A 56,677-nucleotide genomic window follows, 5' to 3' on the forward strand; every position below is an offset into this window, starting at 1 on the left:
GCTCCAGCTCTGCCTGCCTGATATCGGGCCTGTTAGCCAATAACTGTGATGGCACACCCGTACTAATCGGCGCTAAAGTCGAATTCATAAAGTCGGCTTGCAGCCTGGCTATAGGTTGAGGATACCTCGCCAGTAAAAAGTTAATACGATTTTCTGTTTCCTTAATACCCTGCAGTATTTCAAATTCACGGCTTTCCGTGCTCTTTACTTCCGCCTCGAATTTTTGTACCGCCAACTCTGTTGCCCTTGCGGCTTGCTTCTGCACTTTTACAACCTCCAGCGCGTTCTTCTGTAAGGCAATATTCTGCTTAACAATATCCAACTGGTAGTCGAGCGATAATAATTCATAGTACGAATTAGCCACTTCTGCTATCAGGTTAGACAACACAAAATTTTTGCCTTCGATAGTAGATAAATAGCGGTCTACTTCTGCATCCTTTGCGTTATGCAGCTTGTTCCAGATGTCTACCTCCCAGTTAGCGTTGACACCCACGATAAGATCACCGAGGTAATCGGGCACTTTTTACCAGGCGTAATTTCCGTGGATGCATCACCTGCGCCCTGGCTGGTGTAGCGTCCTGCTTTATCGATACCAACGCCTGCTCGATATCCTACACTCGGCAATAGCTCTCCTTTTCTCGCCCTGACTTCGTTCCGCGCTATTTCTATTTCCTGCAAAGTGATGTTCAGCTCCTGGTTATTTTTTAAAGCTGTATCTATTAATACTACCAGGTTGGGATCGGTAAAAAAGTCCCGCCATTTTACCATCCCGGTATTCGACGTGTCCTGCGAAACGGCATAAGTCTCGGGCACCTCTTTATTTTCCCGCTTTTGAGCTACCTGGGGAACACGGCATCCTGCATAGATCATGCAGGCGCCTAATATCCCCAACGGAGCGAATATGTTACGAATCTTCATATATTTTCTATTGAGTCAGATCTTCTGATAATGGATTTTCATCTTCTATTTTGATCAGTTTTCTTTTAGCAGCAATGCTGCCAAAGATGTAATACAACCCGGGTATGACAATTACACCAAACAGGGTTCCGAAAAGCATACCTCCGGCTGCAGCCGATCCTATGGTTCGGTTACCGATCTTACCCGGACCGTTGGCAAATACTAATGGAATCAGGCCGGCAATAAAAGCAAAGGAAGTCATTAAAATAGGACGGAACCTTACTTTGGCGCCCTGCATGGCCGATTTTAAAACAGACATACCTGCACTATGCTGCTGGGCTGCAAATTCCACGATCAGCACCGCATTTTTACCCAACAAGCCGATCAGCATCACCATAGAGATCTGCGCGTAAATATTATTCTCCAGTCCAAACAATTTCAGGAAAAGAAAAGCACCGAAGATACCAGCCGGTAAAGAGAGGATTACTGATAAAGGCAAAATAAAGCTTTCGTACTGTGCAGAGAGAATTAAATACACAAAGCCCAAACATATCAAGAAGATATAAATAGCTTCGTTCCCTCTTGATACTTCATCTTTTGAAATACCTGCCCAATCGATACCAAAGCCTCTGGGCAGAGTCTTCTTCGCTACTTCATTGATAACACTAATGGCTTCACCGCTACTATAGCCCGGAGCGGCCGAACCGCTTATTTCTGAAGCATTGTACATATTATGCCGGGTAATCTCTGAAAGGCCATATACTTTTTCCATCTTCATAAAAGCTGAAAAAGGAACCATTTCATCATGATCGTTTTTTACATATAGTTTCAGGATGTCATCGGGTAATGCGCGGTATTGTGGCAGGGCTTGTACAATAACTTTGTATTGCCTGTCGAACTTAATAAAACTGGTTTCATAGTTACTCCCGATAAGTGTTGACAGGGTGCTCATAGCGTTATCTATGGTAATGCCTTTTTGTTGCGCCAGGTCATTATCTACCCGCAGCATATATTGTGGAAAACTGGCGCTGTAAAAAGTAAATACCGATGAAAGCTCTTTACGTTTATTGAGCTCTTTTACAAAATCATGGCTCACCTGTTCCATTTTTTATAATCGCCGCTCCCCGCCTTATCCAGCAGGCGTAACTCAAAACCGCCCGCAGCGCCATAGCCAGGCACCGCCGGAGGCTGGAAGAACTCAATGGCTGCACCCGGGATACTTTTGGATTTTTCTTCCAGCTGCTCTATAACCTCCTGCGCCGATTCTTTCCGGTCTTTCCAGTCTTTGAGATTGATTAAACAGGTTCCTGAATTGGCGCCAGTCCCTTCCGTTAATATCTCGTAACCGGCAAGGGCTGATACAGATTTTACGCCATCCACTTCTTCCGCAATACGCTCTAGTCTTTCCGAGATCTCATTCGTCCGCTCAAGCGATGAACCCGGCGGTGTTTGTATAATCGCGTAGATCATTCCCTGGTCCTCGTTAGGTATAAAGCCCGAAGGTACTGTGCCACTCAGCAACCAGGTGCCCACACAAAAAGCAATCAGCAGGCCGAAAGTAATAATGCGACGACTCACCACCCGGTTCAAAAAGCGTATATACCGGTTGGATAAAAGATCAAAGCGCTTATTGAACCCATCAATAAATTTGTCAACCAACGATTTCTTTTTGATATGACCATGATGGTTCTTGAGTAAAATAGCGCAAAGCGCCGGAGTCAATGTTAAAGCTACTACACCTGACAATATTATACCCGTAGCCATTGTGATAGAAAACTGCCGGTAGAAAATACCTACCGGACCTGACATAAATGCTACCGGTATAAATACCGAAGCCATCAGGAAAGTGATCGCTACTATGGCGCCGCTGATTTCTTTCATAGCCTGTTGTGTAGCTTTCAACGGAGAAATATTACTCTTCTCCATTTTTGCGTGTACCGCTTCAATCACCACAATGGCATCATCTACCACTACCCCGATCGCCAGCACTAAGGCAAACAGTGTAATAAGATTTAACGTGATGCCAAAGAACTGCATAAACACAAAAGTTCCTACCAGGGATACGGGCACGGCTATAATAGGGATGAGGGTAGAACGCCAGTCACCGAGGAAGATAAAGACCACGATACCCACCAGTATGAAAGCTTCCACCAGGGTGTGAATTACTTTCTCAATAGAAGCATCCAGGAATTTCGATACATCGTAGCTGATCTCATAATCCATTCCCTTGGGAAAGTTATCTTTCAACTCTTTCATCTTTGCTTTTACATCTGCTATTACCTGGCTGGCATTACTACCATAAGACTGCTTCAATACAATAGCGGCAGAAGGCTTACCATTCAGATAAGAGTACAGGTCATACATAGAGCTTCCAAACTCAATGTCAGCCACATCTTTTAACCTTAACAACTCTCCGTCAGAGCTGGCCCTGACCACAATGTTCTCATATCCTTCCTTACTGCTATAACGTCCCGGGTATTTCAATACATATTCAAAGGACTGCGATCTTTTACCAGAGCTTTCACCTGTTTTACCTGGCGAGGCTTCCAGGCTCTGCTCATTTAAAGATTTCATTATTTCTTCTGCAGATATTTTGTAAGCCAACATCCTGTCCGGCTTTAACCATATACGCATGGCATATTCCCTGTTACCCAATATATCTGCATAACCTACTCCGTCTACACGCTTTAGTTCGGATAGCACATTGATATCGGCATAGTTGTACAGGAAGTTTTCTCCCATTGATGTATCCTTTGTATACAGGTTGATATACATCAGCATGTTCGATTCCTCCCGGCTGATCTTCACCCCTTCACGTATCACCAGCGGCGGCAATTTATTGGTTACAGCGGCTACACGATTCTGTACATTTAAGGAAGCCTGGTTAGGATCGGTGCCCAGGTTAAATATGACCTGTATTACGGCTTCTCCATCATTACCGGCATCAGAAGCGATGTATTTCATCCCTGGTACACCATTGAGCGCACGCTCCAGGGGGATCACCACTGATTTAATCAGGAGCTCGTTATTCGCACCGGGATACTCTGCCGTAATATTCACTTTGGGAGGAGATACCGAAGGGAATTGCGTTACCGGCAGATGTGTTAACGCCAACACGCCCAGGAATACAATAATGAGCGATATAACGATGGATAAAACCGGTCGTTTTATAAATTTTCCAAACATAAAATTCTCTTTAAATAATTATTCTGCTTTTAAATGAAGGTTGCTCATTACCTGGCGTGGTTGCTCATACCGGTATTGTATCTTTTGCTCCTCCTTCACTGTTTGTACACCTTCCAGCAGTATTTTATCATCAGCAGCAAGACCGCTACTTACTATATACAGATCGGGTAATTCAGCGCCTACATTGATCATACGGGCTCTTACTACATGGTTATTGTCAATAACAAAAACATATTTACGGTCCTGCAGCTCATAGGTAGCTTTTTGAGGAATAACCACGGCATTCTTAAGAGGTACGGTCATTCTTACTTTCCCGGTTTCACCATTTCTTAATAATCCATCTGGATTAGTAAACCGGGCTCTGAAAGCGATGTTACCGGTTTCACTATCGAACTCACTTTCTATCGTTTCTATTTTACCCGGTACGCCGAGCGCATCCCCGTTAGCTAAAATGAGACCAACTTCTTGCTGTGCATTCTTTTGAAGATTTTTCTGGTAGTTCAGGTACTCCGGTTCACCCACATTGAAATACGCAAACACCTGGCTATTGTCGGATAAGCTGGTGAGTAAAGCGCCCTCATCAATAAGACTTCCCTGCTTTAAAGGAATACGGTCGATAATACCGCTGAAAGGCGCGCGTATTTCTGTAAATGATAAATGCGCCTGGGCCAGCTTGGTTTCTGCATGAGCCTGCTCCAGCTTGGCCTGGGCCAATGCCTGCTCACTTTTAGAAACGATGTTCTGGTCTGCCAGGGTTTTTGCGTTCTGAAGCTCGATGGCGGCTGCGCTGGCTTCTGCCTTTGCCTTCATCAGCTCAGCTTCGTAAACCTGTGGCATTATCTTAAATAATAACTGCCCGGCTTTTACGTATTGTCCTTCATCTACGTATATCTTTTGCAGGAAACCCCTGCTTTGTGCACGCACTTCGATATTACGCACCGAGCGTATCTGGGACACATAATCTTTATTAAGCGATGTATCTATTTGTAAAGGACTGGTAACAATATATTGTACTTCTTCCGCTTTCTCTTCAGCGTGTGACTTACAGCTTGTTTGGTATATAAATGCGCATAACGCATAAACGATTACTATCCGTTTCATTATATTAGGGAATTATGTATAAGGGCTGATTACCGGCCGATGGCCGTTGCCTTATTTCAGGAAAGAAATTATTGAACGATTGATTTTCAAAGTATAGGATAATACAGCAGTGGTGTATGTAACGATACACGAACAATTGATCCAGGCCTTAATGGCTGGAGTTGGTAATGGTAAAAAATACTGCTGAAAATAGATTAGTATCAGATCCTGAAAACACAGAGCTCGTTACGACTAAGCACCGATACAGGTTGCGATGAAGTTATATACCAGCCATTGGCAAACTGGTCATCTGTTTGAGATAGATAGGCTGAAAGAAAATAAGCAAGAATGCTTTGTAGTTGTTTTCTTACGGGAGCAGAAACCGGCAGATCATCTTCCTCGTCATTGGTACAGATCAGCCGCTCGGTCAGTTCCTGGTCAGCAGCGTTTCCAACCTTGCTGATTTGTTTCTCCATCTGCTGAACCAGGAGATTGATTTTTGAGTTATTCCTGGTGTTATCACTCACATTTCGGCTTTTTGCAAAAGCAGTATCACCTGTATTAAACAGGAGTGTACATAAACAAATACAAAAGATAGCCCAACGCATAATGCCGATAAATTGCTTTTCAAAATTAGTTAAAGATGCCAGGACAGCTTATAACCATACAGCAAAAAAAGGTTAAATTTTAAATATTACAAAATAGGTCCTGATAATTCATGGCTAATTAATAGTTTACGACCATAGTAAAACCTACCTTGCACACTAAAGTGCCCGGTCTCCAATAACTCAAACCGAAGAAACAGCGCTTTATTTCCCCTCACCTTAAAAACATTCATTGTATGTCCTCAAACACTCAAAAAGTAACAAAAGACGAGTTAAAAAAAATGGATGCCTATTGGCGTGCCGCTAATTATCTTTCGGCAGGTCAGATCTACCTTAAAGACAATCCTCTGCTACGCGAACCCTTGAAACTGGAACATGTAAAACAGGTGCTGCTGGGACACTGGGGCACAACGCCCGGCCAGAACTTTGTTTATGCTCATTTAAATCGTATCATCAATCGGTACAACCTCGATATGATCTACATTTCAGGGCCGGGGCATGGCGGGCCAGCTTTGGTAGGAAATACGTATTTAGAAGGTACGTACAGTGAGATTTATCCCGAGATTACCCGGGACGCAGCAGGTCTTAAAAGACTCTTTAAACAATTCTCTTTTCCCGGTGGTATACCCAGCCACGTATCACCCGAATGCCCTGGCTCCATGCATGAAGGAGGTGAGCTCGGTTATTCTTTAAGCCATGCTTTCGGGGCCGCATTTGACAATCCGGATTTAATGGTGGCTTGTGTGATAGGAGATGGAGAGGCAGAAACCGGCCCGCTTGCTACAGCATGGCATTCCAATAAATTCTTAAACCCTGTAAAAGACGGCGTGGTTTTACCGATCCTGCATTTAAATGGTTATAAAATTGCGAACCCTACCATTTTTGCCAGAATTGAAAAGGAAGAGATGGATAATCTCATGAAGGGCTATGGGTGGAAACCTTTTTGGGTGGATGGCGAAGACCCTGTGTATATGCATCAGCGCATGGCTGAAGTACTGGATGAAGTGATGGCTGAAATTAAAACTATTAAAGAAGCTGCTGCAAACAATGAACAGTTTGAACGTCCCACCTGGCCTATGATCATTCTTAAATCACCAAAGGGTTGGACGGGGCCCAAAGAAGTAGACGGATTAAAAGTGGAAGGTAGCTTCAGAGCGCACCAGGTGCCGCTTTCAGATCCTGCACACAATCCCGAACACTTAGCGGCTCTTGAGAAATGGTTACAAAGTTATAAACCCGAAGAGCTTTTTGATGAGGAAGGAAAATTGTTTGCCGAATGGCAGGAACTTTCACCGGTAGGTGACAGGCGAATGGGGGCTAATCCACATACCAATGGCGGTGCATTGATGCGGGATCTGCACATGCCCGATTTCAGAACCTATGCACTCGATGTAAGTATGCGCAGTATGCCTGGCCCTGGCGACACCAAAGTGCTGGGTGCTTTTATAAGAGATGTCATTAGGCTCAACATGCATAACTTCAGGATATTCGGTCCTGACGAAACCTTATCCAACCGACTCAATAAAGTATTTGAAGTTACAGAGCGGCAATGGGTAGCCGACACTTTTGATGACGACGAATTTATTAAAAAAGAAGGCCGGGTGCTTGAAGTGCTAAGTGAGCATCAATGTGAAGGATGGCTGGAAGGGTATGTACTTACAGGCCGGCACGGGTTATTTAATTGTTACGAGGCATTTATACACATCATCGACAGTATGTTTAACCAGCATGCCAAATGGCTGAAGATGACTTCAGAGATAAGCTGGAGAAAAAACTGCCATCACTAAATATTCTTTTGGCATCGCATGTATGGCGGCAGGACCATAATGGCTTTACCCACCAGGATCCCGGCTTCATAGATCATGTTATCAATAAAAAGGCTTCTGTTGTAAGAGTGTACCTGCCACCGGATGCTAACTGCCTGCTGTCTACAATGGACCATTGTTTGAAAAGCCGTCATTATGTAAATGTGGTCATTGCAGGCAAACATGTATCACCTCAATGGTTAAACATGGATGAAGCCATTGCGCATTGCACCAAAGGAATCGGCATCTGGCCATGGGCGAGCAATGATGAAGGCGCTGAGCCGGATGTAGTGATGGCCTGCGCCGGCGATGTTCCTGCATTAGAGACACTGGCTGCCGCATCTATCCTAAGGAATAAGTTACCGGAGCTTAAAATACGCGTGGTAAACGTAGTAGACCTGATGCGCCTCCAGCCCGCCTCTGAGCACCCACATGGACTTAGCGATATTGATTTTGATGTGCTCTTTACTAAAAACAAACCAGTGATCTTCGCCTTTCATGGTTACCCCTGGCTGATACATCGGCTCACTTACCGCCGCACCAATCATCATAATATACATGTAAGAGGATATAAAGAAGAAGGCACTATTACTACACCTTTTGATATGACGGTGCTTAATCAAATGGATCGTTTCAGCCTGGTGCAGGATGTATTGAACCGACTACCACAGCTGGGAGAAAGAGCTGCTTACATAAAAGAAGATATGAAAAACAAACACATCGAACATAAAAACTACATAAGAAAATATGGTGTAGATATGGACGAGGTACGAAACTGGAAATGGGAACTTTCCTAAAAAAGAGTAACTGATATTTATATACTAAAATCCCGCCGACGAAATCAGCGGGATTTTTGCATCCCCCAACCATGCCCTTATCAGGCTCAGATTCAGGTAAAGGTATACTACCATCATCTTTAAAAGCTAACCTCTGTCAGTTACCGCAATGACATAAATCAATAGGCATCTATACCAGGGTCATACTATAAGTTTTTTGTTTGTTACAGCTTTGTTAACACAAAACAGAAAATCACACACAAATGAAAAAGATAAAACTAGTAGCCCTGTTCATATTTGGTTTAAGTATGAACATCTTCGCCCAGGACAGTTACAAGCTGGTGGAAAACAAAACCAAAAACATGGTAACCGGCACTTCTACCCTGCATGACTGGAGATGCGTTGCTGAGAAACAATCTGGCACTGCTGTAATAAAAACAGGCGACATGCTGGAAGTAAAATCGCTGACAGCCCGTATAGCAGCCAAGTCTTTGAAAAGTATAAAAGAGAATGGTAAATACTATGATGATGCGATGGACAAAAATGCATACAAGGCATTGGATGCGGATAAGCACCCCGAAATCGCTTATACATTAACCGGTGTATCGAATATGAAAACAACGGGTACTGCTTCTACTTTTTCTGCAACCGGTACTTTAACCATCGCCGGCAAAACCAATAAAGTAACCTTCCCGGTAAAGGCGGTGGTAAACGGTAATACAGTAACATTTACAGCCACTGTTAAATTTAAACTGACGGCTTTCGGTATTACACCACCTAAAGCGCTGATGGGCACTATTAAGACAGGTGATGACGTGGCCGTAGTATTGAACTCAACCTTTGCTAAATAACCTCAACCAGATTTTTCATCTAAAAAAATGTTTATGAAACGCTTATCATTAGCGATAGCCCTGATCGGATGCGTTAGCCTTGTACACGCACAAGACAATAAATCTATCATCTCCAAACTGCACTCTGATGTACAGTTTACCAGGCCCGGAGATAAAACAGGCTTGAATATGTTTGAAACCACCAAAGAAGATACCATTCCTTACGATGGCCTTAAAGTAAGATTTGGCGCGGGCTTCTCTCAACAATTTCAAAGTCTTACGCACAGCAACTCCGGCGCAGTTGCACTTTACCCGAGACTAGCGCCCGGCTTTGGGATAGCACAGGCTAACCTTACTATGGACGTGCAGTTATACGATGGTATTAAATTAAATCTTACCAGTTACCTGGCGGCAAGACACCATAACGAAACATGGGTAAAAGGCGGTTATATTCAATTTGACAAACTACCTTTTAAAGGCGCAGGCTGGGACAAACTGATGCAGTACGCAACCATTAAAGTAGGACACATGGAAATTAACTATGGTGATCAGCATTTCCGTCGCTCAGATGGAGGTAATACCATCCACAATCCATTTATGGAGAACTACATTATGGATGCCTTTGCTACGGAAATCGGAGGAGAGTTTTATCTTCAAAAAGATGGAGTCATGGGAATGGTTGGTATATCTAATGGCCTTATCAATGGCACTCAGCAGTCTCCAATATTAGCCGCAGGTACCGATACTACAAGTTACCACCGCAATCCCTCTTTCTACGCCAAAGGCGCTGTAGATAAGAAATTAGGAGAAATAAGAGTGAGAGGCGCAGCATCTGTATACTACAATAACAGCTCTGGCCGTAGTACCTTGTATGCAGGTGACCGTACCGGTAGCAACTATTTCTTTGTAATGGAAGGCGCTACCGCTACATCCAAAGACAACTTCACTTCCGGACGTTTCGACCCCGCGCTTACGAACCAGATCCTGGCCTTTCAATTAAATGGTTTTATAAAAGCCAAGGGCCTGGAGCTGTTTGGCACTTACGAAAATGCCAAAGGCCGCAGCATTAATGAGAAAGTGGCCAACTTCGACAAACGCAGTGTAAACCAGTTTGCCGCAGACATCATTTACAGGATAGGGGCCAAAGAAAAAGTATTTATCGGTGGGCGTTACAATACCGTACGGGGACAATTATTAGCCAGCAATAAAGACAAACAAAGCATTGACAGAATGGCAATCGGAGGCGGATGGTTCCTCACCAATAATATCTTAATGAAAGGTGAATATGTAGATCAAAAATATAACGATTTCCCGGCTGCAAACAGAATGGCAGATGGAAGGTTTAAGGGTTTTGTGATGCAGGCGGTAGTTGGTTTCTAAAAAAGCAGGAGGGTGGGGCCACAAGCCGTAGCTCCGCTCTCTTCACAAACACACAATCATGTTACTGGTAAAATTCATATGGGTTAGTTTCTTTTACTGGTTGATGCCGGATCTGCCCGCTCAAACATTTCAAACCACTATAGTTGAGGGCAGCACTTTTACTTTAAAAGGCTCCTCCAACATCAACAAATTTGAGCTCGTATACACAGGCAACCTGGCCAAAACCAATAAGGTACAAGTAGAAAGAGAGCCTACCCGGATGAACATGAAATCCGGTTCGGGAGTGAGCCTGAAGGTGGAAGATTTTAAAAGTACCAATGCTTATATCACCAAAGACTTTAGAAAAATGCTTAGAGCTGATACCTACCCCAACCTGGTTATTGAGCCGGTAAGCGTATGGAAGCTGAAAAACCTGGCAGGAACCGTGTGTGTACTGATCAACTTAACCATAGCCGGATGTACACACCAGGAAACAATCAGCTTAAACCTCACTCAACAGGATGCAACAGCGCTTCAATGCAAAGGCATTCATAAAATATCGCTTAAAAAATATGCACTTGCCGCACCTAAAAAAGCCCTTGGCGCAGTGCAGGTAAATGATGAGGTAGCGATCGATATGTTGCTGAAGCTGCAGTTCAAAAAAATAAAATAATAAAGTCAACACAATATCATCTAACGAAAAAATAACCATTATGATCATTCAATTACACGCAGACAGAAGCCTGAGTATACATGAAGAATACGCATTGAAATTAAACGGCGTAATTGCCAGAGAGCTGGATCGCTTTGCTGAACTGTTAACAAGAGTAGAATTACATCTTGCCGACGAAAATGCGCAGAGAAAAACAAAAGAAGATAAGAAATGTACCATTGAAGCAAAGCTTAAAAGCAAGCATCCTGTGACCGTTACCAGCCATGGCAACACTTATGACAATGCAGTAACCGGCGCAGTACAAAAACTTAAAGCATCCTTAGATACTATAGTAGGAAAAATGCAGCATCATTAATTGTTCATGCTCCTGTAGAAGGCGGTTTGTAAGAGCCGTCTTTTTTATTTCTTTATTGCTTTTTTGCCCATTGCGTATTGTATGCCGCCCAGTATATGTTGTAAAAACAAGGGTTCGCTGTACGATTCATCAGTATGTCCTAAACCGGTATAAAAACACGGCCGCCTTCAAAATTGTGGTACCAGGCCATGGGGTGAAAATCGCCGTTCTTTCCTCCTTCGTAACTTTTCTCATCAATAGTGATCAGCGTTTTTACATCGGGATTAATATTTTTATAATTGTACCACTCATCTTTACGTTCCCATACCCCCGGTAAATGCTGGGTAGAAGCATGTTCTTTATCTTTTACAATCAATTTTGCCACCTGTTGTTTAGGATGACTGGCAAACCAGGCACCTACCATTTTGTTATACCAGGGCCAGCCATACTCAGTATCAGCCGCTGCATGAATACCTACAAAGCCACCGCCACTGCGTATATATTTCTGAACCGCTGCTTTCTGCTCATCATTAAACAAGGTACCGGTAGTGCTTAAAAAATAATAGCCGAAAACTTTTTAAGATACTTATCGGTAAACAGGCTGGAGTCTTTTGTTACTTCTACCTCAAACCCATTATCGGCTCCCAGCTTTTGAATGGCTTCAACGCCTTTCGGTATAGACGCATGGTAAAAGCCGGCAGTTTTGGTCATCACCAATACTTTAGGTTTAGCAGATCTGTTAAAGGAAATGGTGACAAAAGCAACAATTAAAAGGGCAAAAAAGGCAAGTTTATTAGACATGATACATATTGTTTAAATAGCTATATATATCGACTAAAGTAATGTAAATTATTATTACTATCCACATTTTTTAAACCATAAATCGCATGAAACCGAATACTAGCAACACTTTAGCTATATTTGCAGCGCAAAAGGCACCTATATTATTAAATATAAAGATGAACGCCCCAACCAAAATATGTTGGCACATGAGAATAAAAAAGGCGTTATATCCTTTTTAAATGTAAAAATTAAAAACATACGGATGAAAAAGATCACTTTTACACTTCCCGCTGAGGCACTGGGCAATGCAACCGGAGCCATTTTACTTGGAGACTTCAATGACTGGAATTTTGATAAAGGCATCAGCCTCAGTGTACAACCCGATGGCACTTTAGCCGCTTCAGTAGAACTGGAGGCTGGCAAAAGCTACCAATACCGCTTTTTGTTAAGCGATGGCACATGGGTAAACGACTGGGCTGCACAACAATATGTACACGATGCAGCTTTCGGAGTAGAGAATTCTTTGATCATTGTTCCTACCGAAACCATCATAGAAAAAGTAGCTACCATTGCTAAAAAAGTAAAAGCTGCAGTAACGCCTAAAGAAGAAAAAGAGCCGGCTAAACCAAAAAAGAAGCTAAAATAGCTGAGCCTAAGGTAAAAAAGGAAAAAGTAGCCACTGTTGCCAAAAAGCGAAAGCTGAAGCAGCACCTAAAGAAGAAAAAGAACCGGCTAAACCAAAAAAAGAAGCTAAAACAGCTACGCCTGCAACAAAAAAGAAAAAATAAAATAATGGTTGAAAACTGAGAGAAGTTTTCAAAAGCCGCTGGCTCTAAATTTCAGTTCCACGAACCGGCTTCATGACTGAAGCACGCTAAGTTGGCTGTAGCTGCGAAATGGGATCAATTGGCAGCATTACAGGAGAAGCTGATCGGAGGAAAATAAGCATATCATTTTATTTGAAGTAGAGAGCAGGCTCGAATTAGTTTCATCTGCTCTTTACTTCAATTCTATCTATCGTTTTTTAGCAGCATAGAAGTAAACTACCTGGAGGCCTATCAATAAGAGTATGCCCACCAGCTGGTGAGAGATGGCGAGCGCTAATTTATCAGGAGTAAGGTAATTGATCAATGTTAATACACCTAACGTAACCTGAACCAGGGTTATGAATAAAGGCATATTACGCAATTGGTACACAACAGTTCCCTTAGACTGCCTGTATAGCATTACTGTGTATATTATTACCAGCACGGTTATGATGTAGGCTAGTCCACGATGTACAAACTGTATAGCTAACAGGTTGTGCAACAAGCCTCCTTCGGCCATATCCGGTACTAACTGCCCATTAATACTGGGCCAGGTAATGGATGATTTTGCCGCGTGGGTACCGGCCATAAATGCTCCATAAATTAACTGTACGGTCAACAACGCAAATAATAGCCAGGTAAAATTCCTAATCGAAGGAATATGTGCTTTCTTGAAATCGGGCACAGACAATTTCATTGCAAACCAGATCACGTAAACCAATAAAACCAGGGCTGCGATAAAATGAGCCGCTAATCTGATGTGGCTCACGTAAACCAGGTCTGTACCTACACCACTCGCCACCATGATCCAGCCAATAGCCCCCTGCAAAGCGCCCAATACAAATAAAATAATCATGGGCCACAGCATACTGCGGTCAATCTTCTTTTTGTAGATAAAATACGCAAAAGGAACAATAAATACGACTCCCATAAAGCGGGCCCAGTTACGATGCAACCACTCCCAGAAATAAATAAATTTAAAATCGCGAATTGAAAAATAATTGTGGATGTACTTATACTGTGAGATCTGCTTATATTTTTCGAACGCAATATTCCAGTCATGCTCGTTCATGGGCGGCAACGCGCCTAGTATAGGCTTCCATTCGGTAATAGATAAGCCGCTACCGGTCAGTCTTGTTATTCCACCCAGTAAAACCTGGATAATGATCATGCCCGCTCCTATAAAAAGCCAAATGGCCACGGGTCTGTGCTTTTTCAAATCCATAATTGGGCGCAAAATTATAAAACAACTGCTATTTGTACTGTATTAACTTAACAACAAATGTCTGCTCTGGTTGGGCCTGGTCCAAAAATAATTCCCTCGCCTGTCCTGCGCAGGCATTACCCCGAATTGAAAAATATTCCATTCGTCATAACCCTTTATCTTTGCGCCCTGAATTTAAGCGCCCGCCCGCGCCAATAAGTGGCAAGTGAATTGAAATAAATAAAAACAGAAAATGAAAGCATATACTTTTTTAATCCGATACCGGTTGCCGATCTCTATCATTGTATTACTGGCGGGTATATTTACGAACTTTGCAGCTGGTTTTTGGCCGGCATTCCCCCTGTACCTGATCGCAGCTATTTTGATCTTCAGCCATTTCTTCTTTGGACCATTGAGGTTGATACAGGAATATATGGAAAGTGGCGACATGGATGGCGCCGAAAAAGTATTGAACTCTATAACATTCCCCAATCTTTTGTACAAGCCCATCCGTTCGGTTTACTATACGCTGAAGGGTAATATTGCCATGAGCAAACAGGATTTCGACAGCGCCGAAACAATGATGAAAAAGGATTGGACCTGGGTATGCCGATGAAGGAAGCGGAAGGGGCAAGTATGTTACAAATGGGCATGCTGGCCATGCAAAAAGGTAATATCAAGCAAGGTGAAAGCTATATTCGACAGGCTATTAGAAAAGGATTACCTGATAAGGAAAATGAAGCAGCGGCTTACCTGCAAATGTGTAGCATTATGATGAATAAACGCGAGTTTCGCGCGGCAAAAGATTTTTACCGAAAAGCCAAAGCCTGCAACCCTACAACACCTCAAATAGTAGATCAGCTAAAGGAAATCGGCAAGTATATTACCAGGATGCCTGGATAATTAGCCGGTATTTTAAATACGATACAAAAAAGAGATTGTCTGCCGACAATCTCTTTTTCATTACAATATATTGAGGGGGCTTATCGCCCCATTTTTAGCTCAAAATCTGTTTCCCACTGGTTCGGCTTCACATTCAGTTTTCGGTCTATATCCACAATTAGCTCAGGCTGCCGTCGCTCTCAAAAAACTGGCCAGCATCCCATTTGAGATTTTTATTGGTATCGTACAATATTTTCATATCATAATCTCCGGGGTTGTACAGCTTTAACTCAATAGTACGATTGGCAGGTATAGCGAAAGAATTGATCGTTGCGTCTCCCTGGTTGATCAATAAAACGGGATTACGGTCTAAATCAATATCAACAAAAGCGATCTTCACCTGACCATAATCGTCCAACGACTTTGTTCTGAACTTTACGGTATCCTTTCTAACAATTTGCCGGTCAATGCTGTCTGAGGCAAAATCTTTTTCTAAAACCAGGTAGTACGTAGTATCGGGGGTCCAGGCCATATTCATGGTAACGATACGGGAGGTGCTATCTAAAGTCAGCTTATACCCGTTCGCCCTCCTTAGCGTAGAATCCATACTCAGCAATATTTTAGACGTATCGAAAGTTTTCAGCGGGTTTTCAAAAGTCATGGTAAAAGCTGAAAGCAGGTCTTGTTTACCGGACTCCAGGCTATTTTTATACTTGAGCCTCTTTTCCTTACGGTCGATCTCAATTTCCTCCGGTTCAGATTCTTCTTTGGGCTTTTCGGGTTGGTAGGCCCATAGCATTACGGGAGCGGGAGGTTCAGGCGCAACGGTTACCAGAGAATCAGCGAAAGCAAAGATCTGCTCCCCGTTATACATATAGGAGCCGCCTTCATCTTTCATGGCAAACAGCCGGTATTTTCCCGGCGCCAGGTAGCGGAAAAAGAAAATACCGCTGCTATCTACTCTTGTTACATACCGGGGACGCTCTTTCATTACTGCACTATCTTCCAGGTTACTATACAGCATTACCGATAAGGTAGAATCGGCTTTATTGGTTTTGGCCATTTTAACCCGGCCACTTAATTCCATTGAGTCAATATAAGATCCGGTAGACACTACATATAATAGGTCCTTTCCCTTATTTCTTCGTTCAGATCCTTAATGGCGTTGGCAAAATTATACACATAAGTGGTATTGGGCTGCAAAGTATCTTTGATCTTTACTGTAACTGTTCTTAGCTTCCGGGTAACGTCAGGAGTGATTTTCGGAAAAGGAGAAACGATCAGGTTGGAATGGATATCATTCAACTCCACATACTCATCAAATTCAATCTTAATTTCTTTTTTATCGAAATTGAGGGTTTTATTTTGAGGATTTACAGCAACTATTACTGGTGGTAAAGAATCCCTTGGGCCTCCGGATGGCGGTACCACGCTGGCACAACCCGTTTCTGTTAATAAAAAAGCAAAGGCCGAAACCACTACTAAAACAATAGCCAATAAATTTGTAGCGCGCATATAAAAGCAAACATAAAGCGTTTTTAGACAAACTAATTCCCAATTTTCAATTTTTAATTTTCCATTAGCAAGCTCAATTTATCTTTGCAGGATGCAATTTTCGTCCGCGCTGTTAGAATCCGCTGTTAATGAATTTTCACGCCTTCCCGGTATTGGTAAAAAAACGGCCCTACGGCTGGTATTACATTTGTTAAAGCAGGATGAAAGCCAGGTAACCCAGTTTAGTGAAACCATCGCCCGTATGCGGAGCGAAATCCGTTTTTGCAAAAGGTGTTGTAATGTGGCTGATGGAGAGTTGTGCACTATTTGCAGTAATAATTACCGTCAGCAACAAACCATCTGCGTAGTAGAAAATATACGTGATGTGATCGCCATAGAAAGCACACAGCAATTTAACGGTACTTACCATGTTTTAGGCGGTGTTATTTCGCCGCTTGACGGGGTTGGCCCCGATCAGTTGAATATTGATGCGCTGGTGCAACGGATCGACCTTGAGCAAACGGAAGAACTGATATTTGCCCTCAGCCCTAATATACAGGGAGACACTACTATTTATTATGTACAGAAAAAGCTAAGCGGTAAAAATGTGCGCATTACCACCATTGCCAGGGGTATTGCTTTTGGCGGGGAACTGGAATATGCTGATGAACTTACATTAGGCCGCAGCCTGCAGAACCGACTGCCGGTTGAAAAGTATATGAACCGGTAATATTTTATGCTTAAGTTTCTAAAAATGAAAGCATGTAATAAAAAATAAGACCCCTATTTTTGCGGAACCCATTTTTAACAACAGTGGTTACTTAAGCATGCGGTATCAGGTTTCGATCTTCCTTTCTGCTTTTTCTCTTGTCTTTTTCATTGCCGCATCTGCCCAAACCAGGCATCAGTTCACCATTCTTTCAGAAAACGATAGTTACCTTTCGGTAAATAACGATGGTTATTATACCAATGGTATAAAGCTGGCTTATCAATGGAGGTCCACAGCAATCGATAAAAAAATCCGGAGCGGATCAACAGCATATCAGCAGGTCAGAACATCTACACGTCCAGGTTTTCCGGCGAATTGAAAGCAGAAAGACTGGACCGGCCTATTGCAGGGTATCTATATGGCAGTTATCATCAGTCGCTTTATAATCAAAAAGAGCGTTTACTGAAATGGGGTATAACGGCCGGCGTTGTTGGTCCGGCTTCTTTAGGAGAAGACATGCAGAAACTGGCCCACAGTGTGATGCAGATCTATAAGCCTACTTACTGGGAGCGTCAATTACCCAATGCTTTTGGAGCCAACCTCGATTTTGCCTGGTCACCACAACTGGGGCAAACCGAAAAAACATCTAAATGGGATTTTAAACCCTTACTCTCTGCCAGCGCGGGAAGCATTTTTACAAACGCAGGGGTGGGAGGCGCCCTGGTATTCGGGAGGTTTAATAAAAATAGCGCTTCGGCATTTTGGAACAATCATAGCGGCCAAACAAAAGCTGACAGGGAGTTTTTTGCGTACCTGTTTCCTATGATCTATTTAAAAGGATACGACGCCACTGTACAGGGCAGTTTATTTAAGAAAGTATCAACCCTGATTCCAGGAGAACTAAATCCCATTTTTTCCAGTCGAGACTTGGCCTTGCTTATGCAGCCAATAAATTAGCTTTTGGCGCTGCTGCTGTTTACGAAAACAAGCAATCCCGCACACAACGATCGCCCCACTTATACGGCAGCCTGCAGGTAAGCCTGATGTGGTAAACCCCATGCACTCCTAAAAATATTTGGAGAATAAAAAACAAATCTTATTTTTACAGTGTACTACCTAATTAGTACACTAATCATTATTATTTATCTGCTTGTTTTAAACTGTTTAATGTCGCACCTATGCTAATTCAAAACAAAACATGCCTTTTACAAATTATAACTTATTCATTACAAACCTTTAGAATTAGTTAACAATTACTCAACTTATCTTTCGACTCCAAAAACTAAAATATTTTGAATAAAAAAGTATTGCTGCTTATTTTTCAGCTAGCCAGTGCAATAGCTTATTGCCAACCTGCAAAAATTTATCTGAGTCCTAAAGCTGCCGGTGCAGCTAATCAATCCACTTTTATCGACTCGCTAAAATTTTACCCTTTGCAGATCCCCAAAGGTATCGTCATTGGAGAGTGGAGCTATCCCATCGTTACAAACGATTACTTTTTTGTACATAATTATGCCAGCAAAAGTTTACTGGTTTTTAAAAAGGATGGACGCTTTGTGAAAGAAATATCTTATAAAAAAATAGGAGAATATGCATCTCCCAATTATGATAAAAATAAGCAGCAGATGACTTTTCTGTTCACCAACAAAAGTTATTCACTTACCCAAAAAGACCAAATACAAATTAAGACCAACTTCAACAATCCCCGAAGTAAAAAATACTATAAAAAATACATTATTGATTTAACCGACACAACATTTGCTATAAAAAAGGCAGAAATAACAGCCTTTGACATACTAAACGCCTATAATTTAAAAGACGATTATTATTGTACTTATGAAATAGCGGTAAATGAAAAATATAAGGATACTACAGATTATGAGGTAAAAATTTATAAAAACACCACATTTATCCAGGGTTTCTTTCCCTACAATAAACAAAATGAGCCGCGGTATAAATACGCACGCTGGGCTGGTGCTGTTACTAAAGAAACCAAAACAGCGAATGTATTTTACATCACGCGCCCATATGTAGACACTATCTACTCCCTTGCTAACGGCACTATTAATCCTTCATTTCAGGTGATTTTGCCTATGGAAAACAGTATCCCCAAATCGTATTTACAAAACCCTTTTAAAAACGCCACAGAAAGAGAAAATTTTGAACGCAACAACGGATGGCTCATGCGTCAAATTTATCTGCGTTTTGAAACGGATCGTTATATGGGCCTCAGTATTAGCTTTTTCAACAACTACGGTCAATACATTTATGATAAAAAAACCAACGCTACTTACAATATGGATAAGGTTAAACCCGATAGTATATTATATAACCTTCCGTCTTTATTAAGTAGAAACTTTACCGAAGACCAGCGCGGTAAACCTTATACCCTAATTGCTACCGAAGCGCTAAAAAAATGTATGAGCTAAAAGATAAATCAGCTACATATCCTAAAGAACTCGAAGCCGCTTTTAAAGACCCCAAAAACCCTTCTCCTGTTATCGTGGAGTACATCATCAAAAATAACTAATGAAAAACTGTTTTCTATTTGTATTATGCCTCGCCTTTATCTGTATAACGGGCAATGCTCAAAATAGCGTTATAAAAGGCTTTGTAAAAGATTCTGCAACGGGTATTGTGCTAGAATCTGCCACCGTAAGTATCTTGAAAAAGGATTCTTCGTTGATCAACTACCAACTTACAGATGCCTATGGCGGATTTACATTTGACAAACTTCCCCTGAATGCGGAAGTTTGGATGAACGTAACCTATGTGGGATTTAAAACTTATAACAAAAAGTTGAAGCTCGATTCCTCAAATTATAATACTACCATTCTCCTGGCACCTTCTTTTGACGATACGTCGAACGTAACCGTAATGGCCCATATACCCATTAGAATGAACGGAGATACACTGGAGATCAATCCTGCTGCCTTTAAAATGGATCCCAATGCCGTGGTAGAAGATCTGTTAACCATGGTGCCGGGCGTAACTGTTTGGGCTGATGGTTCTATTACAATGAACGGCAGAAAAATACCTAGTGTTTTGGTAGATGGCAAGCCTTTTATGGGTGAAAATGATGCCCGGTTAGCTACGCAAAATCTACCGAAAGACGCCATAGATAAAATACAGGTGTACCAGGAAGTTGACAGAAGTTTGAAACCGGAGGAGAGGCGAAAAACAGACTCCCTGCTTACCATGAACATTAAATTAAAAGAAAACAAAAAGACCGGTTATTTTGGAAAGGCAGGGCTGGGTTATGGCACTACGGATCGATTCGAAAGCGATCTGTCTTTTCAAATGTATAACAAGAAAACTTCCTTTGGTGTAGGCGGCGGTTATAACAATATTAACAAGAACATCAACAATTTAAAAGAGATGTTTCAAAATAATACCTACAGAAATTATAACCCCAACCTTAGAAATGTAGGAAATTTCGGTACAGAGGGCATTAACAAAAACCACTCCTTCGGCGGCGCATTTACTCACAACTTTATTGAAACCACTAATAGTCGCCAAAACGATCGCATTACCGTAAACTATACTAAATCCGGATCAGACAGATATCTGACCAACCAGACTTTTCAAAACAGGACTACTGAAGGCAGATCGCAGTTTATAGAAGATAACAGCGTTACCAACAGCTCTAGTGATAACCACAGTGCCGGTGTAAATTATATTAAAACCAACAGCTACAACGACAATTTCAATATTAATGGGAATGCCTCTTTTAACAGCGGCAACAATAACTCTGTTAGAAAAACGGAAGTACTAGACTCGTTAGATAATAGGGTTAGCATGAACGATGTAATCAACCGGGGTACCAACAAATCGAACAATCAATCGCTTTCGGCTGGCTACTCTAAATATAATTACGATAACCCATTAGCGCAATATAATGTAAACGTAAATGTAAATAATAGCAACAGCGAGTCGAACAGGTATGTAACCAGTGTTTTCAAATCGTTAGTGAATAGCGCAGACGATACCACTTATAACCGGAATTATTTCAATACCTCTTCCAACCTAAGTGCCAATGCCAATATTGGCTACAACGGACTTAAGCGTTTACTATTTGGGCGATTTAACTTTTTGGAATAGACCTTTCTCTAAATCAGGCCATAAGCTATGTAAAAAATGATAGAAACGACAGGGTATCTGATTTTGATACACTTTCGGACACTTTCAAGTCCAACAGCAGGCTCACCAATAACAACAGTAACCAAACGCTGGAATACACGCCATCTCTTTCGCTTAGTAAATCAATATACAAATGGGGCGAAACCTTCTCCCGCAACTTATACGGAACCGTTTCGATCAATAAAGAGTTTAAGCAGGATAATAACTCGTCCTCATTTGCCATTCGTAACCTCAACCGTTCGTTCAATTTCCTTACTTATAACGCAAACGCATATTACAACTATAACAAAAGAGATGATTATTCATATAACCTGGGACTATACTATAGTAAAGGTTATAATTATGCTTCCGTTGATCAACTGTATACTATTACAGACGATGTGGATGTTTTTAATGTAAGAATTGGGAACCCCAATCTTAAAAACAGGGTAAACAACAGTTATAATTTTAATGGCCGATTCAACTCTCAAAAGCCCAAAGCAAAGTATTCTTTTAATGGAGAGTTTAATGCGGTTATAACAAATCGCTGAATCCGGTAACAGATAGTGTGATAAACGATCCGTCCGGTAAAAGAACCTATTATTACATTAATGCTCCCAAAAGCGAATCTTATAATTTGAGCTATAGCCTAAACATTGCCCGAAGCTTAAAGAAAAGCAAACTTCAGTTAATGTATAACGGATCGTATAATAATAATGCCAATCCCAATTACATCGATAATATTTACTCCGAAACCCAAACTGCAAACATTACCAACAATATAAACCTTCAGCTGGCGTTAAAATCGATGGTTATTTTAAACATTGGTAAAACTATCAATAATTATAAAACAAGCCAGTCGGGTGCCGGTTTGAGATCTTTTAAAAACTACTCTGATATTACAAAGTTTGGCCTTACCCTAAACCTGCCCAAAAGCTTTATGATCAACTCAACGCTTGACTATACTAAAAACTCCAATATAGAAAAGCCGATTGTTTTATGGAATGCTTTTGCCAGCAGGCGTTTTCTTAAAAGCGAACAGGGCGAACTGAAGTTTTCGGCTATGGATATACTAAAGCAGTTTAAAAACATCAGAAACAGCGCCGATGGATACGGTACCACAACGCGGATATCCAATGGCCTGCAACAATACTTTATGCTCACGTTTTCCTATTACCCCCGGAAATTTGGTAAAACAGAGCTAAAACGAAAAGAGGTTAAAGAAGAATGGTAATTATTCCTGCTTAGCCAGTTTCTCTGAGTTTTCGGCGAACTGCAGGTTATCAATAAATTCCTGTATTTCGCCGTTTACTACAGCATCGAGGTTATAGGAAGTAAAGCCAATACGGTGATCCGTAACACGCCCCTGCGGATAGTTATAGGTCCTGATCTTGGCGCTCCTGTCTCCCGAGCTTACCAGGCTTTTCCTGTGGCGGGAAATTTCTTCTTCCTGTTTGCGTACTTCTTCTTCGTATAATTTGGTACGCATCATCTGCATCGCTTTTTCGCGGTTGCCCAACTGTGTTCTTTCGGTTTGGCAGATAATTACCGTCCCCGTTGGAATATGCGTAAGCATTACCTTGGTTTCTACTTTGTTTACGTTCTGTCCGCCGGCTCCGCCACTTCGGGAGGTTTCCATTTTCACATCGGCTTCACGTAATTCAAAATCAATTTCTTCCGCTTCAGGCATTACCGCTACCGTAGCGGCAGATGTATGTACCCGACCCTGAGTTTCGGTGTCAGGCACCCTTTGTACCCGGTGCACACCACTTTCAAATTTTAAGGTGCCGTACACATCATCCCCTCTTATTTCTATTTGCACCTCTTTATACCCGCCGGATGTACCTTCGCTTTCGCTTAGCAAGGCAGCTTTAAACCCTCTTTTCTCACAATATTTTAAATACATGCGATATAGATCGCCTGCAAAAATGCTGGCCTCATCACCACCGGTTCCGGCCCTTATCTCCATAATAACATCTTTGCCATCCTGCGGATCTTTGGGAATCAGTAACTGGCGGATATGAGCTTCCATCGCTTCTTTACGTTCCTGCTGATCAGCAGTTTCCAGCTTTGCCAATTCACGCAGCTCTTCATCGTCGCCGTTTAACGCCTCCTTATTAAAGTCAATATCATCCAGCAATCTTGTGTAATCCTTATACGCATTTACAATCTTTTCCAACCCACGGTACTCCTTACTAGTGGCGGCAAACTTCTTATTATCGCTCACAATTTCAGGGTTAGTCAATGCCACACCCAGTTGATCATATTTTGCCTTTATAGCTTCCAGTTTGTCTAACATATTATTCTCTTACTTTTACACGGGTTATCGGACCCGCACCGAACCATTACCCGCCCGGATAAATTCCTTCCCGCCAGAACAATGTTCATCCGGGCAGGCGGCGTGCAAAGTTAAATCATTTTACAAGATGCCTTTTAAGAAGTTACAAGCAGATTTATTATTCGATGGTTACCGCTTCAGGGAAAACCAGGTTTTAGTGACGACAGATAATGGAATAGTGGAAAATATAATTGACGCAACCGAAGCCGGGCAGGATATTGAAATCCTAAAGGGTATTTTATCCCCGGGATTTATCAATTGCCATTGCCACCTCGAGTTAAGCCACTTAAAGGGTCATATTGAGGAAAACACCGGTTTGCCGGCCTTTGTAAGGCAGGTAGTACAAAAAAGAAATTTTTCGGAAGACCAGATTCTGGCCGCAATTGAATCAGCTGAAACTGCGATGTTTGAAAACGGTATAGTAGCTGTTGGCGACATCAGCAATACTTCACATACACTGCCGCAAAAGGAAAAAGGAATATCTGGTACCATAACTTTATTGAAGCCATGGGTTTTAACCCCCAGCTGGCTGAATCTAATTTTAACAACTATCAACAGGTATATGACCTGTTTGCAACGCAGTTTGGCCCTCAGGAGGTGTCCATTACACCTCATGCGCCTTATTCGGTATCCGAGCCACTATGGGAGAAAGTGATCGGCCACGATAGCAACGGCTTATTGTCTATTCACAACCAGGAAACGGAGGAAGAGACGCTGTGGTTCCGGCAAAAAACTGGCGGCTTTGCTGATATGTTTAAGGCAATGGGATTAAATACTGATAGTTTCACCGCATCGGGGAAGAGCAGCCTGCAAACTTATTTTCACCATTTTTTGTCTCAACAGCAGGTTTTACTGGTACATAATGTATACACTGCAGAGGACGATCTGGCGTTCATCCGCGAAACCGGCAACGAAGTATTTTGGTGCTTATGTCCCAATGCCAATCAATACATTAGTCGTATGCTACCCGATGTGGCCATGTTTGTAAAAAATAAAGCGGCTGTGGTATTGGGAACGGATAGCCTGGCCTCTAATCACCAGTTAAGTATCTGGGAAGAAATACAAACCCTGCGCAAAGCCTATACCGATATCCCGCTGGAATTAATGTTGCAGTGGGCTACCAGCAACGGCGCAAAGGCACTGAAAACAGACCATCTATTCGGCAGCTTTGAAAAAGGTAAACGACCGGGGGTAGTACAGATTGTTGACGACAAAATACACAGGATTCTCTAATTATTGCTACTAATATAGCTCATATCAAAAACAGGCTCCAGTTGCCGGATATTCATTTTAGCCGGTGTTTTCTTCATGATCCAGTTACGGATGGCAATACCGGTAGCATTCTTCCAGTGCGACACATTACCGATCATGCGGCTGCGTTTTACGATCTGGTGCGCCTTTTTGATCCTTAATTGTTCATACCTGCCAAAAGCAGCTGCCATATCCCCCGAGCCCAGCAAACTGCCTAAAGCATAAGCATCTTCGATGGCCTGGCAGGCGCCCTGCCCCATATTAGGTGTGGTAGCATGAGCGGCATCTCCTATTAAACAAGCATTACCCGCATGCCAGCCGCTGAAAGGTTTAAGATCGGCCAGTGGCCCCAGAATAATCGTCTTCTCAGGAGTCATCTCAATCATTTCCTGGATATCGGTATGGAAATCTTTAAAAAGAAGGGAAAGACGATGCTGATGTTCCGCGGCTGTTTTTTCATCTGCTACCGCATACCAATATAAGGTAGTGCTATTTAAATACACAAATCCGAACCGGCGACCTCTACCCCAGGCTTCTATCGCCTGGTGGGCATAACGGTCAAGCCCGTTAAAAGAGCAGAGCCCCCTCCAGCAGACCTGCCCGGCTGGCCTGATCAACTGTTTTCCAAATAATTGCTGACGCACTACCGATTTAATGCCATCTGCACCAATTAAACCTTCCGTTTCAAAATGACTGCCGTCGGAAAAAGATAGTTTATACTGGTTGGTTGTTTTTATCTCCGCTAATCTTTTCCCCAGGTATATCTTTTCCTCACCCAGGTTTCGGGCTAGAATATGCTGCAAACCGGCACGGTGAATGGCGAGGTTATGCACGCCATATTTTTGTTCAAAATGGTGAAGGTTGATCAGCGACAAATTACGGAGCTTTTCATCTGTAATACGCATGTAGTTTACCTTATGGCCGGCGGCTTCTATTTCCCCGCCTATGCCCAGCAAATGAAAGATCTGCATAGCATTATTTCCTAAGCCTATGCCTGCGCCTACCGGTTCTATGGCGGGCGCTGCTTCGAATACCTGGTGGGATATACCCTTATTTTTTAAAAACAAGGCAGTGGTTAATCCTCCTATACCTGCTCCAATAACGGATATACTACTCATACGCCGGTTATAAAATGCAAAGGTATTTACTTGTATTGCAGCAACTCGCTAAAAACCAGGCTTTTCATTTCATTAATCGCTAATATTTGGTCAAACTGTTTCGAAACAGGAACTTTGCACCCCTGAAATGAATGATCAACATATGAAACAGTGTCATTGAGTAAGTTGCTCATTGGCTACCAATTATTGAAGACCGCAGATAGTGAAAGCAAAAATTAAAAGAGGATATAGAATTGCCCGTTATGTGGCTTACAAAGAAACATTGATTGACCGGAGAGAACATTTCTGGTCTTTTTTAGGCGCTTTTTTGGAATTGGCGCCATTGCCCTGCTACAAACCAAGCTATCCGAAAGTGATAACTTATTCCTGATCGGGTCTTTTGGCGCCTCCTCTGTTTTGATCTACGGTAGCATTCAAAGCCCATTGGCACAACCCAGGAACCTGATTGGCGGTCACGTTATATCTGCATTGGTGGGTGTAACCATTGCTAAAATCTGTCCACCCGTTATCTGGCTTACTGCTCCACTGGCCGTAGCTTTTTCAATTATAGCGATGCAAATTACCAAAACCCTGCACCCTCCAGGTGGAGCAACAGCACTAATCGCGGTAATTGGCTCAGAAAAAGTAAAGGCCCTGGGCTATTGGTATGTACTATCTCCGGTTTTAACAGGCGGACTTATATTGTTAGCAGTAGCGTTAATTTTCAACAATCTCACGCCCAACCGTAAATATCCTACAGATGGTCGTTTTTCGCGTACGTTCAAATGGGTAACGGCTCCAACCCGGAATGTTATTTCGAAAATAAACCAGAAACGCAGGAAGCGGTAAAATAGATTACCTCATAATCTCTTTTAAAATAGGCAGGGTTCTCATGTTGCCAAAGTCCTGTACATGCAGGCTGTAATACACTTCCATCAGGTCCAGTATTTTACGTCTTGCTTCGGCATTGGCATTTATTTCAGACAGCTCTCCGGGTTGGCGTACCTGCAAAAGCTCCGCCAATATTAAAGCATACTTTTTCTCCAGACTTAAATGGTGAAAAAGGGGGCATCGGTAAACACGCCTTCCTGCACATCAAATACAAAATCCGCGGTTTGGTCTATTTCAACACCAATGCCCTGGGGTAGAAAGCCTAAAAAATGGGTTAGCTGCACTGCAAAAAAACGGGGAAATTCGCCATCACTTTATCATCGCATCGATCGAGGGCAATGAGGCAGTCTTCGGCAAAAGCAAACAATCCATGGTTATCTTCGGGTTGTTTAAGGCATTTACTTAACAACTCTACGATGTAAGACGCAACACCATTTTTAAGCACATCGGTAAAAACCTGCTGATATACAGTTGCAAACCTGTATTCTTTTATACGATTGAGCTGTTTAAACTCATTGTGATACACTTCCAGGTCTAATATGGCCGAAGGCTGAAAAAGCCGATCCGCGAACCTCCTTTCTTGGAGGCGCTGCGTATACCATTCAATAAATAGGATTGTAACCCGAATAGTTCGGTATATACCGAAGCAATGATGCTGGTTTCCCCATACTTCACATTACGCAGCACAATGCCTTTTGTTTTATGAATTTTATCTGTCAATGATAAGAAATAGTACTGCAAGGTAAATTTTAAATCATTGGTTTGGCAAAGAATTGCTAATACTGTAATCTATAACTCTCTCAAAAAAACCAGGTGTTGGCATTGTTTTTTCTTTTTCTTTGCCGGATATCGTAAGAGAAGCTGTATTCAACAACAGTTTAAGAACTAAACATCGTCTAAAAAAACACAATAAATACCGTTTTATGTGGGAGAAGCTGGGTAAAGCCATCATTAAATACAGATTTGTTCTTTTAATACTACTAACTGCCGTTACCGCACTTTTTGCTTACTGGGGAAGTAAAGCAGAACTGGGTTATGAATTCACCAGGGCCATTCCTACCGACCACCCGGTTAATATAGCTTACCAGGAATTTAAAAAGAAGTACGGGCAGGATGGTAACCTGATGGTAGTAGGTGTACAAACCGACCAGTTTTTTACCGAAAAAGTTTTTAATTCCTATGTTTCCCTACAGCATAACCTCAAAAAATACCGGGAGTTCTTGACATTATTGCAGTCCCCGGCGCTGTAAACCTGGTAAAAGACTCCGCCAGCGAAAAACTAAAGGCGCAAAAATATTTCCTGCTGCACCGCTCAACCAGGCGCAAATTGATGAGGGCGCAGCCAGCTTTCTCAACTTACCTTTTTATAAAGGCTTGTTGTATAACCCCGAGTCTAAAGCTTATTTGATGGGATTAACGATGGATCCTGAAATTATCAATTCGAAAAAGAGGGACCTTACCATTAACCAAGTGACAGCGCAAATAGCCGATTTTGAGAAAGCAACCAATGTGGAAGTAAAACTAAGCGGACTGCCTTATATAAGAACCATATTGGCTACACGTATCGCTAATGAAATGCGTTACTTTCTTACTGCATCCATCCTGCTTTCAGCAATTATATTATTACTCTTCTTCCGGTCGGTAAGCTCCATGCTGCTCTCTTTGGGCGTGGTGATCATTGGTGTTCTTTTCAGCCTGGGAACCATACATATCCTGGGTTACAAAATAACCTTGTTAACCGCTTTAATACCGCCATTAATTGTGGTAATCGGTATTCCCAACTGTATTTACTTTTTGAATAAATACCATACCAGCTGGAGAAAGCAGGCCCGTGTTGGAAATGAGGTGCCGGTTCAGCAAAAGAAAAGAAACGCCATAGTAGATATGGTAAGCCGCATGGGTATTGTAACCCTGTTTTGTAACCTGGCTGCGGCTATTGGGTTTGCTGTTTTTGCATTGACCAAGAGCGCTATTTTAAAAGAATTCGGAGCGGTAGCGGGTATTAACATTATGCTGTTGTTTTTTATATCATTGGTGCTGATCCCGATTGTGCTATACTTTTTACCACCGCCAAAGGAAAAACACACTAAATATCTTAATAACCAAAGACTGAACCGCTGGCTGGACCGTTTAGAGAAATGGTCTTTAGCACATAGAAAATTAATTTACATCGTTACGGTAATATTGGTGGTAATAGCGGCTGCCGGTACTTTCAGGCTGCAAAGCAATGCTTACATGGTAGATGATGTACCTAAGACCGATAAGATCTATACTGATCTTAAGTTTTTTGAAAAGAATTTCAAAGGTGTAATGCCACTGGAAATAGTAATAGATACTAAAAAGAAATTCGGCGTAACCCGGAACTTTAAAAACCTGGTGAAGATTGATTCGTTTACCCAATATCTTTCTTCAAGGCCAGAGATAGCACGCCCATTAAGTCTTGTGGAGGGTTTGAAGTTTGCCAAGCAGGCATTTTATGAGGGCGATAGTAGTAATTATTCAATGCCTTCAGAATTTGATCTGCCAGGCCTGGCCCAATACCTGAATATGAAAACCAGCAGCCCTGACGGTAGCAGTAGTGGAAGCGACGACTCGTTTACTAAATTAGTATCGCGGTTTATGGACAGCGCCAAGCAGGAGGCCCGCTTAAGTGTGAATATGGCTGATGTAGGCACCCATGCATTACCCGGTCTTTTATCGGGCATAGAAAAGCGGGCCAATGAATTGTTTCCTAAAGATCAATACAATGTATCCCTTACAGGCAGCAGCATCGCCTTTCTCGAAGGGGGACGCTTTATCATCAATGGGTTAAAGGAGAGTATTTTTTGGGCCTTTCTGCTGATAGCTCTTTGTATGTTGTACCTGTTTAAGTCGATGCGAATTTTACTTTGTTCCTTAATTCCTAATATAATACCACTGGTTATTACAGCGGGCATCATGGGTTGGGCCGGCGTACCGCTTAAGCCCAGTACCGTACTTATTTTTAGTGTGGCCCTGGGTATAGCCATAGATATCACCATCCGGTTTTTGGTTAATTATAAACAGGAATTGACCCACCACGACAATGATGTGCAGAGCACGGTGATACAAACCATCCACAGTACGGGTATCAGCATTATCTATACATCGATGGTTTTAATTGCAGGTTTTGTGATTTTTTGTTTCAGCGGTTTTGGAGGCACGGAAGCCCTGGGATGGCTTACATCGATTACGCTGATAACCGCAACTGTTACCAACCTTATTTTATTACCAGCTTTGTTAATTAGCTTTTCTAAGAAAAAGGATAAAAAGTAATCTTCAATGGGAGTTCAGTTTTTTATTTCCTGAAATTTCCAAGTAAAACAGTATAGTTATTGGCGAAGCTGCGAGCGCATAAGATAAAATATTTCTTGATGATAGTTAGCTGACAGGATTTGTAAATTTATGCCAGTTTTACTTCGTAATCTCTCATGGAAGAAGTTTGTCCGCGATATTTTAGTTTGCCTTCTTCGATTAATTGTAGCAAACGCCAATTGAGAAAGCCATCACTAATACCTTCGCCAATACTTTTCTCATTCATGTTCCCCAATGTTTTCCCAACAATCCTAATAGCAGTTTGATAGCGTTTTGTACAATGCTTCAATAGAGAGGAGTCATAAAAATCAATTTCGCTTCCAGATATATAAGCATCTTCAACGGGTATGCGCAAATGAGAATCATCATTACTTAACTTTTCCCAAAACGACTGCATTTGAGAAACCTCCTGTTGTTCTATCAACCTAAAATCAGGGTATAATTTTGCAACCTGATCCAGGTTCGTTTCGTTCAACGACTTTGGATATATAAATGCTCCAATACTGTGGGTTACGGAAGTATTCAAAAAATCGATAATAAAAAACCGGGAGTAATCCGGTATCTGTAAAAAATACAGCAGTCTCGATGCAGAAAGCATTTCCCTCACATCCGAACCGGTCCATAAATAAATTCTAGGGTAACGATCAATATGACTTTTCAGTGCATCGAGCTGTTTAATGTCAGACTGTACAATATGGGTAATTATGTCTCCCGAAAATCCTTGCGAAATCTCCACCAGCCAATTAATTCTGCGCTGCTTTCCATTTAAAGTATCTAAATCAGCAATGGGGCCGATGGACAAATAATCCTGCAAAACAACCAGATCAATTTTAGCGGCATCATAAATTTCGCTTTGCTGAATTGTAGCCTTGGCCTGCACGCTAAATACAATATGCAGATCCTTTTCAGTCATAAAATAGGTGCTCTATGATTGATTAAAAGAAACAGGTTGATGAGATAATCCCATCAACCTGCTATACATCATTTAAATATTTTTTAGAAGCCCCTGCTGCTGGTTGCTTCATACTTCTGTAAGTTAGGGCATTGGGCCGCTGCTTCCTGATCCACCAAAACATAAAAAGTAGGCACTTTCTTAGTTAACCAATCATCTAGGGTTTTTTGTTTTTTTGTCTCCAAAGCCATGCTCGCAATTTTATTATAGTCATCGTTCAGGTTCATTTTATGAGGCTCTGTTTTCGACTTTAGGTACAAAATTCTTACACCCTGTTTCCCTTGCTCATTAGTAAAAGTAAGAGGCTGAGAATAATCTCCTGGTTTCAATGTGGCCAAAGCCTGCACCATGTCTTTATCAGGTAGCTGATCGATATGAACATAAGTAGAACCGTCCTGGCCCAATACAAATGGACCATAGCTTTTTACAGCATCGTCTTCGCTATACTTGTACGCCGCATCTTTAAAAGATATTTTTCCGGAAACGATCTCAGTTCTCACCGAATCCAATTTAATCTTCGCAACATCCAGTTCTGTTTTCGTTACCGGTGGTATTCTTAATATCATCCTCACTTTAGCATTATCACCGCGCCTGCTTTCCGATTGTATTAAGAAGTAACCAAATTTATTGGACTTTACCGGCATAGATAACTCCCCTGCTTTTAACCGGAAAGCGGTGGACAGAAATACTGGATCCAACTGGTCTTTATCATTCCTGTTCACCTCGTAGGCACCGCCTCTTTCACGACTTCCCGGATCTTCAGAATATTTTTTGCAGCGGCTTCAAAAGTTAAAGTACCTGCTTCAATCTGCTTGCGGTAGTTCATCATCTCGTTGTAAATGTATTCCTCTACTTCTTTCGCAGCTTTAGGATATACATTGATCTGACCTATTTCCAGCTCCGATTCCAGAAAAGGAACACTATCTGAAGGCACCCGGTCAAAAAGGCTTTTACCTCTGTTGGTGTGATGTGCACATTTTCTACTATTTTCTGCCTCATCCTTTGCGATAGCATTTGCTCTTTGATCATATGCCTGGAGTCATCCTTCAGCTGGAAAATAGTTTTACCCGCTACATCCTCTACCGCCTGCTCACTACCAAATTGCATAACCCATCCACGCACACGCATGTCCAGATTAGCTTCTACCTCATCATCACTTACGGGTAAGGAGTCACGCTCCGCCTGCAAAGCCAGAATTTTTGAAATCAGCGATTGTTCCAGAATGGAGCATGCTGCTCCTTCAGGAAGCTGATCTCCATTACGGGCTGCGTCAGCTATGGTATTTTGTATATCCGACTGTAAAATGATCCTGTCCCCAACAGCTCCCAGTATTTTATCAACCACCAGTTTTTGTGATTTCCCCTGCGAAAAAGCAGTTAAACTCAAGGCTATAGAACATAAACCCGCAAGAAAATATTTGATCATAGTTCAAAATTAATCAGCATACATACAAAAGATGAAGCTGAATAGTGCATTTAACAAAAGTTTGATTAAGAAAAAGGAAATGGGGAATAGCTAGTAGCTAGTAGGTGATGCTATATTCTATTTTCCTACTTACTACTCACCACTCCCCACTTGTTATTACAATGTTCTCTTTATTTCTTCCAGCTCGTAAGATTCTACGATATCACCTATCTTAAGGTCTGTGTAGTTCTTAATAGTAAGACCGCACTCCATACCTGTCAGTACTTCTTTAGCGTCATCTTTGAAGCGTTTTAATGATCCCAGTTCTGCAACCGCATTTTCACCGATCGGGTAAATTACAATACCGTCACGTATCAACCTCACTTTGTTATCACGCTTAATCTTACCATCTAACACCACACAACCAGCTACCGTAGCTTTATCGAATTTGAACACCTCTCTCACTTCAACATTGGCTGTAATCTTCTCTTTAACCGTAGGCTCCATCATACCTTCCATCGCACTCTTCACTTCGTCAATAGCCTGGTAAATTACAGAGTACATCTTAATTTCAATACCTGCATTATCTGCCAGTCTTGAAGCCTGAGAAGAAGGTCTTACGTTAAATGCTATTACGATCGCATCTGAAGCTTCCGCTAACACGATATCACTTTCGTTGATCTGACCTACACCTTTGTGTATTACATTAACCAGTATCTCTTCTGTAGAAAGTTTCTGTAAAGAATCGCTCAGGGCTTCTACCGAACCGTCCACATCACCTTTAATGATAATGTTCAGTTCTTTAAAGTTACCCAATGCCAAACGACGTCCGATCTCATCGAGTGTGATATGCTTCTTGGTACGCATACCTTGCTCACGCAGAATCTGCGCTCTCCGGTTCGCGATGTCTTTAGCTTCAGATTCGTCTTCGTATACTTTAAATTTCTCACCTGCCTGCGGTGCTCCATTTAAACCTAATATTACTGCCGGTGCAGATGGTCCTGCAGCATCCTGCTTTTTATTACGCTCATTGAACATGGCTTTTACGCGACCAAAATACTGGCCACTCACCACCAGATCCCCCTGTTTTAAAGTACCATTCTCTACCAGCAGGGTAGCAACGAATCCTCTGCCCTTATCCAATGAAGCCTCGATAATGGTTCCGGTTGCTTCCCTTTCAGGATTGGCTTTTAATTCCAGCAACTCTGCTTCCAGCAATATTTTCTCCAGTAATTTATCGATGTTCAGACCTTGTTTGGCAGAAAGCTCCTGGCTTTGGAATTTACCACCCCACTCTTCAACCAAAATATTCATTTGAGATAGCTGCTCATAGATCTTAGTCGGATTAGCGCCATCTTTATCGATTTTGTTTACCGCAAATATCATTGGTACACCCGCTGCCTGTGCGTGGCTGATGGCCTCTTTTGTCTGAGGCATCACCGCATCATCGGCAGCTACCACAATTACTGCAATATCGGTAACCTTGGCACCACGCGCACGCATGGCAGTAAAGGCTTCGTGACCCGGAGTATCCAGGAACGTTATTTCGCGACCCTCACCTACCTGAACACGGTAAGCACCAATGTGCTGGGTGATACCACCGGCCTCACCTGCAACCACATTCGCATTACGGATATAGTCAAGCAATGATGTTTTACCGTGATCCACGTGACCCATGATGGTTACAATAGGACTGCGGTGCTGCAGGCTGTCTGCATCATCTTCTTCATCCTCATCATCCTCCATCTCCATTTGCTTCTCCATGTCGATGAATTCCACATCGTATCCAAACTCACTCGAAACGAGCTCAATTACTTCAGCATCCAGTCTCTGGTTAATAGACACCATGATGCCTAAGCCCATACATTTACTGATTACATCAGCAAAACTTACGTCCATCAGGCTGGCCAGCTCACTCACACTAATAAATTCAGTTACCTGTAATTTATTATCGCCTGCCTGTACGTTCATCGCATCTTCAGCCTCATTTCTTTTATCCCTTCTTGCTTTAGCCCTCATGGACTTCTGCTTGTTACCTCCGCCGCTTAGCTTAGCCTGTGTTTCACGTATTTTATCCTGGATCGCTTTTTCGTCAATTTGTTTGTCTTCTCTCGGATGCTGATGATGTGGTCTTCTGTCTCCACCTCTGAAGCCACCACCGCCACCGCCGGTGTTATTATTACTACGCTGATGATCTCTGTTACCACCACCGCCGCCACCTTGCTGGAAGGGCTTTTTAGCTGCCGGGTCAGGCTTCACTTCTTTTTCTCGATAGGAATACGTTTACGCTTCCTTTTCTCATCGCGTTTAGGCCTAGTGTCGTTGTCTACCGGCAACTCAATTTTACCTAAAATTTTAGGGCCTTCAATTCTTTCGGCCTTTATTTTAGTAATTTCCGGTTCGGGTTCAGCAACCGCGCGCGGTGTTGGCGCTGGTACTACCGGTACAACAGGTGCAGGCTCTTCCTGCTTTTTCTCCTGTACAGGTTCTTGTACGGGCACTTCCTTCTCTACAACCGGCTTTTGCTCCGCCACTGGTGGTGGTGCTGAAGGCTTTTAGGCCTGGTTGATTTTTCAAGGGCAGAAAGATCGATCTTATCCAAAATTTTCGGCCCTTCAATTTCAGGTGCTCCTATTTTGGTAATATTAATTTCTTTTTCCGGCTCCACCTGCGGCAATTCCACTTCAGGAACAGACTCCACAACCGGAGGTGTTTCTATTATTGGTTCGGGCTCAGGCTCTGGTTCTGGCTGAGGCAAAGGAGCTGGTTCTGGCTGAGGTTCCGGTTCTGGGGAACTTCAACTTCAGGCACAGCTTCCACAACGGGGCTGCTTCAACAACAGGATCCGTTTTAGCCGGTTCTTTCTTTTGTACCAGTTCTTCTTCTTCCTTGCGCTTTTTAGCATCGTTGCCCACTCCTTTTGGAAGGTCAACCTGGCTGCTTTTTAGCTTGGCAGCTTTATCGTTCTGAAAACCTTGCTGGAGCGATGCATACATAGCTTCGCTTAGCTTCGAAGACGGCTTCAGGTCGTCTTTCGGAAAGCCTTTGCCAACAAGAAAATCAACGAGCGTATCCTGCCCAATGTTAAATTCTTTTGCTGCTTGTAATAATCTTGGAAGTTTGATTTCTGACATATAAAATTTTCTCTCCAATTGCCCTCCCGGGACAATTTTTAATTTACCATTCTCACAAAATATTGTTGCCCCTTAGGGTTATTCTCTTTCTAACTCTTCCTGCAATATTCTTCTGATATCCTCTACGGTTTCTTTCTCGAGATCGGCTCTTTTTCCAGCTCGAACGGCGACATTCTCATTACACTGCGGGCCGTATCACAACCAATTTTCTTCAGTGCATCAATAACCCATCCGTCAATCTCATCGCTAAATTCTTCCAGGTCTACATCAAATTCTTCTTCGTCATCTTCAGTATCCCTGTATACATCCAGCTCATAACCTGTAAGCTCAGAAGCCAGTTTAATATTCGCTCCGCGTTTACCAATAGCCAACGACACCTGGTCGGGCTTCAGGTAAATGCTGGCATGCTTACCTTCTGAGTCTAAGCTCATGCTGGTTATTTTTGCCGGTGTAAGCGATCTTTGAATTAATAACTGTGTATTGCTGGTCCAGTTAATAACATCAATATTTTCATTTTTTAATTCTCTTACAATACCATGGATACGGCTACCTTTCATACCCACACAGGCACCCACCGGGTCAATCCTGTCATCATAAGATTCTACCGCTACTTTAGCTCTTTCTCCCGGTTCCCGTACTATTTTTTTGATGATGATCAAACCATCAAATATCTCCGGTACCTCAATTTCCAACAATTTGGCAAGAAAATCAGGAGAAGTTCTCGACAAAATAATAACCGGGTTATTATTTTTAAGATCAACACGGGTTACAACCGCCCTGATATTTTCACCTTTTTTGAAATAGTCCTGCGGAATTTGTTCGCTTTTGGGAAGGATCAACTCATTTCCCTCTTCATCTAGTAATAAAATCTCTTTTTCCATACCTGGTAAACCTCTGCGCTGATGATCTCACCAATTCTATCCTCATACTTTTTCGCCAGCACATTCTTTTTCAAATCACTGATACGACCTGCCAGCGTTTGTTTGGCAGCCAGTATGGCCCGGCGACCAAAGTCAATCAAATCAATCTCTTCGTACAAATCTTCACCTACTTCATAATCCGGCTCCAGTTTCACCGCTTCAGAATACGCTACCTGCGCCAACGGATCTTCTACTTCTCCATCTTCTACAATAGTACGGTGGCGCACAATTTCAAGGTCACCCTTTTCTGCATTCACGATTACATCAAAATTGTCATCGCTGCCATACTTTTTACGAAGCAGTGTTTTAAAAACGTCTTCCACTACTTTCATCATCGTGGGCCTGTCAATATTCTCTGCGTCTTTAAAGTCCTGAAACGCTTCTATAAGATTAATACTTGCCATAGCAATTCATAATTTAAGTATTGCGTTTTACCTGTGGAGGTAAAACATATTTAAAATTTAATTTGAATTTGAGTTGATTTTATATCAGTAAAAGCAATGATATGTTTTACAATTTCAGCTTTTTTACCTTTTCCAATCGTTTCCTCTACTACAATCCCTGCATCATCTACCCCGGTAAGTTGTCCTTCTGTTTTCTGACCTTCGAGCAGTGTTACTTCCACAAACCGGTTCAGGTTTTTTACATACTGGCGATGCATTTTTAATGGCTCGCTCAAACCTGCAGACGATACTTCAAGAGAAAAATCACCCTCAGGGAAAAGTGCAGCTTCTTCGAGTTCTTTATACAAGGCACGGTTATATTTAGCCAGATCACCAATACCCACTCCGTTATCGCCGTCTATAAAAACTTTGATATTGTTAGTGGGTTTTACTTTTATCTCAACCAAAAAATGTTCAGGATTTGCAGCCAAAATTTCCTGAATTTGCTTCTCAACTCTTTGAATTACAGCTTCCATGTTGTGTATGCCGGTAAAATAAATAAGGGAACGCCACCGTTCCCTTTTCTCAAAATCTTGCGCAAAGTTAAGATTTTTTTATTAAAAATGTTGCGTTAACTTTAAATTAATTATTGAACGGCTTGCGATAAAACATTTTAGCGATAAGACCGTTTACCATAGAAAACAAAGTAGTTATAATGGGAGCATTAGGTTTTATTATTTTAGGATTCTTTTTATGGATATTTTACAACCTGTTTATAAAGGTCATCTGGCCTGTTTATAAAACTACGCGGCAGCTAAAAAACAGTTCAAAAATATGGCCGAACAACGTGAGGCTCAAAATACACCAGCCACTCCTCAAAGCACTGAGGCTCCTAAAGAAAAAGTGGGTGAATACATCGAATTTGAAGAGGTGAAATAGTCATTTTTTAACTCGAATGATCCTGAACGATTAGCCATTTACCACTTATTTTTTTGATTATAAGCGTGTAGTGACCTTGCAAATCGCCAATGGTGCGTGTAAGATGCCATTTACCAATTACATTATATGCCTGGGCAGAGAGTTGCTCGATCCGGATAATTGTGAATTGTAGTTGCCCCATAGCCGTTTTATCAGGATACCCCTTTTTATAGTTATCCAATGTATTTTGCCAGCCATAGGTAACGCCGCTTTTCCCCACAAAAACAAGAGAGTCGCTCTTCCAGTAGGTTTGCATAAAAGCATTAATATCTCCTTTATTCCAGGCTTCTGTCTGTTGGCGAAGTACCTGCCTGATTGCCGGCTCATCCTTGGATTGTGCCAACAGCACGGAGTGTAATACCCCAAACAGAAGGATCAACACGAAACGTTTCATACTTGTATTTTATGAAAGATACACCGTTTAAGTTAATAGTGATCATGATTACAATCGGTATCGTGCGCATGGTTATGCATCCTGCAGTACCGGTAATTGATCAGGTGTGCTGCCACAATAAATATAACAGCCGGAATCAGCAGGAGGGTATGATAATCAAGAAAAACCTGTTTGAGCACCAGGAAAGCAATGCCAATTGAAAAAGCACTAATGGCGTTTTACTATGATGATGCCACTTGTAACCATGCCATAATGCATAGCATCCTATTACAAACGCTAAAACAATCATGCCTATTTCAAAGGCCAGGTTTTCAATAATATCTACTCCAAACATCGGAAGTGCCGCCAGAAACAGGGGAAGTACTGCACAATGAATAGCACATAGTATAGAAGTAGTAATGCCTAACGCGTCCCAATTAATTCTATTTCTCATTCAGTTGCAAAGATAAAAAAAAGCAACAATGTTGCAAATATTTATTTTTATACATTTCCCTCAACGAAGCAGATTTATTATCAGAGTTTATAAATTTTGGCAACAAGAGTTTTAAGGGCTTCTATCTGGAGTGGTTTTTTCAGGAGCTTTACTACATTTCTGTCTGACTCGGCTCTGACAATATCCCGCAGATCATCAGTAGAGGAAATCATAATGACATGACTCTTTGCTTTAAATTCATTGGGAAAGGTATCGTACCGTTCTAAAAACTCAAATCCATCCATTTCAGGCATCTGGATGTCGAGAAAGATAACATGCGGAAAGATTTCGGGATTATTGATATTCTCTGCAAGAAAATCCAGGGCAGCTACAGCCGAGGAGAAGCATACGATCTGTTTGAAAAGTTTGGTATGGCTGGCTATACCCGAATTGATCCGTAAATCGAACGAACTATCGTCGATGATAATGAGCAAGTTGGGTGTTTGTAATGCTGACGCCATTATAAGATCTCGCGGTATTAGAGGGTTAAATCTACAACTCGTTGGGTATACGCAAAGTAAACTTTGTTCCCGAATTCACCACCGATTCTACAGAAATTTTTCCATCCAGCTTGGCTAAAGCCTCTCTCACAATAAACAGCCCAAGGCCGGTTCCTTTCTGGTTATGTATCCTAAAGAATTGGTTGAATATTTTATTCAGATGATCGTTTAGTATGCCCAGGCCATTGTCGATAATGGTAATAATGGCATCTAACCGGTTCACCTTCACATCTATTTGAATTAACTTGTTTTGCTCATCCGGGTTCTGGTACTTTATCGCATTCGAGATAAGATTACCAATGATGATCTCAATCCGGAAAACATCTCCAAAAAACTTTTCGGATTGATCGATATTTACGTCAAACTTTATCTTGTCCTCCACATTGTTGGCCAATTTGTGCACTACTATCAGCTCATTAACCAACTTCTGAAAATCCACCTCTTCTTTTATTGTACTATAACGGCTGTTCTTGTAATATTGTAAGGTGCTTGTGATATTGTAATCAAGGCGGGCGCAACAATCTTCTATCAATCCCCAGTATTCATGACCTTTTTCTGACTCATGATAAACATTATCAAGCTTTGCAAGGTTAATAACCCCCAATGCAGAAGCTAAGGGTGCTCTCAATTCATGTGAAATACTATAAATAAAGCGGTTGAGCTCATCGTTGGTTTTCTCCAGCTCTTCTACTTTATCTTTCAGTTCTCTTCTTGTTTTAAAAACATCGTAGGCATTCTGAATACCGTTATTCAGCTCAATTTCGTTCCAGGGCTTTGTTATGTAACGATAAATGTCTCCTTCGTTTATAGCGCCTGCCAGAGCATCTATATCTGTATACCCGGTAAGCAATATCCTTATGGGTTCGGGGTATAGTTTTTTAACCTTTTTGAACAGTTCCACACCAGTCATCTCCGGCATCCGCTGGTCAGATATTACCACATGAACTTCTGTCTGCGATAAAATATCAAGCGCCCCGGCCCCCGAAGTAGCTGTATAGATTTCATACAACCGCCGAAAATTTGCTTTAAAGGAGCTTAAGTTATTCTCTTCATCATCTACATATAAAACTTTAATAACGGTCATAAGAAGATATTGAAAGCTCTCAGGCTAAATATTTTATAGGTAAAGTTATGATAAATTCTGCACCATCTCCAAAATTTGACACCACTTCTATAGTACCGTTGTGGCTATCAATAATACCTTTTACAATCGACATCCCCAGGCCTGTTCCCTGCCCAACAGGCTTCGTAGTATAGAAAGGTTCAAAAATTTTCTCCCGTACACTATCTTTTATTCCGGTGCCATTGTCCTTAATTGATACTTTAACGTGTCCGTCTTCAGAAGTTGTTTGAATAGTTAAAATACCCGTACCCGGACTGGAGGACTGACGTTCGGCAATAGATTGCAAGCCGTTAGTGATAATGTTCATAAACACCTGGTTGATCTTACCCGGTGTACATTCAATTTCCGGAATATTTCCAAATTCTTTATTCAGAACAAAATCGGTAGGGAATGTATTTTTAACGAGCATTAAGGTTGACTGCAGCCCATCGTTTAAATTGGCGTATTTTATATTGGCTTCATCTATCCGGGCAAAATTTTTGAGGTTGCTCACAATTTCTGCTGTACGGTGGGCTCCATCCTTTATTCCCGTCAATAAGGTTTTTATTTCCTCATTAATATAATCGAGGTCAATTTGCTTTTTGTAAGAGTCGATTTCTTTAAACTGGTCTTCTACATTTGCCGACGTGTCTACTTCCTCATATTTTTTGATAACGCTCAGCAGGTCAGAAACATCCAGCTCCAGTGGTTTTATATTGGAAGTAACAAAGTTAATCGGGTTGTTGATCTCGTGGGCAATGCCAGCCGTTAGCTGACCTAATGACACCATTTTTTCAGATTCCACCAACTGACTTTGCGCATTTTTTAACTGGGAAAGTGTGTGGTTCAGGTTATCGTTCGCACTCTCCAGCTCCTGCGTACGTTCGTGCACCTGTTGCTCCAGGATAATATTCTGATCTTTTACCAGTCGCTCATTTTCCAGGGAAACCCTTAAAGCCTCCTTGCGGGCCAGCTCCTGGTTTCGGCGGTAGGTATTGATCCTATCGGCCAGCGCTAATGAAAGCAGTACCGCTTCTACCGCAGATCCTATTTGAAGGGCATAAAAAGTGAGATAATTATAAGGCAGAATGCCCACATTTCTCAATACAAATACGATCACGCTGCATAAGAAGATCGACCAGGCAATCAATAGGGTTTTGGCACCATGAATTTGTTTAACCGCCAGAAAGGAACAAATGCCCAATACATAAAAAGCAGTACAGAATGCCGTCAATTGTACGGCAACCTGGGCGCCTCTGAACATTCCCATTATACCCAAAACCAACGAAATACAATAAAATCCCTCAAAAAGGAAAATACCCCTGTTAAACCGTTTGGATACGCTTTTAAGGTTTAGAAAATTTCGGATAAACTCCAACGCCGCTAACCCGTTAAAAAACGGAACCAGGAAGGCTGCGTAATTATTGATTGCAGGCGTATTCGGCCACAGAAAGCGAAATGTGTACCCTTGCAACTGGGCTTGCGTAATACCTACAAATACCATGTACAGTACATAATAGAAATAGCTACTCTCCCTGGTAGAGAAAAACAGGAACAGGTTGTATAAAACCATTACCAGAATCAAACCAATATATAGCCCGAAGATGAGGTCGTTGGTGGCAATTTTTTCGAAAGTTCTTTCCACATGCCCTACGGTAATGGGTATCAGCAACTGTTCGGATGCACTGACTTTTAGGTAAAACGTTTTCTGCGCCCCCTTTTTTATCTGCGCATCAAACATATACGTTTGATAGTTATACTTACGATTGGCGAACGGGCGCGACTCTGACAAAGCTATGGAGTCAAACCCACCAGATATTTCGTTCTGATAATATAAAACGGCATCATCAATGGTAGCGTGCTCCAGGTTAATCAACAGCTTCGGATCTTCGGTATTATTCTCAACAATAAATTTTACCCAAAAAGACGAAGCGGAAATAAAGAAGCCCGGTACATCTGAAGGGCTTTTTAAGAAGGGTGTTGCAGCGGCCTCATTTACCGACAATGTGCCGGCCTTATCCTCCAGATACTGAATATGATCTTTAGCAACACTGTAAATAACATTCTCTTTGGTAACATTTACTGGTGTCTGTGCTAACAAGTTTACGCTTGCCAATAAAATACAAATGAGAAAAAATAAATACGCATTAGAGGGGTACTTATACTTTTAATAAATAATCCACCAGAAGTTCACCCTTTGGTCCTGTTTCTGTTATACCTCGTTGTATGGGATTGGCAAATAATTCAAAAATCTTTTTACGTTCTTTTTCATCAGCACTAACAAGTGTCTTACTATCGTTAATAACCATCGCAGTAGCTACAAAGTCGTCCTTAGGGTAAAAGAAATCGCCCTTATCACCTAATGAAGTTTCAACAAGGCCTCCTATGCGTTTTCCTATTCTTACAGTAACCGGGGCGCACAAAAAAATATCTTCTCTACATTCAGCTGCATGGCTACCACTACTCCTACACGTGCCATAAAAATACTTCCAATACCCAGGCCTGCCACCTCCATCGAGTTCCAGAGACCACATATTTCAGAAGTTCCGGGTGACGCCTGTTGATGAATGGCCGGGTCATATTGACCGATGGCCGTTTCAATAGGCAAAGGAAATATGCCATCTGCCACCTGAACTCTTGCCCCTCCATATATTTTCTCACGATCCAGGCTTTTGCCACCACCACGAAAGTATTTTCATGATGCATCCAGCTCGTATTGGCCGAAGTTACTTTTGCAACTCCGAAATGAGCTTCCAAAAGACGCCTGTGGCCGTCAATAAACTTGAGGCAGGTTTCAGGATCTGTTGTGGCTTTAAAGGCTCTGATAGCTACTTCCACTAAGCATTTTATTTAATTAATTCCTTAAAATCGATATAATATCTTCCGGAACTAGTTGTTTCTGACAGCAGAATTCTTCTGCACGTGTCAGTAACCATTGCACCACCCAATACCACAGAAGAGGCTAGCTGTGGCCAGGTATTAATACTTTTTCCCATTTCACTTAGCGAATATTTCATCCTGTCTGAGAGGGCTGACAGGTTTACCATGGCATCCAGCATTGGTAATTTTTCCTGGCTTGTAAGATCTTTTAATTTTGTCAGATCAATACCTTCTTCATTTAAATTACCATGAAAAAGCGGTCGATCCGGCTCCAGGTCAAAACGCTCAACATCCAGCATTCCGCGGTCATTGGTATCCATCACCACCGGAATTCTTTTTCACGGGCCTTTACCCTGCTTAAAATTTTTACATCAATACTATCGCATTCTTCAATCAATATGTCGAGCTTCGTATCTTTTTCACCTAAAAAGGTATCGATATTATCAGCAGTAATACCCTCTGTAAAGCAGGTTACTTCGAGAAAAGGATCTAACTCTGCTATTTTCTGGGCTGTAATTATTGCTTTGGAGGCACCCAGGTTGTATACATTGCAGTTACTTAACCGGTTCATGTTGCACAATTCAACCGTGTCAAAGTCTGCCAGGTACAGCGCTCCGCATATACGCTCGGTAGCAATCGTCATAGCAATGGACTGGCCTACCGACAAACCTATAATACCCAACTTCTTAGTTTTGAGCACTTCCAGTTCTTCCGGTTTGATCTTATACAGGTTTCTGCTGGTTCGTACTTTTACAAACTCTTCCTCATCGAGCAGGTGCACCAGTTTCTGCGACCAGGGATAGTATACCCACACACCATAGTCGTTGGAATCTTTTCCATCAAGATAGCGGCTCACCTCAACCTTATATTCATCGGGAGTGAGCTGTTTTTGAGGATTATTTATTTTTGCTAATTCTGATAATTGACTTTCAATAGTATCGTATATTTGTATAGAGGGGGTTTTTGACAAAAGCTCTCTTAGCCTCTCTTGCCCACCGCTCTCTGCCAATCTGTAATATACTGGTTTGTAATAACTATTATATGGTTCAGAAGCCTGATAGCCTAAAAGCATGGTTTTGTTTTGATGATTTAGCAGGATATAAATATAGAACAGAATTTTAACAATATATAGTTTTTATATGCCCGAAAACAATATTTATAAGAATATCTTGTATGTTGATGATGAAATACATAACCTGAACTCTTTTCGTGCTGTATTCAGAAGATCATACAATGTATTTACAGCTTCTTCTGCGAAAGAAGGTAAAGCTATATTGGACGAGAACACGATACACCTGATTATTACAGACCAAAGAATGCCGGAAACAACCGGGATCGAATTCCTTGAATCTATCATTAAAGATCATCCTGCAATACCAAGAATTTTGTTGACGGGCTATACAGATATTAATGCGGTTATAGATGCCATTAACAAGGGGTCTGTTTATAAGTATGTTCAAAAACCCTGGTCTGAGGACGAACTCCGCGAAACTATAGAAAATGCATTAAAAATCTATACTAATAGTAAGAATAAAGAGCAGCTCACAGAGAAACTTATAACTACTAACGAACAATTAGAGTTTTTATTACGCCAGAACCTGCTTTCCTGAGCTTATTTTGCCGGCATCTTTTCTTTTTCAGGATTTTCATAAGAGTGGCCTCCAGTAGTTCAGTATTGTTATTTTCTTCTGTGGAACCGCCCGTTTGAATATATTTCATAAGCCTTGCATCTTCATACATAGTCAATACCAGTGGGTGTATATAATGGCTTTTGCAAACGGATCTTGTATTTCCCAGGTTGGCAGCCACACCATCAATTGCGGCTATCGTATTTCTTTTCATCTCCGCCTGGGTTTCAAATCCACCTATTTTTGCAAACTGCCCTATGCAATCCACAGTGCCTGTCCAGGTTCTGAAATCCTTGCTGGTAAATTCACCTCCCGAAATATCTTTTATGTAGTCGTTGACCTCTCCACTACTAACACTGTGCCGGCCACCAGACTCATCTATATATTGAAACAGCTCTTTACCAGGAATTTCTTTACACTGCTTTATGATCTTTGCGAGACGTGCACTTTTCAGAGAAACATTCTGATACACTCCCTTTTTGCCGCGAAAGCTGAAATGAACCTTATTGCCGTTTATTTTTATGTGCTGATCTTTTAAAGTAGACAGACCAAAAGATCCATATAGCTTCTCATAGACACTATTACCTACACGAATGCCGGTTTTATCCATTACACTTACAACCGCAGCCAACACTTTTGCCTGGAAAGGCTGCGATCAGATAAATGTAAAGAGAGCTTTTTACGGATACTTTTAAGGCCTGACCGAATTGAAGCAGGCGATAAAACTTTGTTTCTTTCCGTAGTGCGCTCCAAAGCGGATGATAACGGTATTGCTTCCTGCCCATTACATCCAGGCCGGTGCATTGGAGATGCCCGTTACGGAGACTGCAGATCCAAACATTTTGCCAGGCCGGTGGGATAACCAGGCTTCGGATGCGGGAAAGCGTATCCGGGTCAGTTACTTTTTTACTGCCTTTTTTGTAGGAAAAGGATTTACCATGCTTTATTCTAACGATCCCTTCTTCAGTGTCGTTTACATAAGTAAGTTTTACTATGCTGGCGCTTTTCTTTGCATCGTTAATGGCGTCTACCAGCTTTTGAGGAGAAACGTTTACTATGATATCGGCGGCTTCTATCTGCATCAAATTATCTATAGAAAAAAGAATGCCAATTCAATGATCCCGTTCATCAGGCAACGGCCAGCTTATTGTATTTGTTTTTATACTCGATAGGAGTAAGGCCGGTAATTTTTTTAAAAGTGGTTCTAAAAGCCTTGGTATCGGTGTATCCTACATCATACATTACCTCGTTGATATTTTTACGACTGCTTTCAAAGCTCTTTTTGCCGCTTCTACTTTCACCCTTTGTATGTACTCCAATACAGAATTACTGGTAGCCTGCTTAAAACGGCGCTCCAGGCTCCGGCGGCCCAGCGCTACAAATGCTGCAATATCGTCGATCGTTAGCCGCTCCTCAATATTTTTTCAATATAGTCCTGCGCTTTTTTAACTTCTTCATCATTGTGATTTTTCTGAGCGGTAAACATGGCAAATGCAGATTGACTGCTGCGATCGATATCAATTGCAAAATACTTGGACACCAGGATAGCGGTTTGCCGGTCGGTATATTTTTCTACCAGGTGCAGCAAAAGATTCCAGTACGAAGTAGCGCCTCCGCTGGTATAAATACGATTCTGCTCAGTAACAATAGAGCCATCCTGCAATATCACTTCGGGAAACATTTCTCTGAATGCGTTCGTATATCCCCAGTGGGTGCTGCATTTTTTACCGTTAAGCAAACCTGTAGAAGCCAGCAAAAAGCACCGACACATAAAGAGGCTATTTCTGCACCTTCCTGATATTGCCAGTTCAACCATTTGATCATTGTAGTATTGGCCGCTACGGCTTTCTCCATGTCTCCAAAAAGTGCGGGTGCTATAACCAGGTCGGCCACTCCGGTTTCTTCCAGCAACTGATCAACTGTTACCGAAAACTGGTTGCCACTAAATTGTACCTGCTTATGGGCGCCTACCAGCTTAATATCGAAAAGAGGTCCGTTGCCGCTTACCTGCAGAAACTCATTTACGGTGTTAAAGCAATATTGGGGTCGGCCACGGCCTGCAATACGGCATGCTCCGGTACTAAAATATAGATCGTTTTCATACGAGAATGATTTGTCACCGCCTTTTTTATAGCAGGCTTTAAATAGAATACGAAAATTAGTACTATTTGAGCGATTACCGAAAAGGCTATTTCAAAAACTTTCCTATGACAGGTAATTGAGCAAATTCTCTCTTTTCAACACGCAGAATAAATAAGAAATAAAGCAGGAATATCAGTGTTGCTACTCCGTAATTAACCCAGAACAACGGAAACTGCTCCTTTACGAAATAATGAATCACATAGCCTATTACAGCGATGATGATATAGGCAATGAGCTTATTTTTAGCATAGGGTATACGGTAGTTCTTCTGCCCCCAGACATAAGAAACAATCATCATAATACCGTAACAGGCGAAGGTGGCCCAGGCGCAGGCAACATAACTGTAAACCGGAATAAATAAATAATTTATTAATATTGTAACGCCCGCACCTATCAAGGTTATATAGGCTCCCGCAATAGTTTTATTTCCGAGTTTGTACCAAATACTTAAGTTATAGTATATGCCCAAAAACATGTTTGCCATTAACAATACGGGAACAACTTTCAGGCCTACCCACATGGGTGATCGGTTATAAAATATTTCCATACGTCCAGGTACAGCATAACGAATAGAAACATCAGGCATAGTGTTATTACAAAAACTTCATTACCCGGGCGTAAGTACGCGGTGCATTTTCGCTGGTAGATTGTTTGAAGAAAAACGGTTCTGCTCCCATGCGAAATGCCTGAACAGATAAGCTTATTAATAAAGATAGTTTGTAACAGGCCGAATATATTCCCACTTCTGCCTTTGCAGCGTCTTCTGAAGTAACAGGAGCCCACCATCCTAACATAATGCGATCAAAGGTTTCATTGATCATGCCGGCAAAGCCTGCAATCATTATCGGGAGGCCATATAATACCAATTGCCGCCAAACAATTTTATCGAATTTAAAACTAAAGCTAAAGAACTCTTTAGAAAGCAAAAGCAGGGTAACAATGCTTTGTATAAGATTCGCAACAAAAACATATCCTACCAGCCATTCCTTATCAAACAGAAAAGCAATGAGGCTATCCGGTTTCGCTTTGGCTATTTGGGGACAGATGCTCAGAAAAAATAAAGCGATCCCATATTTACGAGAATCCCGGATATCTTAACGAATGCAAATTTTCTGGGTTTGCCATCCAGCCTGAGTTTTGCGAAGGGAATAGCGCTCAGGGCATCAAAGAAGATAATGCCCGATGCTAAAAGAACATACTCTGGATGCGCCTCAACCATTAAGATTTTGGGCGAGCGGTACGTGAAACCCAATCAGCAACATACACAACAAAAGGGAGGAGGAAAGCAATGAAATGCTGGAGGTATTAAAAACCGTTTTTTTATCCTGTATTTGTGTAAATCTGAAAAAGGCGGTCTCCATTCCATAAGTAAAAATCACATTCATGAAAGGGATATAGGAATATATAAGAGACTGTTCCCCATACAAAACCTTACCCAACATTAAAATCAGGTAAGGGGTCAGCAGGTAATTAATAAACCTTGCTGCTATAGAACTTACTCCATACCAAATAGTTTGTCCTGCCAGTTTCTTAATGCCGCTCAAACGATAAAAAATTATTGATGCAAATTTAAAGTACTTAAAATAAAACAACGAGTTAATATACCTTTGTCACAGATCATTCATCTAACTCAAATACATTTTATGTTGAAGCAACTGGCAATATTAGCAGGATTAGGTATGTGGGCAACCAATATTTCGGCTCAGGCTTTTGAAGGAAAAGTAAAAAATGGCAAAACGGAAGAGCCGGCTTTGGTCATGGTATATGATTACCCGGAGGCTATTGTAGAAAATGCCTTGCTTGCAAAATTTGCTGATAAACAATTAACCGGAACATTGACAAAAGAATCCTTCCGGTTTTATCCAAATGTTGTAATAGATGAAGTGAGCAAAAGTAAGCTGGACTATTATTTTAAGCTGGAGGGAAACGGCAAAAAAACAGATCCCAAAACCACCCTGTATTTAGTAATGCATGGTTCGGGAGATATAGAAGGCGCCTCGGAACTTTCCGGTCGCGGTAAATCTTTTTAGAGAAGATGGCGGGAAACGTAAAACGCAGCAATGATATTATGGAAATAAGAAAGCAGGAGTCGATACTGGTGGATGAGGAAAACGCGCTTTTTGACCTTCAAAAAACGCAAAAAGAACTGGAAGAGCAACTGCAGGCGAATAAAACCAAACAGGAAACCCAGCAAAAAATAATTGCTTCCCAAAAAATGCTGCTGGACGATCTTAAAGCTAAAATAAACTAGTTAACGGCCTTTAAAGTACCATTGAAGTACTTTAAATAATACAATTTTTTGTTTTCGTAGTGGCTTATTTTACCATTCAGGTAATCAGGCTGTATGTCCATATCGAAAAAGGTTCTGTATTCTGATCCGGCCAGCTTCTTATTAATATCTTTTCCATAACGGTTTAATAAATGACCGAAGCGGTATGTAAGCCCATAACCCCTGAAAACCAGATCGCTGGGTTGTGCGTACATCTTTTTGCTGTAATAAGTTGTAATAGACCGGCTGGTAGCATCTGTTTTGGGGTTAAAAAATGGCGTAGAATAAACAATATCAATGCCTTTATATTCCGGTTTTGCAACGCCGATGTTTTCCCAGGTAGGCATACCTATTACAGTTACCGACGCAAAGTTTTTTATATTTCCCGCTAATTGCTTTAAAATTTTACCGCCAAACTCTGTATCCAGCGAACCTACCACATATAAACCAGCCTGCGTTGGCTGCGTAGTTGCCCCCAATGCCTTTAATGCTATATCATCATTTACCTCCTGGAAACGGATCTTTACAGAATCTTTATAATACTTATTTAAAGTTTCCAATACCGAACGGATATAGGCATCTGAACTTGTTTTACGGGTAAGAACGGTTACCTGCTTGCCCGCATAGCTTTTCTTCATGTAGTTGTACAACCCTTCCAGCTGGGTTTGTATAGTGGGGTTCAATACTACAAAATATGGATTGTCGGTAGCATTGGCATCATTTGGAACAGTCGCATTCAGTACCGTTATTTTCTTATCGGCGCCCAGCCTGGCCAAAGTAGTCAATTCTGTAAGGCTGCAGTTGGCTATGATAAGCTCTACTCCATCGGCCGCACATTTGCTGAATTGCTGCTCCAGGGTTTCCCTTTTCGACTTTGAATCATATACATATACATCTAATGGTATATTCAATGCATTCAATGAGTCGATGGCCAGCGCAGCCCCGTGATAAAATTCCAGGCCATTGATAGAAGATTTGGGGAAAGTTTTGCCTGAATATTTGTAGCTGCCCACATTATCAAAAGCCTCATCAATATAAAGAGGTGTAAATATTGCCAGTTTATGCCGCACACCGTTAGAAACCGGCTGTGCGAAAACTGAAAAAACTACAACAAGCGTTAAAAAACTTAGAAGCGTTTTCTTCATGGTAGGATTTATTAGTTTGTGGCCTTCGCACATCCTATCTCTTACCTGCTTACAGGCACAAGATACAATGCGAACCAGGTTTATCCCGGCTGGCCTATGCACCTGCATCAGGGGGAAATAGCAAAAAACATGCAATCCCGCAAAATCAACAATACTATTTATTTGTTACTCCCACTCAATAGTGGCAGGAGGCTTACTGCTTATATCATACACTACGCGGTTTATACCACGTACATTATTAATGATTTCATTGCTTACATCGGCCAGGAAATCGTAAGGTAAATGCGCCCAGTCTGCCGTCATACCATCCACACTGGTCACCGCACGCAATGCCACCGTGAATTCGTAAGTACGCTCATCACCCATCACGCCTACGCTTTTTACCGGTAACAAGATCGTTCCAGCCTGCCAAACCGTTGCATATAATCCTGTTTCCTTTAAGGCATTGGTATAAATATGATCGGCTTCCTGCAAGAGTCTTACTTTTTCTTCGGTTACTTCTCCCAATATCCTGATGGCTAAACCCGGACCCGGGAAAGGATGGCGATCGATAAGGTTTGCGGGAATGCCTAATTCACGGCCCACTTTTCTAACTTCATCTTTAAACAGATAACGCAGCGGCTCTACCAGCTCCATTTTCATAGTGGCTGGTAACCCACCTACATTGTGGTGCGATTTGATGGTTACCGAAGGGCCATGTACCGAAACGCTTTCTATCACATCCGGATAGATGGTTCCCTGCCCCAATAGTTCAATATTTTCCAGTTTGGCGGCTTCCTGTTGAAATACCTCTATAAATAAGCGGCCAATGATCTTTCTTTTGGCTTCAGGATCAGCGTTATCCTTCAATTCGTCATAAAACATCTGGCTGGCATTAACACCTTTAACGTTCAGCCCCAGTTGTTTATATGTTTCTAATACATCCTCAAATTCATTCTTACGTAATACGCCATTGTCAACAAATATGCCGTATAGCTTATCCCCGATAGCTTTATGAATCAAAGTAGCCGCTACCGTGCTGTCTACCCCGCCACTCAGCGCCATTATTACCTGGCGATCACCAATTTGCTGCTTTAATGCCGCAACGGTATCGGTAACGAAATGCGCGGGTGTCCAATCCTGTGCACAGCCGCAGATATTTACCAAAAAGTTTTTTAAGATCTGTTTCCCTCGGTGCTGTGATATACTTCGGGGTGAAACTGGAGACCATATAAAGGATTAGTATCTTGTTTGTTCTTAAAAGCCGCTACGGGTATACTGTCTGTAGTAGCCAATACTTCAAATCCTTCGGGCAATTCCAGTATACTGTCTCCGTGGCTCATCCATACCTGGCTTTTAACGCTTACGCCGTGCATGAGCACATCGGTTTCGTCGTTTACTGTCATGGAAGCGCGACCATACTCCCGCTTGCTGCTTTTTTCCACTCGTCCGCCATAATTTTTGGCAGTAAGTTGAGCTCCATAGCAAATACCCAGTACAGGCAGGTCCTTTACGATATCTTTTATACCGATAACAGGTGCATTTGGGTCGTTTACCGAAAACGGCGAGCCGGAAAGAATAATTCCTTTTAAATTGCCATCGATTTCGAATGGTTTTGAGTAGGGTATAATTTCGCAGTAAACATTGGCTTCACGTACTGCCCTTGCAATAAGTTGGGTATATTGAGAACCAAAATCGAGAATAAGTATCCTTTCCGTCATAATGCGGCGAAGGTAATATTAATTTGAGATTCCAACCCGATCAACCAAGGCAAGTTTTTCAATTTAGATTCGATTTTATAAATAATAAATATCTTAACACTTTTCGATAACTCTTAAACAGATGGTATGAAATACTTAGGCTTAATATTAATAACTGTTTTGGCAATCAGCTCCTGCAATATTATTGACAGCAAACGCATTAAAGGCAGTGGGAAGGTTACCACGAAAACCTATGATCTGAAAAACTTCTCCAATCTCGACCTGGGCTCGAGCATGGAGGTTTACATAACCCAGGCAAACGATTACAGCGTAAAAATCGAAACGGATGATAATCTTTTTCCTACCTGGATGTGCAGGTACACGATGGCAATACGTTGGAGGTGGATGTGAAGGACAATATTAACCTGGATGCCAGCGGTGAAGTAAAAGTATATATTGCCGCACCGTTATTGGACAAAGTTGATCTTTCAGGAGCCGCTCAATTGCATACGGAGGGCAAATTTGCACAGGATAAAAAGATAGCATTTGACCTGTCTGGCGCATCAAGCGGTAATATTTCGGTGAGGGCGCCCATGGTGGAATTAGAAGCATCCGGCGCCAGTACATTAACGGTAGATGGAGAATGTAAAGATATAAAGGCCAGTGCTTCCGGAGCCTCCACGATTAATTCCTTTGATCTGAAATCAGAAAATGCTGACGTCGAAGCCTCCGGTGCGAGCACGGTACGTGTATTTAGTAGTTTGAAATTGAATGCCAGATCGCATGGAGCCAGCTCAGTTAAATATAAAGGCAACCCTCAGGTTACGCAGGATGTTAGCGGGGCCAGCAGCGTGGGAAAGGATTAAGGAGATGACTTTTGACAGCACTATTAATGCAATATCATTTTTTATCAGAATGCCCCAGGCTCATGCCTGGGTTTATTTTATCCCGCAGGAGTTGCTTTAACTCCTTAATCTCTATGAAACCACCATTGGCCTTGCGATCAAACACTAATTGATCATCTACAGAAATAGCAAACACACCGCTAATAGTCCCAGGTTTTAGTATAACTGCTTCAATATGATCCGTAAAAGTGGTTAAGAATTCCTGCGCCATATAGGCGGCGCGTAACATCCAGCCGCATTTTGGGCAATATTCTATGGTGATGGTTGGTTTCATGATGTAAATTTAAATTCTAGCCGGATATAGACATTTTCTAAATCAGATTATATATTGACTAAACATATCTTGTACCCAAAGTTGATTCATTTTAGGTTTGTGAAAACTAATAAATATGAAGTTCACGCCCATAAAATATTTTTTACTGCTGCAGCTATTAATCGTTTCCATGTTGGTCGAGGCGCAAAAGCAGGATTTTATCCGCATCGGTCCTGTTTATCTGGAGCGTAATGACCAAAATTTAAAGTCGTTGCCCTACCTGAAATACGATGGGAAAGGTATTGTTGATATACGATCAGCAACTGCACAGGAAAAAGCTAATGCGAACCTGTACGAAAAATTAATAACAATAGATCATGAAAAGAAATGGTACGGAGCTTTCTGGAGTTTTGGCGACCCATCCAAATCTGTTGTGGCTTCTTTTGAGAACAATAATGATGAAATTTATGTATCTGAAATAAAAGGGCGGGGGTTTCTTGTTAATGGAAGCGCTTATGTAGAATTAGCGGATGTGCTCCTCGACGAAACGAATGCACATAGCTACAGGTATCATGTAATAAAAAATGACCAGGAAGAAATTGTACCCTGGAAAAAACCGGACCAGTTTATTAAAACCAGTGATGGTAAATTTTCATTTGCTTACCTGGGCAAATTTTCAGGAGGCCCAGGGCAACAGATAAAAATTGAGATTTACAATACTAAAAATTATGCAGATCGTTCTTCTATACTGATAGAATGGGTGAAGATACAAACACCAATCATATCAGGCACGATCAGGTATCAAGTAAAACAACTCCGCGGCATTTTTGATGCCGGTGTGATTGGCATCAACCCAGATTATAAAAGAAATTTCCCGCAGTATAGTTTAGAAAAAGAAGCAAAAAGGTCGAACTTCGTCAGTACTGCCAATGCGCAGCATACAATCATTTATGCTGCAGATTCTTTGGTTGATATAAGCCTTACCACTCACAACAATCCAGCCGTTTCGACCAATGTGTATCTTGTCAAAAAAGAAAATGGTAAAGAAAATCGTATTCTGATAGGTGGCAGACAAAACAAAAAAGTAAATATTCCCCGTGCCCTGTGGCAGGAACCAGGTGATTATAAAATTGAGTTTGTTCCTTTTGCTATAGTGAAAAGAAGTGACCGTGCCAACAAAACCGGGATGTATGAACAGGAGTTTCCCGACAAAAAATTTGTTTATGATCTCACTGTGTTGCCCGACAAAAATCAAAGTATTAAGGTAAGTATCAGCTTCATAGTTTTTACGGCTATCGCGTTAACACTCCTCGTACTATTCTTTATGATATTAAGCAAGTATAGAAGCAGGCTAAAGTTCGAAAAAATACAAAGAAGAGGAGAGCAGGCCCAAAGCCAGTTACAGTCCATACGATCACAGCTTAATCCTCACTTTATCTTCAATGCACTTTCGGGCATTCAAACATTGATGAATAAAAATGAAATTGATACGGCCAACGAGTACCTCTCTAAGTTTGCCAGACTAACCAGAAGGGTTTTGGACGATGCAGATAAAGACCAGGTGAGCCTGGCTGACGAAGCTGCCCTTTTGGATGACTACCTGAAAATGGAGCAACTTCGATTTGGGTTTCAATATAATATTACTATAGATGATAAGCTTAGCGAGGATACATTAATACCCATTATGCTATTGCAACCGCTGGTAGAAAATGCGGTAAAACATGGTATCGTTGATAAGAAAAAAACGGTCTCATTGAGGTCAGCTTTTCAAAAAGCGGTGAGAACTTAATTTTAAAAGTGACCGATAATGGTGATGGTTTTGATACAGAAAAAACTGCTACCGGAAAAGGGCTGGAGCTCACCCAAAACCGGGTATCTTTATCCAATACTATTTATAAAAATACACCGTTGAACTTTTCTATTGAAGCTACAACTACCGGCACCACCGCAATCATCATTCTAAAAACTGGTTATCATGAACGCCATAATTGTAGACGATGAGCCCCATAATATCGAAAACCTGCAGATTCTCCTGGAAAGGCATTGCCCCGATATCAATATCGTTGCGACAGCAGATCACATTGACGAGGCGATCAATATTATTAATACCCGAAAGCCGGATGTGGTTTTCCTGGATATAGTTCTGGGTAAACAAACCGGGTTTGATTTGCTGGCCCGGTTAACAGAAAAGAACTTTGAAGTAATTTTTGTAACGGCCTACGATCAATATGGGGTTCGGGCTGTGAAATCTGCCGCATTGGATTATCTACTGAAACCTGTAGATATAGCCGAATTAAAAGCATCTGTTGACAAGGCTTCTGAAAAAATAAAACAAAAGAAAAAGAATACGCAGCTCGATTTCCTGATGGAGTATATCACTCAGAAAGACAAAGTGCCGGGCAAAGTTGCCCTACCCTTAAGAAATGAGGTCCGTTATATTGAAATCAACGATATCGTACGATGTGAGGCTACCAATTCGTACACCTGGTTCTACTTGAAAAATAAAGAAAAAATACTGGTGTCCAAATCGTTAAAAGAGTATGACGATCTTTTTAACACACAGGGTTTTATCCGGTGTCATCAAAGTCACCTGATTAATATATCTTTCGTCAAAAGCATGCTAAGAGAAGATAGCGGGGCATTGTTGATGCAGGACGGCGAAAAAATTCCTATTTCAAAAGCCAAAAAAGATATGGTGAAGCTGGCGCTTGCAAAAAGCCCTTAACTACACCGCCTTTATAAAAACGTACTATTCTATGCCGGTTAATTAAAAATGGTTGATCTGTTGACCAGAATACTATTATCAACAGATCAACCATTCAACGAGTTAACTAATCAGCTACTTCCTGCTATAATTCGGTGCTTCTCTTGTTACCACCACATCATGCGGGTGACTTTCGTTCATGCCCGCATTTGTAATACGCACAAACTGAGCTTTCTTCAGATCAGCGATACTCTTTGCTCCGCAATAGCCCATACCGGCACGTAAACCACCTACATATTGATAAATAACTTCTTTTAGAGAGCCTTTAAAAGCCACACGCCCTTCAATACCTTCGGGTACAAATTTCTTTACATCATCTTC

General features: G+C 41.6%; 71 protein-coding genes and 3 pseudogenes (2 of these 74 cut by a window edge). 28 read left to right on the forward strand and 46 right to left on the reverse strand.

The window, feature by feature from the left end:
- The 6 genes from MKP07_RS37795 to MKP07_RS05780 all read right to left on the reverse strand — a co-directional run.
- Positions 1 to 520 carry the 5' portion of a TolC family protein gene (locus MKP07_RS37795; RefSeq protein WP_317235777.1) on the reverse strand. It extends 167 nt beyond the left edge of the window, so 520 of the gene's 687 nt are visible here — the first part of the coding sequence; its start codon is at positions 518 to 520; its stop codon lies beyond the left edge, outside the window.
- Positions 466 to 918, reverse strand: coding sequence for a TolC family protein (locus MKP07_RS05765; RefSeq protein ID WP_240845703.1), 453 nt, complete (start codon positions 916 to 918; stop codon positions 466 to 468). Before MKP07_RS05765 ends, MKP07_RS37795 begins: the two co-directional genes overlap by 55 nt.
- A gap of 7 nt (positions 919 to 925) precedes the next feature.
- Entirely contained in the window at positions 926 to 1,993 is a 1,068-nt protein-coding gene (locus MKP07_RS37800; protein WP_317235778.1) for an efflux RND transporter permease subunit, read from the reverse strand.
- Positions 1,990 to 4,083: an efflux RND transporter permease subunit gene (locus MKP07_RS05770; protein WP_262919166.1), complete on the reverse strand. Its 2,094-nt coding sequence runs from the start codon at positions 4,081 to 4,083 to the stop codon at positions 1,990 to 1,992. Before MKP07_RS05770 ends, MKP07_RS37800 begins: the two co-directional genes overlap by 4 nt.
- Positions 4,084 to 4,101: 18 nt before the next feature.
- Positions 4,102 to 5,184, reverse strand: coding sequence for an efflux RND transporter periplasmic adaptor subunit (locus MKP07_RS05775; protein ID WP_240845705.1), 1,083 nt, complete (start codon positions 5,182 to 5,184; stop codon positions 4,102 to 4,104).
- A 200-nt stretch (positions 5,185 to 5,384) separates the two neighbouring features.
- Positions 5,385 to 5,690, reverse strand: coding sequence for a hypothetical protein (locus MKP07_RS05780; protein WP_240845707.1), 306 nt, complete (start codon positions 5,688 to 5,690; stop codon positions 5,385 to 5,387).
- A gap of 359 nt (positions 5,691 to 6,049) precedes the next feature.
- On the opposite strand from MKP07_RS05780, the pseudogene MKP07_RS05785 reads away from it, so the two are divergent.
- The 6 genes and pseudogenes from MKP07_RS05785 to MKP07_RS05810 form a co-directional block, all read left to right on the forward strand.
- Positions 6,050 to 7,662, forward strand: a pseudogene (locus MKP07_RS05785) (phosphoketolase); the annotation flags it as partial.
- Positions 7,663 to 7,779: 117 nt separating this feature from the next.
- Entirely contained in the window at positions 7,780 to 8,370 is a 591-nt protein-coding gene (locus MKP07_RS05790) for a phosphoketolase family protein (RefSeq protein WP_240850671.1), read from the forward strand.
- 242 nt (positions 8,371 to 8,612) lie between these two features.
- Positions 8,613 to 9,200 carry a YceI family protein gene (locus MKP07_RS05795; protein WP_240845708.1) on the forward strand — a complete coding sequence of 196 codons (588 nt, stop codon included), beginning with the start codon at positions 8,613 to 8,615 and terminating at the stop codon, positions 9,198 to 9,200.
- Positions 9,201 to 9,233: 33 nt separating this feature from the next.
- Entirely contained in the window at positions 9,234 to 10,559 is a 1,326-nt protein-coding gene (locus MKP07_RS05800; RefSeq protein ID WP_240845709.1) for a hypothetical protein, read from the forward strand.
- 58 nt (positions 10,560 to 10,617) lie between these two features.
- Entirely contained in the window at positions 10,618 to 11,211 is a 594-nt protein-coding gene (locus MKP07_RS05805) for a YceI family protein (RefSeq protein WP_240845710.1), read from the forward strand.
- 40 nt (positions 11,212 to 11,251) lie between these two features.
- The gene (locus tag MKP07_RS05810) at positions 11,252 to 11,566 is read left to right on the forward strand and encodes a hypothetical protein (RefSeq protein ID WP_240845712.1); all 315 of its coding nucleotides are present in this window, start codon (positions 11,252 to 11,254) and stop codon (positions 11,564 to 11,566) included.
- A gap of 44 nt (positions 11,567 to 11,610) precedes the next feature.
- Here the strand turns inward: MKP07_RS05810 and MKP07_RS42190 are convergent.
- Positions 11,611 to 12,346: pseudogene (locus MKP07_RS42190) on the reverse strand (ThuA domain-containing protein).
- A 244-nt stretch (positions 12,347 to 12,590) separates the two neighbouring features.
- On the opposite strand from MKP07_RS42190, the gene MKP07_RS05825 reads away from it, so the two are divergent.
- On the forward strand, positions 12,591 to 12,974 hold the full coding sequence (locus MKP07_RS05825) for an isoamylase early set domain-containing protein (RefSeq protein ID WP_240845718.1): 384 nt from the start codon (positions 12,591 to 12,593) through the stop codon (positions 12,972 to 12,974).
- 6 nt (positions 12,975 to 12,980) lie between these two features.
- On the opposite strand, the gene MKP07_RS05830 is transcribed toward MKP07_RS05825, so the two are convergent.
- Entirely contained in the window at positions 12,981 to 13,148 is a 168-nt protein-coding gene (locus MKP07_RS05830; protein WP_240845720.1) for a hypothetical protein, read from the reverse strand.
- Between the two features lie 194 nt (positions 13,149 to 13,342).
- Positions 13,343 to 14,335: a COX15/CtaA family protein gene (locus tag MKP07_RS05835; RefSeq protein ID WP_240845722.1), complete on the reverse strand. Its 993-nt coding sequence runs from the start codon at positions 14,333 to 14,335 to the stop codon at positions 13,343 to 13,345.
- 256 nt (positions 14,336 to 14,591) lie between these two features.
- Between MKP07_RS05835 and MKP07_RS05840 the strand changes: the two genes are divergently transcribed.
- On the forward strand, positions 14,592 to 14,954 hold the full coding sequence (locus MKP07_RS05840; RefSeq protein ID WP_240845724.1) for a hypothetical protein: 363 nt from the start codon (positions 14,592 to 14,594) through the stop codon (positions 14,952 to 14,954).
- The gene (locus MKP07_RS05845; RefSeq protein WP_240845726.1) at positions 14,933 to 15,241 is read left to right on the forward strand and encodes a tetratricopeptide repeat protein; all 309 of its coding nucleotides are present in this window, start codon (positions 14,933 to 14,935) and stop codon (positions 15,239 to 15,241) included. Before MKP07_RS05840 ends, MKP07_RS05845 begins: the two co-directional genes overlap by 22 nt.
- Positions 15,242 to 15,398: 157 nt before the next feature.
- Here the strand turns inward: MKP07_RS05845 and MKP07_RS05850 are convergent, their stop codons facing one another.
- Positions 15,399 to 16,334 (reverse strand): peptidase associated/transthyretin-like domain-containing protein, encoded by a 936-nt coding sequence (locus MKP07_RS05850; RefSeq protein ID WP_240845728.1) that lies wholly within the window; start codon positions 16,332 to 16,334, stop codon positions 15,399 to 15,401.
- On the reverse strand, positions 16,334 to 16,735 hold the full coding sequence (locus MKP07_RS05855) for an Ig-like domain-containing protein (RefSeq protein ID WP_240845730.1): 402 nt from the start codon (positions 16,733 to 16,735) through the stop codon (positions 16,334 to 16,336). The genes MKP07_RS05850 and MKP07_RS05855 overlap by 1 nt, the downstream gene beginning before the upstream one ends.
- Positions 16,736 to 16,826: 91 nt before the next feature.
- Between MKP07_RS05855 and recR the strand changes: the two genes are divergently transcribed.
- The 6 genes from recR to MKP07_RS05885 all read left to right on the forward strand — a co-directional run bounded on the left by recR (position 16,827) and on the right by MKP07_RS05885 (position 22,776).
- Positions 16,827 to 17,444, forward strand: coding sequence for a recombination mediator RecR (recR, locus tag MKP07_RS05860; protein ID WP_240845732.1), 618 nt, complete (start codon positions 16,827 to 16,829; stop codon positions 17,442 to 17,444).
- A 97-nt stretch (positions 17,445 to 17,541) separates the two neighbouring features.
- Positions 17,542 to 17,802, forward strand: coding sequence for a lipid A-modifier LpxR family protein (locus MKP07_RS05865; RefSeq protein ID WP_240845734.1), 261 nt, complete (start codon positions 17,542 to 17,544; stop codon positions 17,800 to 17,802).
- Complete coding sequence (locus MKP07_RS05870; RefSeq protein WP_240845736.1) at positions 17,799 to 18,380, forward strand: lipid A-modifier LpxR family protein; 582 nt, start codon at positions 17,799 to 17,801, stop codon at positions 18,378 to 18,380. Before MKP07_RS05865 ends, MKP07_RS05870 begins: the two co-directional genes overlap by 4 nt.
- 335 nt (positions 18,381 to 18,715) lie before the next feature.
- Positions 18,716 to 19,852 carry a 6-bladed beta-propeller gene (locus MKP07_RS05875; RefSeq protein ID WP_240845738.1) on the forward strand — a complete coding sequence of 379 codons (1,137 nt, stop codon included), beginning with the start codon at positions 18,716 to 18,718 and terminating at the stop codon, positions 19,850 to 19,852.
- 100 nt (positions 19,853 to 19,952) lie between these two features.
- On the forward strand, positions 19,953 to 21,524 hold the full coding sequence (locus MKP07_RS05880) for a TonB-dependent receptor (protein WP_240845740.1): 1,572 nt from the start codon (positions 19,953 to 19,955) through the stop codon (positions 21,522 to 21,524).
- Positions 21,525 to 22,110: 586 nt separating this feature from the next.
- Positions 22,111 to 22,776 (forward strand): hypothetical protein, encoded by a 666-nt coding sequence (locus tag MKP07_RS05885; RefSeq protein WP_240845742.1) that lies wholly within the window; start codon positions 22,111 to 22,113, stop codon positions 22,774 to 22,776.
- Here the strand turns inward: MKP07_RS05885 and prfA are convergent, their stop codons facing one another.
- On the reverse strand, positions 22,777 to 23,841 hold the full coding sequence (prfA, locus tag MKP07_RS05890) for a peptide chain release factor 1 (RefSeq protein WP_240845744.1): 1,065 nt from the start codon (positions 23,839 to 23,841) through the stop codon (positions 22,777 to 22,779).
- Positions 23,842 to 24,387: 546 nt separating this feature from the next.
- Here prfA and MKP07_RS05900 point away from each other — a divergent pair.
- Positions 24,388 to 25,113, forward strand: a complete 726-nt coding sequence (locus MKP07_RS05900) for an amidohydrolase family protein (protein ID WP_240845746.1) — start codon at positions 24,388 to 24,390, stop codon at positions 25,111 to 25,113.
- Here MKP07_RS05900 and MKP07_RS05905 read toward each other — a convergent pair.
- Complete coding sequence (locus MKP07_RS05905; RefSeq protein WP_240845748.1) at positions 25,110 to 26,249, reverse strand: FAD-dependent monooxygenase; 1,140 nt, start codon at positions 26,247 to 26,249, stop codon at positions 25,110 to 25,112. The two genes, MKP07_RS05900 and MKP07_RS05905, sit on opposite strands and share 4 nt — an antisense overlap.
- Positions 26,250 to 26,451: 202 nt before the next feature.
- Between MKP07_RS05905 and MKP07_RS05910 the strand changes: the two genes are divergently transcribed.
- Both MKP07_RS05910 and MKP07_RS05915 read left to right on the forward strand, forming a co-directional pair.
- Positions 26,452 to 26,619 carry a hypothetical protein gene (locus tag MKP07_RS05910; protein WP_240845750.1) on the forward strand — a complete coding sequence of 56 codons (168 nt, stop codon included), beginning with the start codon at positions 26,452 to 26,454 and terminating at the stop codon, positions 26,617 to 26,619.
- Positions 26,577 to 27,077, forward strand: coding sequence for an HPP family protein (locus MKP07_RS05915; protein ID WP_449589531.1), 501 nt, complete (start codon positions 26,577 to 26,579; stop codon positions 27,075 to 27,077). The genes MKP07_RS05910 and MKP07_RS05915 overlap by 43 nt, the downstream gene beginning before the upstream one ends.
- 6 nt (positions 27,078 to 27,083) lie before the next feature.
- On the opposite strand, the gene MKP07_RS05920 is transcribed toward MKP07_RS05915, so the two are convergent.
- The 3 genes from MKP07_RS05920 to recO form a co-directional block, all read right to left on the reverse strand.
- Positions 27,084 to 27,251: a hypothetical protein gene (locus tag MKP07_RS05920; protein ID WP_240845754.1), complete on the reverse strand. Its 168-nt coding sequence runs from the start codon at positions 27,249 to 27,251 to the stop codon at positions 27,084 to 27,086.
- A gap of 142 nt (positions 27,252 to 27,393) precedes the next feature.
- Entirely contained in the window at positions 27,394 to 27,645 is a 252-nt protein-coding gene (locus MKP07_RS05925) for a DNA repair protein RecO C-terminal domain-containing protein (protein ID WP_240845756.1), read from the reverse strand.
- Positions 27,646 to 27,653: 8 nt separating this feature from the next.
- Complete coding sequence (gene recO / locus MKP07_RS05930; RefSeq protein WP_240845758.1) at positions 27,654 to 27,860, reverse strand: DNA repair protein RecO; 207 nt, start codon at positions 27,858 to 27,860, stop codon at positions 27,654 to 27,656.
- Between the two features lie 182 nt (positions 27,861 to 28,042).
- On the opposite strand from recO, the gene MKP07_RS05935 reads away from it, so the two are divergent.
- Both MKP07_RS05935 and MKP07_RS05940 read left to right on the forward strand, forming a co-directional pair.
- Positions 28,043 to 28,369, forward strand: a complete 327-nt coding sequence (locus MKP07_RS05935; RefSeq protein ID WP_240845760.1) for a hypothetical protein — start codon at positions 28,043 to 28,045, stop codon at positions 28,367 to 28,369.
- A 157-nt stretch (positions 28,370 to 28,526) separates the two neighbouring features.
- Complete coding sequence (locus MKP07_RS05940) at positions 28,527 to 30,413, forward strand: efflux RND transporter permease subunit (protein ID WP_240845762.1); 1,887 nt, start codon at positions 28,527 to 28,529, stop codon at positions 30,411 to 30,413.
- Between the two features lie 127 nt (positions 30,414 to 30,540).
- Here MKP07_RS05940 and MKP07_RS05945 read toward each other — a convergent pair whose 3' ends face one another.
- The 17 genes and pseudogenes from MKP07_RS05945 to MKP07_RS06040 all read right to left on the reverse strand — a co-directional run bounded on the left by MKP07_RS05945 (position 30,541) and on the right by MKP07_RS06040 (position 44,541).
- Positions 30,541 to 31,365 (reverse strand): DUF3658 domain-containing protein, encoded by an 825-nt coding sequence (locus MKP07_RS05945; protein ID WP_240845764.1) that lies wholly within the window; start codon positions 31,363 to 31,365, stop codon positions 30,541 to 30,543.
- Between the two features lie 83 nt (positions 31,366 to 31,448).
- Complete coding sequence (locus MKP07_RS41010; protein ID WP_240845766.1) at positions 31,449 to 32,126, reverse strand: peptidylprolyl isomerase; 678 nt, start codon at positions 32,124 to 32,126, stop codon at positions 31,449 to 31,451.
- The gene (locus MKP07_RS05955) at positions 32,123 to 32,338 is read right to left on the reverse strand and encodes a hypothetical protein (protein WP_240845767.1); all 216 of its coding nucleotides are present in this window, start codon (positions 32,336 to 32,338) and stop codon (positions 32,123 to 32,125) included. Before MKP07_RS05955 ends, MKP07_RS41010 begins: the two co-directional genes overlap by 4 nt.
- On the reverse strand, positions 32,293 to 32,829 hold the full coding sequence (locus tag MKP07_RS05960) for a SurA N-terminal domain-containing protein (RefSeq protein ID WP_240845769.1): 537 nt from the start codon (positions 32,827 to 32,829) through the stop codon (positions 32,293 to 32,295). The genes MKP07_RS05955 and MKP07_RS05960 overlap by 46 nt, the downstream gene beginning before the upstream one ends.
- A 159-nt stretch (positions 32,830 to 32,988) precedes the next feature.
- Positions 32,989 to 35,942: pseudogene (locus tag MKP07_RS05965) on the reverse strand (hypothetical protein); the annotation flags it as partial.
- Positions 35,943 to 36,064: 122 nt separating this feature from the next.
- Positions 36,065 to 36,823: a transcription termination factor NusA gene (nusA, locus tag MKP07_RS05985; RefSeq protein WP_240845776.1), complete on the reverse strand. Its 759-nt coding sequence runs from the start codon at positions 36,821 to 36,823 to the stop codon at positions 36,065 to 36,067.
- A complete protein-coding gene (locus MKP07_RS05990) occupies positions 36,799 to 37,266 on the reverse strand; it encodes a NusA N-terminal domain-containing protein (RefSeq protein WP_240845778.1) in 468 nt (155 codons plus the stop codon). The genes nusA and MKP07_RS05990 overlap by 25 nt, the downstream gene beginning before the upstream one ends.
- A 50-nt stretch (positions 37,267 to 37,316) precedes the next feature.
- Complete coding sequence (rimP, locus tag MKP07_RS05995; protein WP_240845780.1) at positions 37,317 to 37,781, reverse strand: ribosome assembly cofactor RimP; 465 nt, start codon at positions 37,779 to 37,781, stop codon at positions 37,317 to 37,319.
- Positions 37,782 to 38,191: 410 nt separating this feature from the next.
- On the reverse strand, positions 38,192 to 38,617 hold the full coding sequence (locus tag MKP07_RS06000) for a YybH family protein (protein WP_240845782.1): 426 nt from the start codon (positions 38,615 to 38,617) through the stop codon (positions 38,192 to 38,194).
- 136 nt (positions 38,618 to 38,753) lie between these two features.
- Entirely contained in the window at positions 38,754 to 39,050 is a 297-nt protein-coding gene (locus MKP07_RS06005; RefSeq protein ID WP_240845784.1) for a MerC domain-containing protein, read from the reverse strand.
- 80 nt (positions 39,051 to 39,130) lie between these two features.
- On the reverse strand, positions 39,131 to 39,550 hold the full coding sequence (locus tag MKP07_RS06010; RefSeq protein ID WP_240845786.1) for a response regulator: 420 nt from the start codon (positions 39,548 to 39,550) through the stop codon (positions 39,131 to 39,133).
- Between the two features lie 31 nt (positions 39,551 to 39,581).
- Entirely contained in the window at positions 39,582 to 40,673 is a 1,092-nt protein-coding gene (locus MKP07_RS06015; protein ID WP_240845788.1) for a hybrid sensor histidine kinase/response regulator, read from the reverse strand.
- Positions 40,674 to 40,692: 19 nt separating this feature from the next.
- A complete protein-coding gene (locus MKP07_RS06020; RefSeq protein WP_240845790.1) occupies positions 40,693 to 42,807 on the reverse strand; it encodes a sensor histidine kinase in 2,115 nt (704 codons plus the stop codon).
- A 43-nt stretch (positions 42,808 to 42,850) separates the two neighbouring features.
- Entirely contained in the window at positions 42,851 to 43,114 is a 264-nt protein-coding gene (locus MKP07_RS06025) for a hypothetical protein (RefSeq protein ID WP_240845792.1), read from the reverse strand.
- Positions 43,093 to 43,320 carry a hypothetical protein gene (locus MKP07_RS06030; protein WP_240845794.1) on the reverse strand — a complete coding sequence of 76 codons (228 nt, stop codon included), beginning with the start codon at positions 43,318 to 43,320 and terminating at the stop codon, positions 43,093 to 43,095. Before MKP07_RS06030 ends, MKP07_RS06025 begins: the two co-directional genes overlap by 22 nt.
- Positions 43,321 to 43,537: 217 nt before the next feature.
- Entirely contained in the window at positions 43,538 to 43,891 is a 354-nt protein-coding gene (locus MKP07_RS06035; protein WP_240845796.1) for a hypothetical protein, read from the reverse strand.
- On the reverse strand, positions 43,891 to 44,541 hold the full coding sequence (locus MKP07_RS06040) for a ThiF family adenylyltransferase (protein ID WP_240845798.1): 651 nt from the start codon (positions 44,539 to 44,541) through the stop codon (positions 43,891 to 43,893). The genes MKP07_RS06035 and MKP07_RS06040 overlap by 1 nt, the downstream gene beginning before the upstream one ends.
- A 169-nt stretch (positions 44,542 to 44,710) precedes the next feature.
- Here MKP07_RS06040 and MKP07_RS06045 point away from each other — a divergent pair, with 169 nt between their 5' ends.
- Positions 44,711 to 45,181 carry a response regulator gene (locus MKP07_RS06045; protein WP_240845800.1) on the forward strand — a complete coding sequence of 157 codons (471 nt, stop codon included), beginning with the start codon at positions 44,711 to 44,713 and terminating at the stop codon, positions 45,179 to 45,181.
- On the opposite strand, the gene MKP07_RS06050 is transcribed toward MKP07_RS06045, so the two are convergent.
- The 8 genes from MKP07_RS06050 to MKP07_RS06085 all read right to left on the reverse strand — a co-directional run bounded on the left by MKP07_RS06050 (position 45,135) and on the right by MKP07_RS06085 (position 48,885).
- Complete coding sequence (locus MKP07_RS06050) at positions 45,135 to 45,830, reverse strand: DNA topoisomerase IB (RefSeq protein WP_240845802.1); 696 nt, start codon at positions 45,828 to 45,830, stop codon at positions 45,135 to 45,137. The genes MKP07_RS06045 and MKP07_RS06050 overlap by 47 nt on opposite strands.
- Entirely contained in the window at positions 45,802 to 46,281 is a 480-nt protein-coding gene (locus tag MKP07_RS06055) for a hypothetical protein (protein WP_240845804.1), read from the reverse strand. Before MKP07_RS06055 ends, MKP07_RS06050 begins: the two co-directional genes overlap by 29 nt.
- A gap of 46 nt (positions 46,282 to 46,327) precedes the next feature.
- Positions 46,328 to 46,441: a helix-turn-helix domain-containing protein gene (locus MKP07_RS06060; RefSeq protein WP_240845806.1), complete on the reverse strand. Its 114-nt coding sequence runs from the start codon at positions 46,439 to 46,441 to the stop codon at positions 46,328 to 46,330.
- A gap of 160 nt (positions 46,442 to 46,601) precedes the next feature.
- Complete coding sequence (locus tag MKP07_RS06065) at positions 46,602 to 46,880, reverse strand: helix-turn-helix domain-containing protein (protein ID WP_240845808.1); 279 nt, start codon at positions 46,878 to 46,880, stop codon at positions 46,602 to 46,604.
- Positions 46,865 to 47,110, reverse strand: coding sequence for a hypothetical protein (locus MKP07_RS06070; protein WP_240845810.1), 246 nt, complete (start codon positions 47,108 to 47,110; stop codon positions 46,865 to 46,867). The genes MKP07_RS06065 and MKP07_RS06070 overlap by 16 nt, the downstream gene beginning before the upstream one ends.
- A gap of 277 nt (positions 47,111 to 47,387) precedes the next feature.
- Positions 47,388 to 47,927 (reverse strand): polysaccharide biosynthesis C-terminal domain-containing protein, encoded by a 540-nt coding sequence (locus MKP07_RS06075; RefSeq protein WP_240845812.1) that lies wholly within the window; start codon positions 47,925 to 47,927, stop codon positions 47,388 to 47,390.
- A gap of 7 nt (positions 47,928 to 47,934) precedes the next feature.
- Positions 47,935 to 48,267, reverse strand: a complete 333-nt coding sequence (locus tag MKP07_RS06080) for a lipopolysaccharide biosynthesis protein (RefSeq protein WP_240845814.1) — start codon at positions 48,265 to 48,267, stop codon at positions 47,935 to 47,937.
- Positions 48,268 to 48,552: 285 nt separating this feature from the next.
- The gene (locus tag MKP07_RS06085; RefSeq protein ID WP_240845816.1) at positions 48,553 to 48,885 is read right to left on the reverse strand and encodes a hypothetical protein; all 333 of its coding nucleotides are present in this window, start codon (positions 48,883 to 48,885) and stop codon (positions 48,553 to 48,555) included.
- Positions 48,886 to 48,984: 99 nt separating this feature from the next.
- On the opposite strand from MKP07_RS06085, the gene MKP07_RS06090 reads away from it, so the two are divergent.
- Both MKP07_RS06090 and MKP07_RS06095 read left to right on the forward strand, forming a co-directional pair.
- Positions 48,985 to 49,371 (forward strand): hypothetical protein, encoded by a 387-nt coding sequence (locus MKP07_RS06090; RefSeq protein WP_240845818.1) that lies wholly within the window; start codon positions 48,985 to 48,987, stop codon positions 49,369 to 49,371.
- A 5-nt stretch (positions 49,372 to 49,376) separates the two neighbouring features.
- A complete protein-coding gene (locus tag MKP07_RS06095; protein ID WP_240845820.1) occupies positions 49,377 to 49,592 on the forward strand; it encodes a hypothetical protein in 216 nt (71 codons plus the stop codon).
- Here the strand turns inward: MKP07_RS06095 and MKP07_RS06100 are convergent.
- From MKP07_RS06100 to guaA (MKP07_RS43635), 3 genes are all read right to left on the reverse strand, one after another.
- Positions 49,589 to 50,755, reverse strand: a complete 1,167-nt coding sequence (locus MKP07_RS06100; RefSeq protein WP_240845821.1) for an ABC transporter substrate-binding protein — start codon at positions 50,753 to 50,755, stop codon at positions 49,589 to 49,591. The two genes, MKP07_RS06095 and MKP07_RS06100, sit on opposite strands and share 4 nt — an antisense overlap.
- A 165-nt stretch (positions 50,756 to 50,920) precedes the next feature.
- Entirely contained in the window at positions 50,921 to 51,901 is a 981-nt protein-coding gene (gene guaA, locus MKP07_RS43630) for a glutamine-hydrolyzing GMP synthase (RefSeq protein ID WP_262919168.1), read from the reverse strand.
- 8 nt (positions 51,902 to 51,909) lie between these two features.
- Complete coding sequence (gene guaA, locus MKP07_RS43635; protein ID WP_262919169.1) at positions 51,910 to 52,455, reverse strand: glutamine-hydrolyzing GMP synthase; 546 nt, start codon at positions 52,453 to 52,455, stop codon at positions 51,910 to 51,912.
- Positions 52,456 to 52,581: 126 nt separating this feature from the next.
- On the opposite strand from guaA (MKP07_RS43635), the gene MKP07_RS06110 reads away from it, so the two are divergent.
- Positions 52,582 to 52,845: a hypothetical protein gene (locus tag MKP07_RS06110; protein WP_240845823.1), complete on the forward strand. Its 264-nt coding sequence runs from the start codon at positions 52,582 to 52,584 to the stop codon at positions 52,843 to 52,845.
- Positions 52,806 to 53,300 carry a GIN domain-containing protein gene (locus tag MKP07_RS06115; RefSeq protein WP_240845824.1) on the forward strand — a complete coding sequence of 165 codons (495 nt, stop codon included), beginning with the start codon at positions 52,806 to 52,808 and terminating at the stop codon, positions 53,298 to 53,300. The genes MKP07_RS06110 and MKP07_RS06115 overlap by 40 nt, the downstream gene beginning before the upstream one ends.
- Before the next feature lie 34 nt (positions 53,301 to 53,334).
- Here the strand turns inward: MKP07_RS06115 and MKP07_RS06120 are convergent, their stop codons facing one another.
- Positions 53,335 to 53,613, reverse strand: coding sequence for a SelT/SelW/SelH family protein (locus MKP07_RS06120; protein WP_262919170.1), 279 nt, complete (start codon positions 53,611 to 53,613; stop codon positions 53,335 to 53,337).
- Positions 53,614 to 53,728: 115 nt separating this feature from the next.
- Between MKP07_RS06120 and MKP07_RS06125 the strand changes: the two genes are divergently transcribed.
- From MKP07_RS06125 to MKP07_RS06135, 3 genes are read left to right on the forward strand one after another with little or no spacing between them, the layout of a single operon-like run.
- Positions 53,729 to 55,381: a sensor histidine kinase gene (locus tag MKP07_RS06125; protein ID WP_240845826.1), complete on the forward strand. Its 1,653-nt coding sequence runs from the start codon at positions 53,729 to 53,731 to the stop codon at positions 55,379 to 55,381.
- An 8-nt stretch (positions 55,382 to 55,389) separates the two neighbouring features.
- A complete protein-coding gene (locus MKP07_RS06130; protein WP_240845828.1) occupies positions 55,390 to 55,593 on the forward strand; it encodes a hypothetical protein in 204 nt (67 codons plus the stop codon).
- Positions 55,568 to 56,317: a LytR/AlgR family response regulator transcription factor gene (locus tag MKP07_RS06135; protein WP_240845830.1), complete on the forward strand. Its 750-nt coding sequence runs from the start codon at positions 55,568 to 55,570 to the stop codon at positions 56,315 to 56,317. Before MKP07_RS06130 ends, MKP07_RS06135 begins: the two co-directional genes overlap by 26 nt.
- A 114-nt stretch (positions 56,318 to 56,431) precedes the next feature.
- On the opposite strand, the gene guaB is transcribed toward MKP07_RS06135, so the two are convergent.
- Positions 56,432 to 56,677, reverse strand: partial view of an IMP dehydrogenase gene (gene guaB, locus MKP07_RS43640; protein WP_240845832.1) — the end only. The gene runs 666 nt beyond the window's last position; the window shows 246 of its 912 coding nt (coding positions 667-912); the start codon falls outside the window, past its right edge; it ends in the stop codon at positions 56,432 to 56,434.

It is taken from the genome of Paraniabella hibiscisoli (assembly GCF_022512515.1).
Taxonomy (GTDB): Bacteria; Bacteroidota; Bacteroidia; order Chitinophagales; family Chitinophagaceae; genus Niabella; species Niabella hibiscisoli.

Coding starts and splice junctions, on each gene's coding strand:
- MKP07_RS06135 (WP_240845830.1), top strand. CDS start 55,568: ATGAACGCCATAATTGTAGACGATGAGCCCCATAATATCGAAAACCTG.
- MKP07_RS06090 (WP_240845818.1), top strand. CDS start 48,985: ATGTTGAAGCAACTGGCAATATTAGCAGGATTAGGTATGTGGGCAACC.
- MKP07_RS05795 (WP_240845708.1), top strand. CDS start 8,613: ATGAAAAAGATAAAACTAGTAGCCCTGTTCATATTTGGTTTAAGTATG.
- guaA (WP_262919169.1), bottom strand. CDS start 52,455: ATGACGGAAAGGATACTTATTCTCGATTTTGGTTCTCAATATACCCAA.
- MKP07_RS06125 (WP_240845826.1), top strand. CDS start 53,729: ATGAAGTTCACGCCCATAAAATATTTTTTACTGCTGCAGCTATTAATC.
- prfA (WP_240845744.1), bottom strand. CDS start 23,841: ATGTTAGACAAACTGGAAGCTATAAAGGCAAAATATGATCAACTGGGT.
- MKP07_RS05865 (WP_240845734.1), top strand. CDS start 17,542: ATGCGGTATCAGGTTTCGATCTTCCTTTCTGCTTTTTCTCTTGTCTTT.
- MKP07_RS05825 (WP_240845718.1), top strand. CDS start 12,591: ATGAAAAAGATCACTTTTACACTTCCCGCTGAGGCACTGGGCAATGCA.
- MKP07_RS06010 (WP_240845786.1), bottom strand. CDS start 39,550: ATGGCGTCAGCATTACAAACACCCAACTTGCTCATTATCATCGACGAT.
- MKP07_RS05960 (WP_240845769.1), bottom strand. CDS start 32,829: ATGATCAAATATTTTCTTGCGGGTTTATGTTCTATAGCCTTGAGTTTA.
- MKP07_RS05775 (WP_240845705.1), bottom strand. CDS start 5,184: ATGAAACGGATAGTAATCGTTTATGCGTTATGCGCATTTATATACCAA.
- MKP07_RS06110 (WP_240845823.1), top strand. CDS start 52,582: ATGAAATACTTAGGCTTAATATTAATAACTGTTTTGGCAATCAGCTCC.
- MKP07_RS06055 (WP_240845804.1), bottom strand. CDS start 46,281: ATGCAGATAGAAGCCGCCGATATCATAGTAAACGTTTCTCCTCAAAAG.
- MKP07_RS06065 (WP_240845808.1), bottom strand. CDS start 46,880: ATGTTTCCCGAAGTGATATTGCAGGATGGCTCTATTGTTACTGAGCAG.
- MKP07_RS06120 (WP_262919170.1), bottom strand. CDS start 53,613: ATGAAACCAACCATCACCATAGAATATTGCCCAAAATGCGGCTGGATG.
- MKP07_RS05990 (WP_240845778.1), bottom strand. CDS start 37,266: ATGGCAAGTATTAATCTTATAGAAGCGTTTCAGGACTTTAAAGACGCA.
- MKP07_RS06035 (WP_240845796.1), bottom strand. CDS start 43,891: ATGGATACCAATGACCGCGGAATGCTGGATGTTGAGCGTTTTGACCTG.
- MKP07_RS06000 (WP_240845782.1), bottom strand. CDS start 38,617: ATGAAACGTTTCGTGTTGATCCTTCTGTTTGGGGTATTACACTCCGTG.
- MKP07_RS05900 (WP_240845746.1), top strand. CDS start 24,388: ATGGGTTTTAACCCCCAGCTGGCTGAATCTAATTTTAACAACTATCAA.
- MKP07_RS05840 (WP_240845724.1), top strand. CDS start 14,592: ATGAAAGCATATACTTTTTTAATCCGATACCGGTTGCCGATCTCTATC.
- nusA (WP_240845776.1), bottom strand. CDS start 36,823: ATGGAAAAAGAGATTTTATTACTAGATGAAGAGGGAAATGAGTTGATC.
- MKP07_RS06095 (WP_240845820.1), top strand. CDS start 49,377: ATGGCGGGAAACGTAAAACGCAGCAATGATATTATGGAAATAAGAAAG.
- MKP07_RS05855 (WP_240845730.1), bottom strand. CDS start 16,735: ATGCGCGCTACAAATTTATTGGCTATTGTTTTAGTAGTGGTTTCGGCC.
- MKP07_RS05945 (WP_240845764.1), bottom strand. CDS start 31,365: ATGACTGAAAAGGATCTGCATATTGTATTTAGCGTGCAGGCCAAGGCT.
- MKP07_RS06060 (WP_240845806.1), bottom strand. CDS start 46,441: ATGTATGATGTAGGATACACCGATACCAAGGCTTTTAGAACCACTTTT.
- MKP07_RS06015 (WP_240845788.1), bottom strand. CDS start 40,673: ATGACCGTTATTAAAGTTTTATATGTAGATGATGAAGAGAATAACTTA.
- MKP07_RS06005 (WP_240845784.1), bottom strand. CDS start 39,050: ATGAGAAATAGAATTAATTGGGACGCGTTAGGCATTACTACTTCTATA.
- rimP (WP_240845780.1), bottom strand. CDS start 37,781: ATGGAAGCTGTAATTCAAAGAGTTGAGAAGCAAATTCAGGAAATTTTG.
- MKP07_RS05905 (WP_240845748.1), bottom strand. CDS start 26,249: ATGAGTAGTATATCCGTTATTGGAGCAGGTATAGGAGGATTAACCACT.
- recR (WP_240845732.1), top strand. CDS start 16,827: ATGCAATTTTCGTCCGCGCTGTTAGAATCCGCTGTTAATGAATTTTCA.
- MKP07_RS05765 (WP_240845703.1), bottom strand. CDS start 918: ATGAAGATTCGTAACATATTCGCTCCGTTGGGGATATTAGGCGCCTGC.
- MKP07_RS05940 (WP_240845762.1), top strand. CDS start 28,527: ATGGGATTAACGATGGATCCTGAAATTATCAATTCGAAAAAGAGGGAC.
- MKP07_RS05800 (WP_240845709.1), top strand. CDS start 9,234: ATGAAACGCTTATCATTAGCGATAGCCCTGATCGGATGCGTTAGCCTT.
- MKP07_RS05880 (WP_240845740.1), top strand. CDS start 19,953: ATGAAAAACTGTTTTCTATTTGTATTATGCCTCGCCTTTATCTGTATA.
- MKP07_RS06100 (WP_240845821.1), bottom strand. CDS start 50,755: ATGAAGAAAACGCTTCTAAGTTTTTTAACGCTTGTTGTAGTTTTTTCA.
- MKP07_RS06075 (WP_240845812.1), bottom strand. CDS start 47,927: ATGCCTGATGTTTCTATTCGTTATGCTGTACCTGGACGTATGGAAATA.
- MKP07_RS05935 (WP_240845760.1), top strand. CDS start 28,043: ATGTGGGAGAAGCTGGGTAAAGCCATCATTAAATACAGATTTGTTCTT.
- MKP07_RS05790 (WP_240850671.1), top strand. CDS start 7,780: ATGGATGAAGCCATTGCGCATTGCACCAAAGGAATCGGCATCTGGCCA.
- MKP07_RS05770 (WP_262919166.1), bottom strand. CDS start 4,083: ATGTTTGGAAAATTTATAAAACGACCGGTTTTATCCATCGTTATATCG.
- MKP07_RS06045 (WP_240845800.1), top strand. CDS start 44,711: ATGCCCGAAAACAATATTTATAAGAATATCTTGTATGTTGATGATGAA.
- MKP07_RS05805 (WP_240845710.1), top strand. CDS start 10,618: ATGTTACTGGTAAAATTCATATGGGTTAGTTTCTTTTACTGGTTGATG.
- MKP07_RS05810 (WP_240845712.1), top strand. CDS start 11,252: ATGATCATTCAATTACACGCAGACAGAAGCCTGAGTATACATGAAGAA.